47 protein-coding genes (1 of these 47 cut by a window edge) are annotated in these 57,671 nt (G+C 58.5%); 19 read left to right on the plus strand and 28 right to left on the minus strand.

Annotated features, from left to right (window positions below; all coding sequences use genetic code 11):
- Nucleotides 1-1,513 carry the 5' portion of a DEAD/DEAH box helicase gene (locus HMPREF2681_RS08545; RefSeq protein WP_070546805.1) on the minus strand. 656 nt of this gene lie to the left of the window's left edge, so only the first 1,513 of its 2,169 coding nucleotides appear in the window; the start codon lies at nt 1,511-1,513; its stop codon lies beyond the left edge, outside the window.
- Between the two features lie 712 nt (nt 1,514-2,225).
- Between HMPREF2681_RS08545 and HMPREF2681_RS08550 the strand changes: the two genes are divergently transcribed.
- Nucleotides 2,226-3,158 carry a bile acid:sodium symporter family protein gene (locus HMPREF2681_RS08550; RefSeq protein WP_070546807.1) on the plus strand — a complete coding sequence of 311 codons (933 nt, stop codon included), beginning with the start codon at nt 2,226-2,228 and terminating at the stop codon, nt 3,156-3,158.
- Here the strand turns inward: HMPREF2681_RS08550 and HMPREF2681_RS08555 are convergent.
- From HMPREF2681_RS08555 to HMPREF2681_RS08575, 5 genes are all read right to left on the minus strand, one after another.
- A complete protein-coding gene (locus tag HMPREF2681_RS08555) occupies nt 3,155-4,537 on the minus strand; it encodes an MFS transporter (RefSeq protein ID WP_069358839.1) in 1,383 nt (460 codons plus the stop codon). The genes HMPREF2681_RS08550 and HMPREF2681_RS08555 overlap by 4 nt on opposite strands.
- Nucleotides 4,538-4,560: 23 nt before the next feature.
- Nucleotides 4,561-5,844: a DNA (cytosine-5-)-methyltransferase gene (gene dcm / locus HMPREF2681_RS08560; RefSeq protein WP_069358840.1), complete on the minus strand. Its 1,284-nt coding sequence runs from the start codon at nt 5,842-5,844 to the stop codon at nt 4,561-4,563.
- Between the two features lie 124 nt (nt 5,845-5,968).
- A complete protein-coding gene (locus HMPREF2681_RS08565; protein WP_069358841.1) occupies nt 5,969-7,354 on the minus strand; it encodes a Sau3AI family type II restriction endonuclease in 1,386 nt (461 codons plus the stop codon).
- Between the two features lie 150 nt (nt 7,355-7,504).
- The gene (locus tag HMPREF2681_RS08570) at nt 7,505-8,644 is read right to left on the minus strand and encodes a trypsin-like serine protease (RefSeq protein ID WP_242451381.1); all 1,140 of its coding nucleotides are present in this window, start codon (nt 8,642-8,644) and stop codon (nt 7,505-7,507) included.
- 255 nt (nt 8,645-8,899) lie between these two features.
- Entirely contained in the window at nt 8,900-9,982 is a 1,083-nt protein-coding gene (locus tag HMPREF2681_RS08575) for a S1 family peptidase (RefSeq protein ID WP_246822716.1), read from the minus strand.
- Between the two features lie 277 nt (nt 9,983-10,259).
- Between HMPREF2681_RS08575 and HMPREF2681_RS08580 the strand changes: the two genes are divergently transcribed.
- Nucleotides 10,260-10,814: a hypothetical protein gene (locus HMPREF2681_RS08580; RefSeq protein ID WP_070546815.1), complete on the plus strand. Its 555-nt coding sequence runs from the start codon at nt 10,260-10,262 to the stop codon at nt 10,812-10,814.
- 28 nt (nt 10,815-10,842) lie between these two features.
- On the opposite strand, the gene HMPREF2681_RS08585 is transcribed toward HMPREF2681_RS08580, so the two are convergent.
- Both HMPREF2681_RS08585 and HMPREF2681_RS08590 read right to left on the minus strand, forming a co-directional pair.
- A complete protein-coding gene (locus HMPREF2681_RS08585; protein ID WP_048732832.1) occupies nt 10,843-11,676 on the minus strand; it encodes a hypothetical protein in 834 nt (277 codons plus the stop codon).
- Between the two features lie 198 nt (nt 11,677-11,874).
- A complete protein-coding gene (locus HMPREF2681_RS08590) occupies nt 11,875-12,687 on the minus strand; it encodes a (2Fe-2S)-binding protein (protein WP_049172126.1) in 813 nt (270 codons plus the stop codon).
- A 138-nt stretch (nt 12,688-12,825) separates the two neighbouring features.
- Here HMPREF2681_RS08590 and HMPREF2681_RS08595 point away from each other — a divergent pair, with 138 nt between their 5' ends.
- The 3 genes from HMPREF2681_RS08595 (at nt 12,826) to HMPREF2681_RS08605 (ending at nt 21,389) form a co-directional block, all read left to right on the plus strand.
- Entirely contained in the window at nt 12,826-13,692 is an 867-nt protein-coding gene (locus HMPREF2681_RS08595; RefSeq protein ID WP_070546818.1) for a hypothetical protein, read from the plus strand.
- A 106-nt stretch (nt 13,693-13,798) separates the two neighbouring features.
- Nucleotides 13,799-17,617, plus strand: a complete 3,819-nt coding sequence (locus tag HMPREF2681_RS08600) for an ABC transporter ATP-binding protein (RefSeq protein WP_168164894.1) — start codon at nt 13,799-13,801, stop codon at nt 17,615-17,617.
- 103 nt (nt 17,618-17,720) lie between these two features.
- Nucleotides 17,721-21,389 carry a multifunctional oxoglutarate decarboxylase/oxoglutarate dehydrogenase thiamine pyrophosphate-binding subunit/dihydrolipoyllysine-residue succinyltransferase subunit gene (locus HMPREF2681_RS08605; RefSeq protein ID WP_048732838.1) on the plus strand — a complete coding sequence of 1,223 codons (3,669 nt, stop codon included), beginning with the start codon at nt 17,721-17,723 and terminating at the stop codon, nt 21,387-21,389.
- A 352-nt stretch (nt 21,390-21,741) separates the two neighbouring features.
- On the opposite strand, the gene HMPREF2681_RS08610 is transcribed toward HMPREF2681_RS08605, so the two are convergent.
- A complete protein-coding gene (locus tag HMPREF2681_RS08610) occupies nt 21,742-22,497 on the minus strand; it encodes a type 2 periplasmic-binding domain-containing protein (protein ID WP_070429353.1) in 756 nt (251 codons plus the stop codon).
- Nucleotides 22,498-22,540: 43 nt separating this feature from the next.
- Here HMPREF2681_RS08610 and HMPREF2681_RS08615 point away from each other — a divergent pair, with 43 nt between their 5' ends.
- A complete protein-coding gene (locus HMPREF2681_RS08615; protein ID WP_049190061.1) occupies nt 22,541-23,764 on the plus strand; it encodes a magnesium and cobalt transport protein CorA in 1,224 nt (407 codons plus the stop codon).
- A gap of 43 nt (nt 23,765-23,807) precedes the next feature.
- Here HMPREF2681_RS08615 and HMPREF2681_RS08620 read toward each other — a convergent pair whose 3' ends face one another.
- Nucleotides 23,808-24,290 (minus strand): YflT domain-containing protein, encoded by a 483-nt coding sequence (locus HMPREF2681_RS08620; RefSeq protein WP_042388577.1) that lies wholly within the window; start codon nt 24,288-24,290, stop codon nt 23,808-23,810.
- 319 nt (nt 24,291-24,609) lie between these two features.
- Here HMPREF2681_RS08620 and HMPREF2681_RS08625 point away from each other — a divergent pair, with 319 nt between their 5' ends.
- On the plus strand, nt 24,610-25,743 hold the full coding sequence (locus tag HMPREF2681_RS08625) for an Mrp/NBP35 family ATP-binding protein (protein ID WP_049193006.1): 1,134 nt from the start codon (nt 24,610-24,612) through the stop codon (nt 25,741-25,743).
- A gap of 244 nt (nt 25,744-25,987) precedes the next feature.
- On the opposite strand, the gene tatB is transcribed toward HMPREF2681_RS08625, so the two are convergent.
- The 4 genes from tatB to sigE form a co-directional block, all read right to left on the minus strand.
- Nucleotides 25,988-26,542: a Sec-independent protein translocase protein TatB gene (gene tatB / locus HMPREF2681_RS08630; RefSeq protein ID WP_070429355.1), complete on the minus strand. Its 555-nt coding sequence runs from the start codon at nt 26,540-26,542 to the stop codon at nt 25,988-25,990.
- Between the two features lie 110 nt (nt 26,543-26,652).
- Nucleotides 26,653-27,972, minus strand: a complete 1,320-nt coding sequence (locus HMPREF2681_RS08635) for a S1C family serine protease (RefSeq protein ID WP_049189281.1) — start codon at nt 27,970-27,972, stop codon at nt 26,653-26,655.
- The gene (locus tag HMPREF2681_RS08640; protein WP_052317810.1) at nt 27,972-28,364 is read right to left on the minus strand and encodes an anti-sigma factor family protein; all 393 of its coding nucleotides are present in this window, start codon (nt 28,362-28,364) and stop codon (nt 27,972-27,974) included. The genes HMPREF2681_RS08635 and HMPREF2681_RS08640 overlap by 1 nt, the downstream gene beginning before the upstream one ends.
- A 50-nt stretch (nt 28,365-28,414) precedes the next feature.
- Nucleotides 28,415-29,068 (minus strand): RNA polymerase sigma factor SigE, encoded by a 654-nt coding sequence (gene sigE, locus HMPREF2681_RS08645; RefSeq protein ID WP_070546824.1) that lies wholly within the window; start codon nt 29,066-29,068, stop codon nt 28,415-28,417.
- Between the two features lie 158 nt (nt 29,069-29,226).
- Between sigE and HMPREF2681_RS08650 the strand changes: the two genes are divergently transcribed.
- Nucleotides 29,227-29,901 (plus strand): O-methyltransferase, encoded by a 675-nt coding sequence (locus HMPREF2681_RS08650; RefSeq protein ID WP_049193703.1) that lies wholly within the window; start codon nt 29,227-29,229, stop codon nt 29,899-29,901.
- 338 nt (nt 29,902-30,239) lie between these two features.
- Here HMPREF2681_RS08650 and glgC read toward each other — a convergent pair whose 3' ends face one another.
- Nucleotides 30,240-31,457, minus strand: coding sequence for a glucose-1-phosphate adenylyltransferase (glgC, locus tag HMPREF2681_RS08655; RefSeq protein WP_042388575.1), 1,218 nt, complete (start codon nt 31,455-31,457; stop codon nt 30,240-30,242).
- A gap of 112 nt (nt 31,458-31,569) precedes the next feature.
- On the opposite strand from glgC, the gene glgA reads away from it, so the two are divergent.
- The 3 genes from glgA (at nt 31,570) to budA (ending at nt 35,384) form a co-directional block, all read left to right on the plus strand.
- Nucleotides 31,570-32,766, plus strand: coding sequence for a glycogen synthase (gene glgA / locus HMPREF2681_RS08660; RefSeq protein WP_070546826.1), 1,197 nt, complete (start codon nt 31,570-31,572; stop codon nt 32,764-32,766).
- A gap of 202 nt (nt 32,767-32,968) precedes the next feature.
- On the plus strand, nt 32,969-34,492 hold the full coding sequence (locus HMPREF2681_RS08665; protein WP_070546829.1) for a glycoside hydrolase family 5 protein: 1,524 nt from the start codon (nt 32,969-32,971) through the stop codon (nt 34,490-34,492).
- A gap of 142 nt (nt 34,493-34,634) precedes the next feature.
- Entirely contained in the window at nt 34,635-35,384 is a 750-nt protein-coding gene (gene budA, locus HMPREF2681_RS08670) for an acetolactate decarboxylase (RefSeq protein WP_082149769.1), read from the plus strand.
- A 3-nt stretch (nt 35,385-35,387) separates the two neighbouring features.
- On the opposite strand, the gene HMPREF2681_RS08675 is transcribed toward budA, so the two are convergent.
- The 6 genes from HMPREF2681_RS08675 to HMPREF2681_RS08700 all read right to left on the minus strand — a co-directional run bounded on the left by HMPREF2681_RS08675 (nt 35,388) and on the right by HMPREF2681_RS08700 (nt 40,754).
- On the minus strand, nt 35,388-36,263 hold the full coding sequence (locus tag HMPREF2681_RS08675) for a methyltransferase domain-containing protein (protein ID WP_048732862.1): 876 nt from the start codon (nt 36,261-36,263) through the stop codon (nt 35,388-35,390).
- Between the two features lie 313 nt (nt 36,264-36,576).
- Nucleotides 36,577-36,744 carry a DUF3117 domain-containing protein gene (locus HMPREF2681_RS08680; protein ID WP_005509573.1) on the minus strand — a complete coding sequence of 56 codons (168 nt, stop codon included), beginning with the start codon at nt 36,742-36,744 and terminating at the stop codon, nt 36,577-36,579.
- 222 nt (nt 36,745-36,966) lie between these two features.
- Nucleotides 36,967-37,779, minus strand: a complete 813-nt coding sequence (folP, locus tag HMPREF2681_RS08685) for a dihydropteroate synthase (protein WP_070546831.1) — start codon at nt 37,777-37,779, stop codon at nt 36,967-36,969.
- Between the two features lie 45 nt (nt 37,780-37,824).
- Nucleotides 37,825-38,652: an LOG family protein gene (locus HMPREF2681_RS08690; protein WP_048732866.1), complete on the minus strand. Its 828-nt coding sequence runs from the start codon at nt 38,650-38,652 to the stop codon at nt 37,825-37,827.
- A 69-nt stretch (nt 38,653-38,721) separates the two neighbouring features.
- Entirely contained in the window at nt 38,722-39,858 is a 1,137-nt protein-coding gene (gene dapE / locus HMPREF2681_RS08695; protein ID WP_070546834.1) for a succinyl-diaminopimelate desuccinylase, read from the minus strand.
- A 5-nt stretch (nt 39,859-39,863) separates the two neighbouring features.
- The gene (locus HMPREF2681_RS08700) at nt 39,864-40,754 is read right to left on the minus strand and encodes a hypothetical protein (protein WP_246822719.1); all 891 of its coding nucleotides are present in this window, start codon (nt 40,752-40,754) and stop codon (nt 39,864-39,866) included.
- Between the two features lie 83 nt (nt 40,755-40,837).
- On the opposite strand from HMPREF2681_RS08700, the gene HMPREF2681_RS08705 reads away from it, so the two are divergent.
- From HMPREF2681_RS08705 to dapD, 3 genes are all read left to right on the plus strand, one after another.
- Nucleotides 40,838-41,830 (plus strand): 2,3,4,5-tetrahydropyridine-2,6-dicarboxylate N-succinyltransferase, encoded by a 993-nt coding sequence (locus tag HMPREF2681_RS08705; RefSeq protein ID WP_038628339.1) that lies wholly within the window; start codon nt 40,838-40,840, stop codon nt 41,828-41,830.
- A gap of 123 nt (nt 41,831-41,953) precedes the next feature.
- Nucleotides 41,954-43,357 carry an amino acid permease gene (locus HMPREF2681_RS08710; RefSeq protein ID WP_172954637.1) on the plus strand — a complete coding sequence of 468 codons (1,404 nt, stop codon included), beginning with the start codon at nt 41,954-41,956 and terminating at the stop codon, nt 43,355-43,357.
- Between the two features lie 116 nt (nt 43,358-43,473).
- Nucleotides 43,474-44,445, plus strand: coding sequence for a 2,3,4,5-tetrahydropyridine-2,6-dicarboxylate N-succinyltransferase (gene dapD, locus HMPREF2681_RS08715; RefSeq protein ID WP_049190052.1), 972 nt, complete (start codon nt 43,474-43,476; stop codon nt 44,443-44,445).
- Here dapD and HMPREF2681_RS08720 read toward each other — a convergent pair.
- The 7 genes from HMPREF2681_RS08720 to typA form a co-directional block, all read right to left on the minus strand.
- The gene (locus HMPREF2681_RS08720) at nt 44,442-45,383 is read right to left on the minus strand and encodes a pseudouridine synthase (RefSeq protein ID WP_069358851.1); all 942 of its coding nucleotides are present in this window, start codon (nt 45,381-45,383) and stop codon (nt 44,442-44,444) included. The genes dapD and HMPREF2681_RS08720 overlap by 4 nt on opposite strands.
- A gap of 90 nt (nt 45,384-45,473) precedes the next feature.
- Nucleotides 45,474-46,601 (minus strand): succinyldiaminopimelate transaminase, encoded by a 1,128-nt coding sequence (gene dapC, locus HMPREF2681_RS08725; RefSeq protein ID WP_069358852.1) that lies wholly within the window; start codon nt 46,599-46,601, stop codon nt 45,474-45,476.
- Nucleotides 46,602-46,655: 54 nt separating this feature from the next.
- Nucleotides 46,656-46,979, minus strand: coding sequence for a ferredoxin (fdxA, locus tag HMPREF2681_RS08730; RefSeq protein WP_069358853.1), 324 nt, complete (start codon nt 46,977-46,979; stop codon nt 46,656-46,658).
- Nucleotides 46,980-47,211: 232 nt separating this feature from the next.
- Nucleotides 47,212-47,733 carry a hypothetical protein gene (locus HMPREF2681_RS08735; RefSeq protein WP_069358854.1) on the minus strand — a complete coding sequence of 174 codons (522 nt, stop codon included), beginning with the start codon at nt 47,731-47,733 and terminating at the stop codon, nt 47,212-47,214.
- Nucleotides 47,726-48,679 (minus strand): N-acetyl-1-D-myo-inositol-2-amino-2-deoxy-alpha-D-glucopyranoside deacetylase, encoded by a 954-nt coding sequence (gene mshB / locus HMPREF2681_RS08740; RefSeq protein ID WP_069358855.1) that lies wholly within the window; start codon nt 48,677-48,679, stop codon nt 47,726-47,728. Before mshB ends, HMPREF2681_RS08735 begins: the two co-directional genes overlap by 8 nt.
- Nucleotides 48,680-48,687: 8 nt before the next feature.
- A complete protein-coding gene (locus HMPREF2681_RS08745) occupies nt 48,688-50,832 on the minus strand; it encodes an ABC transporter family substrate-binding protein (protein WP_069358856.1) in 2,145 nt (714 codons plus the stop codon).
- 82 nt (nt 50,833-50,914) lie between these two features.
- Nucleotides 50,915-52,828 (minus strand): translational GTPase TypA, encoded by a 1,914-nt coding sequence (gene typA, locus HMPREF2681_RS08750; protein ID WP_070429521.1) that lies wholly within the window; start codon nt 52,826-52,828, stop codon nt 50,915-50,917.
- Between the two features lie 635 nt (nt 52,829-53,463).
- Here typA and HMPREF2681_RS08755 point away from each other — a divergent pair.
- The 5 genes from HMPREF2681_RS08755 to HMPREF2681_RS08775 all read left to right on the plus strand — a co-directional run bounded on the left by HMPREF2681_RS08755 (nt 53,464) and on the right by HMPREF2681_RS08775 (nt 57,458).
- Complete coding sequence (locus HMPREF2681_RS08755) at nt 53,464-54,156, plus strand: Rv1157c family protein (RefSeq protein ID WP_016422388.1); 693 nt, start codon at nt 53,464-53,466, stop codon at nt 54,154-54,156.
- A gap of 96 nt (nt 54,157-54,252) precedes the next feature.
- Nucleotides 54,253-54,897, plus strand: a complete 645-nt coding sequence (locus tag HMPREF2681_RS08760) for a ribonuclease FAU-1 family protein (protein ID WP_069358857.1) — start codon at nt 54,253-54,255, stop codon at nt 54,895-54,897.
- Nucleotides 54,898-54,926: 29 nt separating this feature from the next.
- Nucleotides 54,927-55,538: a suppressor of fused domain protein gene (locus HMPREF2681_RS08765; RefSeq protein ID WP_069358858.1), complete on the plus strand. Its 612-nt coding sequence runs from the start codon at nt 54,927-54,929 to the stop codon at nt 55,536-55,538.
- Nucleotides 55,539-55,645: 107 nt separating this feature from the next.
- Nucleotides 55,646-56,143, plus strand: coding sequence for a hypothetical protein (locus HMPREF2681_RS08770; protein WP_069358859.1), 498 nt, complete (start codon nt 55,646-55,648; stop codon nt 56,141-56,143).
- An 82-nt stretch (nt 56,144-56,225) separates the two neighbouring features.
- Nucleotides 56,226-57,458: an amidohydrolase gene (locus HMPREF2681_RS08775; RefSeq protein ID WP_070546840.1), complete on the plus strand. Its 1,233-nt coding sequence runs from the start codon at nt 56,226-56,228 to the stop codon at nt 57,456-57,458.
- Nucleotides 57,459-57,671: the final 213 nt, after the last annotated feature.

The raw sequence follows: 57,671 nt of genomic DNA on the forward strand, positions 1-57,671 counted from the left end.
CCTTCATTAGGAAGTCGCCCGACTGTGCCTGCGCAGCGATAGCGGCGGCGATATCAACCAGTGGGGTGTCGTGCTCTTCTGCGTACTCCTCGATGAGCTCACGGAAGACCGGAACCTGCGAATCAGCAAGCGCCTCGGTCAAGTCATCAGCGAACTTCTGCTTGCGAGAGTCGTTGACCTCATCGACGGTCGGCAGCTTCATCTCGTGCAGCTGCGACTTGGTTGCACGCTCGATCGAGCGCAGCAGGCGTCCCTCACGCGGGGTGACAAAGAGCAGCGCCTCGCCGGAGCGGCCAGCGCGGCCGGTACGACCGATGCGGTGGACGTAGGACTCGGTGTCGTGCGGAATGTCGTAGTTGACCACGTGGGAAATGCGGTCAACGTCCAGGCCACGAGCAGCCACATCGGTTGCCACCAGGATGTCCAGGCGGCCGTCCTTGAGCTGATCAATCGTGCGCTCACGGAGAGTCTGCGGGATGTCGCCGTTGATGGCAGCAGCGGAGAATCCGCGGGCACGCAGCTTCTCGGCGAGCTCCTCGGTCTCGTGCTTGGTGCGCACGAACATGATCATCGCTTCGAATTCCTCGACTTCGAGGATGCGGGTCAGCGCGTCCAGCTTGTTGCGGTGGCTGACCATCAGGAAGCGCTGGCGAATGTTGTCCGCAGTGCGAGTCTGGGACTTGACGGTAATCTCTTCCGGCTCCGTCAGGTACTGCTTGGACAGGCGACGAATCGCAGCCGGCATGGTAGCCGAGAACAGCGCGACCTGCTTGTCATCCGGGGTGTCGGCAAGAATGCGCTCGACATCCTCCTGGAAGCCCATCTGCAGCATCTCATCGGCCTCGTCCAGCACCAGGAAACGCAGGTCGGAAATGTCCAGCGAGCCCTTCTCCAGGTGGTCGATGACACGACCAGGCGTGCCGACGATAATCTGCGCACCTCGGCGCAGACCCGACAGCTGCACTCCATAGGACTGACCACCGTAGATTGGCAGGACCTGAATCTTGCCCAGGTGATCAGCAAACGACTGGAAGGAGTCCGCAACCTGCAGCGCCAGCTCACGGGTCGGAGCAAGCACCAGAGCCTGTGGTGCACGGACGGAGCGATCAATGCGAGCCAGAATCGGCAGCGCAAACGCCGCGGTCTTACCGGTACCAGTCTGAGCCAGGCCGACGACGTCGCGGCCGCTCATCAGAGTCGGGATAGTTGCAGCCTGAATTGGGGACGGAGTCTCAAACCCAACCTTGCGAACTGCATTGACAATGTCATCCGGCAGCTCAAGCTCATCGAAGCCGACGGTGTCGTCGCCGTTGTCGTCTTTGTTCTTTTCGGCCTTCTTCTCGGCCTTTTCCTTGACCTCAGCCTTTTCGGTCTTTTCCTCAGCGGCCTTCTCTTCGACCACCGGTGCTTCCTCGGCCACTACATCCTCGGCCTTCACAATTGCGTCCTCGCGGTTTTCGCGCTGATCCTCGCGGTTTTCCTCGACGCTGCCATTCATTTCATTATTAGCCATTTGGGGCTCTTCCTGGGCCTTTTCGCCCGCACACTCAATATTCAACAGTTGATTACTCACAGTTGGGTCGCACATACATGACCCGCCCAATTTACGTTCTTGTTTTTCAGTGCTCTCACGTCGGAATTGCGATGACATCGCTTCTCTTGCACATACTTCGAAAAATTGCGCCCAAACCCAATTCAGCTTTTACTTCCGAGGAGGGGCGCCCATCATGCACTATGCACTTTCAAGCGTTTCACCAGCGAATTTATACCGCTGCCAGATTCTCTGCGACATTGTCGTCAGGATTTCACACCGATTGCCCAGACTACGCCACCGTCGGTCAAAAAACCATTTCCTGTCCGCAAGGTCACGACACTAGACGGACGATTTCTTGGACGAGGCCCGGCGCTGGGGCCGTCGTCAAGCGAGCGCATTGCACCCACTTCGGGGTGCCTACTTTGTAATTTCCTAGGGTGAGCTGGCTAACATTTTCCCTACAAGTTTGTACACATATCAGCTATTTTCCGCCGTGGAACACCCACCGTTCGGCGGATTTTTGCAATTTCGCAACGCATAAGCCCAAGGTCGCTAGAGAATGTCCAGCTATAACAACGCACCAGAAACGCAGCCGTCTTCGCCCCGGCAGTCCCCGCTAAAACCACATTCTCCCGAGGAGATTTCTGGGAATGGCAGGCAGGAAAATAAGGCACCGTCGAAGCTCTCGGCAATGATTGAAGTTCTCGGGTTTCCGGGCTTTATTTTGGCGGGTTCGGCGCTGGCATTCTTCTTCCCCGCCCCGTTTACTCCGCTGACGGATTACATCACGTACTTCCTGATGATCATCATGTTCGCGATGGGCCTCACCCTGACCATCCCGGACTTTAAGCAGGTCGCTAAGCGCCCGTTGGCGATTCTCTTCGGCGTTATTGCGCAGTTTGTCATCATGCCGCTGCTGGCGATTGCCGTGGCTAAAGTCCTCGGACTCAACCCGGCACTCGCTGTTGGTCTGCTCATGCTGGGCTCTGTTCCGGGCGGCACTTCGTCGAATGTCATCGCATACCTGTCGCGTGGCGATGTCGCGCTGTCCGTCGCCATGACCAGTGTGTCGACACTGGTCTCGCCGATTATGACGCCGTTTCTTATGCTCGTGCTTGCCGACGCGCACACGGAGGTCGACGGCCTCGGGATGGCCTGGAGCCTCTGTCAGACAGTCCTCCTGCCAGTGATTGGCGGTCTGATTATCCGCTTTGTGGCCGATACCTTTATTAACAAGATCCTCCCAATCCTGCCGTGGATTTCTATTCTCGGTATCGGTGGCGTGGTCTTCGGTGCCGTGGCCAAGAACGCTGAGAGCCTGGCGAACATTGGCCTGATTGTGTTTGTGGCTGTGATCATCCACAACGTTCTGGGCTACGTGCTCGGCTTCTTTGCAGGCCAGCTGGTGGGGATGCCGACTGCGGGCAAGCGCACGGTGGCCGTGGAGGTCGGCACACAGTCCGCTGGCCTGTCCTCCGGTATGGCAGCGAAGTTCTTTACCCCGGAGGCAGCGCTTCCCGGCGCGGTGGCCGCTGTGGTGCATAACATTACTGGCGCTATCTATGTGGCTATTTGCCGAAAGGTCGATGAAGGCAAGGAAACTAGCAAATCCGCTTCTGCTTAAGCTGTTTTTGCTTCGGCTTCTTTGGCTCCGCTGTTCGACGAGTGGGCTGGTAGAGTCTCTCGCCCGAAGATCCAGCCCACCATTGCGACCAGCGAAATGACACCGCAAACAAAGAAACCGGCCTTGAACCCTGCGGCATCCACAATTGCGCCGACAATCAGCGGGCCAGAGATCGCTCCGAAGTCCTGAGCCATCTGGAAATTGGCCAGCACCTTTCCACCTTGGCGGTTGGCGCCGATGACGTCGGCAAGCACGGCCTGCTGCGATGGATTGATCATGCCAGCGCCGAAACCCGCGAGGACGGAGAGAATCAGTAGCGGAATGGCACCGCTGCTAAATCCGATAGCGCCCGTGAACACGCCGTTGATGAACAGGCCCGTGATGAGCAGAGGGCGACGGCCGATGCGGTCGGAGAGACGGCCGGAAAACTGCAGTGCCGTGACATTGCCGAGCGCGAAGGCCGTCAGCGCGAAACCAGCTGTGGCAGTGGCGGCTACTGCCCCATCGCTGCCCGGTTCTGGGGTGCCAACATGGGAAAACGTTGCCGCGGCGAACAGCGGGACAATCGCGACGCGCACACCGAAGTTCGACCAACCGTTGGCGAAGGCTCCGACTAGTGCGCTCCGATATGCCGAGTCACGGATTGCCTCGGAGAACCTCAGCACCGGGGTCGTGCGCTTGGGCACTACATGGCGAAGATGCTCCGCACTCAGCGACATGCCGACCACAATCGTTGCCACGATCAGCGCCCCACCGTAGATGAAAAACGGCATCCGCATGCCCCATGCGCCCATTGCAGCACCAATGATCGGGCCAAAGACATTGCCCAACAGGAAGGCTGTGCCGTAGGCGGCCGAGCTCTTACCGCGGATCTCCGGCGGTGAAATCCGCACAATCAGCCCCATTGCCGAGACCGTAAACATCGTCGAACCGATGCCTCCGAGCGCACGAAACGCCAGCAGTTGCCAATATGTCTGCGCAACACCGACAAGCAAAGTCGAGAACGCGACAATACTGATGCCGGTTAGGTACGTGCGTCGATATCCGAGCTTCTCTACCAGTGAGCCCGATGCCGGCGCGAAGATTAGCCGGAAAATGGAGAACGAACTGACCACGAAGCTGGCCGCGAACACCCCCACATCGAAGCTGCGCGCGTACTGCGGCAAGATCGGTGCAATCAGACCGAAGCCCAGCGCAATGATGAACGCAGCGCTGACCAGAATCCAAATCTCTCGCGGAATCGGCTGTTTAGTCCCGTCTAATTCACCCTGCCAAGAATCCCGACCTTGTGGTTTGCTTCCCACCTCCGATGCGATATCCGGCTGAGATTCGCACTTTGCTTTACGACGAAGCAGGTCGCGCGAACGGGAAGCTGACAAGGTAACGGTCCTTTCTAAAACCTCTAGTCAGAGTCGCCCATTTCACTTTCAATTCGCCGGGCCAACTCTTTGCCAATCAAATGAGGAATTCCAACTACTAGTGCATTACCCATGCAAAAGGCACGATGGCCGTCGGTCATTCCTGTGTCCGTCCATCCCTTAGGGAATCCTTGCAGAGCATCCAGTTCATCTGGAACTAGACGACGCAGTCTTCCATCCACCTTAACCACATGCTTGAAACGGGAGGCCGATTTTCCGCCTTCACCAGTCAAAATCGTTCGGGAGGGCTTTTCCGTCGAGTCCGGGAAGGACATACTCCCCTCACTGTACAAATACGTAAAACCAGTCTTTTTATTGACTCGTTCTTCGCGCTTTGAACCCTTCAGATACTCCCACTTATGAACTTCATCCGCGTGAATAACGAAAGAATCTGGAACAGCAGACTCATCAACAAGGACATCCCCAAGAACTTGTCGAGGCCCATCATAGGACTCAACCACAGAAAATGTCAGCGCCTTGAAGTTCTGCATTATGCCTCCAGTTTCGAATGGAGACTTCTTGGCACCTAGTGAAAACGTCTTTGTTGCTTCATATGGATCCTCTGGAATCACAACTTCTGTGAAATGCAGAGGTTCCTCAATTGGTAAAGCCGCGGCCATGATGCCATCCTTAGCGCGCTGCTCTAATTCCCAGGTGCCGGGATTCTTAACTGCATAGATGTAGACCCGCTTACGTCGCTGCGGAAAACCATACTCAGCACTATTAATCACCCTCCACTCGACGGAGTAGCCGAGGTCACCGAAGCACGACAACATAATTGCAAAGTCGCGACCTCGCTGAGTAGCAGGGCTCTTCAGCAATCGATCAACGTTTTCCAACAAGACATACTTGGGGCTCTTTAGCTTAAGGAACCTGTAGATATCCCACCAGAGGACACCTTTTTTCCCTTCAATCCCACCTGCTTGCGATAGCGGTTTGGCAACTGAGTAGTCCTGGCACGGAAACCCTCCCACAACCATGTCTACATCGGGAATTTCGAACAGCCCGGCTTCCGCATTGTCGAGAACAACGTTGATGTCTTCATTCACACAGCTGTTCTCCCCGAACCTGTTTACATAACAGCGCCATGCAAACTGGCGAGCTGGAGTTCCTGGTGGTTCCCACTGGTTAGCCCACACGGTCTCAAATGGTCCTGCCGCCGGAAGAGATGCTATACCGTCGCTTTGATCCTGATAGCCGTCTAAGCCGAGGCGAAAGCCACCTACTCCCGCGAACAATTCGGCTACGCGAATGGTTTTATCAGACACGTTTCTCCAATCGCTACTGTGTTCTGATACGTCAGAGTGATTCTAACCATGACACAGAGGCCGGATCAAACTGGCCGATAGTTAACCAAAACCGCCGCCTTATTCGAACACTATTTCTAAATCTCTAGGAATTTAGAACCCGACTGATCTCATCACCCACGTACCCCGCGTTCAACCAAAAGGACTTTTTGACCACAGTTTCACCTCGCGGAGTAACAGCTGTATCTGCCTTGTTTCGAGCCTTCGGCCGAACGTGACAGCAACGGTTCTCCGTACTCTTAACCGACTCGCTAGCGCGCCCGTCGATTACACGCTCCCGCATCAGGTCGTAACATGCACGTGCCTCTACCAAGTCAGAGTCAGGCATCTGCCAAAACAGTACGTCCGCTAGTCGAAACTCTCCAAGATTCGACTCATCTTCGCAGAAGACAACAAAAAGGTACTTCTGCGCCAACTGCTCACTGAACTCGCTTTGCTCGAAATCTTGCTCCACCAAATCACGGTAGGAAAACCTTGGAAAAGATAGGGATTCCTTGGGCTTTCCATTTCTCTTCAAACGGATAACCTTAGGGACGATCCCAGCTTTTACAAACTCAGCAATTTCAGATTCCTTGTCCACACCGAGAATACTCTTAACAATAAGACTGCCAATATGCTTAGGAAGGCGGGTGTTACTGTAACCCAAGCCTTCAGCCAAGCTAGTAAGGGTACGATTCATATACGGCGCGAATCGCTTCTTTACCAGCCCAAGCAAATCCATATCTGCTTCTGATTGCTTTCGTTCAATCTCTTGAGCATTAAGCATGCCGTTGAGAATGACATCAATATAACTCCGCTTAAAGGCCCATGCCCGAGGCTTCGCCGGCTCATCCGAGAATGGCTGCTTCCGCGTAATCGTGCTATTCGCTGCCTTAGTACAGGCTTCCAGGTACATCGTGTCACCAGATGAAATGGTGTGCGCTTGTCCTCGTCGGACCTTCTCCTGAATCAATTCCCAGTCACTGCGAAGCTGGACAATGTCATCCTGCGACAGTTCCCAAAGCTTCGCGAGAAGAACCTGGTAATCGACAGGATTCTTATCCTTTTCAAAAAGGTATGCCACTAATAGCATGCGGCTAATCTTGGCCAGCAGATGCGACTCAACCCACTGTTCCTCAGGGAGTGAAAAGTAGTCAATCATCGAAAGGACAAGACGTTCCTTTGCGGAATAATCACCTTTTTTAGTCAATTTCATCGGCGTACTTTTTAGTTCGACGCCTATTTTTGTAAAGTCTGCTTCTGCATTACTGTTAGCCGGAATCTTGAAATAGAGTGTCTCTAACGCGGAACCGAATGCCCCTCGCTTTACCCTCGGATCATCCAAATCCTCGACACCAAGTGCCTCTCGAAGAGATTTTCCGACTATCTTTTCGGCGTAGTTTACAACTGACTCCACATCAGAATCGTCATAGCCTAGCTCAGTCGAAAAGCTCTTCATAGCAAAAAATGTCCCATCACTCGATTCCTGCATATCTCTTTTCGTATGCTGGTGCGTTTAGCTTATATAATTTTGCGGCCAAAATACGAAAGCCAAACCCCTACCCCGCCACTGTGGCGGAATAGGGGGTTGAACGGAGCGTCGTAAAGCGAACGCCCTATCTACGAGACTGCGGTGACCTGATTAGAACAGGCTCGGCAGGTTCGCCTGCGAGGAAATGTTGCTGACAGACTGCGTTGCCTGAGCGGTCGCACCCGACAGCTCCGGAATCGGCAGCTCCGGGAGAGACGGGCTCTCCGAGATGATGTCGGCAATCTCCGGCGGGACCTCGACGCCCTCTGGGAGCAGCTCGCCAATCGGGCCCAGCTCCGGCTCTTCCTGTGGGACGTGCTGCTTGGTGTACTGGGAGTCCTCGTCAATCGTGCGGAACTCGGACTGCGGTTCAGTGGAGGTCTCTACCTTGAAGCGCTCGTTGACCTGGCCGTCCGGGATGTCGTACTGCTCTTCAAGAGCAACGTCAATCGGCTGGAAGCGACTCAGCGGGCCGATGCCCATGGAGTTAACGCCAATGGCCTCGCGAGTCTCCGGGTTGAAAGCGTTTCCGCCCGAATCGCCGTGGTCAATCGGAGCGATAGCCCAGACACCATTGCGGACTCGGAAGACCTGGAAGCCGCAGCCACGGCCGGTACGGGAACCGTCGGTGCACACGGGCTCACCGAGGTTGTCGAAGGAAATCTCCATCGGCTCGAGAGTGCGCTTGTCCTCGATACCGACGATCTGAACCGGCTCGCCGTGGACGTTGCCGAACTCATCAACAGAGTGGGACATAGAGGTGGTCTTGATGTCGTCCTGAACCTCAATGATGCCGTAGTCACCGCTATTGAAGAGGTCGTTGAAGAACTCCGGCATAGTGGTGTTTTCGTCGAAGTCACCCTCTTCCGGCATGACATCGGTGCCCATGTAGTCCTTGTTGACCAGCTTGTCGCCATCCTTGGTTGGGATGAAGAACTGGCCGGTGACCTCTTCGCCGGTTTCAGTATCCTTCGCCACAACACAGTGGCCGGCAGTCATGATGACACGATGCGAAACGCCATTCTGATCCACAACGGTGCCAGGAACTCCCAGAGAGCACATCGGGGACTGAACATGACGTCCATCGATGTTCTTGCTGCTCGGGAACGGCATTCGCAACGGCGAGCCCGGGCCGATGACAACATCCGAGTTTGCCGGTGCAGCCTCAGCTACCGCGATTCCGGGCACAAAGCCACCTGCAGCTACCGACAGTGCAGCCGTAAGTGTGGCGACCTTCTTCGAACTGACCATAGTGTGCGCTACTCCATTTCTGTACAGAAAACTTGTCCCTCTCAGTGTATTAGGGACACCTTTACAAAGCTCTCCAAAAATGGAACCTAGGGTGAAATTCTCAGTCGAGGAACCGTTCAATCGCCTTCACGGCACGCGCATTACGCATCAAAAAGTTTGTTCAACAGCAATGCAAGAGCCAGAACCATCCGCCTTGGATGATTCTGGCTCTCTTAACGGTTCGGGGGTGATTTTTGTCAGATTCTCAGACTGGTGCTAGCCCTCAAAGCTTGGAAGCTGAATTTCTGCCAACTGAGGCAGCTCAAACGGCTGTGACGATTGTGGCAATTGGGGCGATTGTGGCAGCTCAGGCAGTTGCGGCGACTGCGGCAACTGGTCCACAAGATCAGTTAACTGCGGTACAGAACCTTCCTGAGAACCCTGCGAATTCTGCGTCCGGGCGTACTCCTGATCCGCCGCCATATCCTCGTTGAGGGTGCGATAGGTGGAGTCGCGCTGAGCCGTGGAATCCGATACCTCGAAGTGGTCGTTTACTTGACCGTCGGGAATGCCGTAGGCCTCCTGGATGGCAATATCCGCGGGCATCACACGCGAGACCGGACCGAAGGTCATCGAATTCACGCCAATAACTTCATTTGTGGTCGGATCGTAGGCATTTCCGCCCGAGTCACCGTGGTCAACGCCGATACCAACCGTCCAAATGCCGTTTCGAGCCCGGAATACCTGATAGCCACAGGCACGTCCGGTACGCATGCCGTCCTTACAGATAGGTTTGCCAAAATTATCGAAGGAGACCTCGCCACGCGGCAGATCTTCATTGTCTTGAATGCCAGTCATCGCTACAGGCTCCCCGTAGCTCTGACCATTTTCATCGATGGAGTAACTTGCGCCGGTAGTTTCTACGTCTGGATCAAGGTTGATTACTCCATAGTCTGCACCATTAAAGGCCGCCGGCAACGACTCCAGTCCGGCATCTTCCTGCGGCACTTCCCAACGGTGAGCACCTGTCGTACCAATGCGCTTATCGCCTTCGGTGGTTGGCACATACACCTCACCGGTAACGATTGGCAGACCCACATCCGGAGCATCATTCACACAGTGCCCTGCGGTCAACATGACCCGATGCTTTTCCCCATTGCGGTCCGTCACCGCTCCCGGAACACCCGCCGAACACATCGGCGAGTTGACATTTCGGTGCCCATCCCACGGGCTTCCCTCCATGGGAGTTCGAATCGGGTCACCCGGACCAACCACGACAGCATGTGCCGCGACCGGGGCTGCTAAGGACAAAAGTGCTGCGAAAGCCGATACCGCCATTCGACTTCTTGCGTGCTTCATTGAGACGAATCTTTCAAATTTTTAGTTTTCCTTTAGGACCATCCCCCACACTAATCCACCACCCCACCCCCAGAAATAGCGTTTTCTCAGACTCTTGGACTTTTACAAAAGTCGTTATCGAATCGTTTCCACAACCCCACATGTCCCTGCAATAACACCAGGCACCTAGCCAATTGACTACCCCCACTTGGGTAGCCAATTGATGCTAAACATATCTCGAACATTAGTTCTATATGTTCGAAAATGCGAGTCCGGGGTGTTCGATAACTTGTGAGCCATGAACACAGCAGACGAGTTTCCCATTCATCGCCGCCTAGCTCTTCCCCCACTATCCGCTACCTACCGTGCAGAATGTTTCGAAGACCTCGACCTCATCCGCACAATCCTCTGCCACCCCACCATCGCCCGTAGGCATTCGCCCGACGCGCTAGATCACACCTTTTCGCTTCCCGACGGGCCTGTGGTCACCGTCCGCGCGTCGCGGATAGCGCTTCCTCGCGCACTGGTCTCTCAGCTTGCCGACGTGCACGCGGAATACTTCATCCTGAAGGATGAGCCCATGTTCATGTACTCCGTTTCCGTCAAGGTGGCATCCTCATCGGAGGTAGTCCTCCGCGGAATTGGCGGTTCGAATCGGACGCGGGAAGAAAACCGCCGACGTACTCGGGCTGTGGCTGAGGCTCTCCATCGTGCGCAGGACTGCAGCAAGATACACGAAAACGGCACTGACCTCGCACTCCCCGGGCGCCGTTATAGCTGGATTGGCACCAGGGGCGCGCGGCCACTGCCGTGTCCTAACGAGCTCTTTTCTTCTCGCCCATCAGCGGCTTAGCACTGGTCACAGTGCTGCCACAGTACGGCTACTCGCTGTCGTCGCCTTCTTCGTCGTCCTCGTCGTCATAGTCGCCATCGTCATAGAGGTCATCATCGTCGTCATCGTCATCATCATCCCCGTCCAAGGAGGCAACGTGATCAGAGTAGATATACTCCGCGTACCCGTCATCGACGGGTGCCAGCTGATCTTCCCATTCCTCTGCGCGGTCTACCACGAGCGCAAGGACATCCATCAGCTTGTCAAAGTCCTTGAAGGTGCCCAGCGTCAGAACCTCATTGCGCAAGGTCTGGATGTCAGAGTAGAGGTCAGCGAACATCTTGCGACGGTCATCATCGGTGAGAACCGTTTCGGTGTCCGAGTCCCAGAACTCTGCGATGGCCTGGTCGACAATGTCGTCCAAGTTCGCGTCCTGGGAGATGAAGCGGACGTGTGCGCTGGGCTCGTTGTTGTGGGCAGTTACCAAAACCTGGACCAACGAGGAGGTACCAACTTCGGAGGTGACCAAGGTTGCCTCTTCGGGGTCCTGTTCAAACTCCAGGTCAGCAATGCGGTCATCATCACCATCGAGCAGAGTGCGCAGCAGGCCAACAACCTGGTCAGTAGCTACATGGTGGGCGACTGCCGCGACGGCGTCTTCGACGGAGAATACAGCGGAGACCAGAACAGCTTCGAACTCGTCGTCCTCATCATCCACATCGGCAGCGGCTACGTAAACTTCGGCAGCCGGGATGTCCTCATCAATGGTGACGAACTGAACCTCCAGGTCAGAGGTAATGGGAACGAAGAGGGTGTCATCGTTGACACGGCTTTCAATGCCCTCGCGGTCCAGTGCCGCAGCAATCTGCTCGAAAAAGCTCATGGGTGGAATCCTCCCTTGAAAGATAATTGGCCTCTACCCGCAGCCAATCGTAGCGACAAACGCGCAATCATGGGGTGGCTCATGCCCCCGGCAATTGCTGCGAAAGATCGCGCCGGCAGCGTGCGTGCTGCTGCAAAGCCGCCAACACGGTCGGTTGAGGAGCAGGCCGCCAGCTGTCGATTCTCGAAAACAGAGCGCTCAGTAGCGTGCCCAGAGTTGATGGCGTTCCTCACGAGAACGTTTTGGACAGGAGACACACAGATCGGCATCTGGGCTGTGATAAATCATGCAGCAAGTAGCCCTCTCCAGGTGAGTAACTACATCGAAGTCCGGTTCTTCTCCCGATTCAGCAGCGGCTTCATCCCAGGGGCGCACCTCGCCTCCGCAGGAATCCATGAAACGAGGAAGAGGGACCCGATGTACTCGCTGTATTCCCTCAACGACATGTTTGCCAATAAGCGCTCCACGCCAGGGCTCCATCAGCTCATTACCGGCGGATATTGCGGCGTTAGCTACGGCATCGGCAGCCACGGCCCAAAGAGGGGCAGGCTTGATTTCCCCGACTTCTCCAACAACCTGAGCCAACGGCTCCAAGAAATGAGCCAGTGCTTCGCCGGAATCCTTCAGCTCATCCGCATCCTCAGCGGAAATGCTTTCAAACTGTTGAGCTTGGAACCCAACCCAATAGTCATCTCGAAGAAATGTGAGCCAAGAAGACCACTGCCACACTGGAACTCGATCGGACACCAACACGCATGCCAGCGATGGCCCTACCAATGCTCCGCACATGGACCACCACCACAACTGGGCCTGGAAACGGGTATCCACCTCAACCTCGGGCATGGGAAACAGCTTTCTCCCAGCCTCAATTCCGGCGGCTACAGCTTCGGTAGAAAGGTGCCACTCCGCAGCGCCGTCGTGAGGCGTGACATCTGCGGAAAACCGAGGAAAGTCCGCCAAAAGCTGGGAGTACTCGGGAGGCAATGCGGCACCCCGCGTGACATCGTTCACCAGTCTCATCCTTCTATCGACTGTGTTAATCGCCGTACACCTGTCTATTTTTCCACCGACTACGGAATTTCCCCACAGCTCAGTAGTGTTTATATGGGCATATGGCTCTCAACGGACCCGTTTAGGAGGTCTACTACTTTGTTCCAAAAGACGAAGAAGGATTCAACTCGCACAGTAACTGATGCGGTGAACTCAACCCCCGAAGCGATCGAACGTGATACCGGAAAACTGGGAACCCTTCTTATCCAAACCCTGGATAAGACCATGAGCTGGCAGTCGTCTGCCATCACCGGGTACGTCAGTTCCCTGCACAAGCGCAAAAAAGATGAAACTCCGGCGCAGGTACAAGAACGTATTGATTCCCACTACCTCAACCTGGTCACCGGCACCGGTGGTGCCGCCGGCGGCAGTGCGGTTCTTCCCGGCGTCGGCATGATTACGGGCTTGGCTGCGGTTACCGGTGAATCGCTGCTGTTCCTGGAAGCATCAGCCTGGTACACACTGGCCTCAGCAACCCTGCGCAATATTGACATCACCGATCCGCAACGCCGTCGCACGCTGATTCTTGCGGCCATGAGCGGCTCTGAGGGGACAGCTATTATGGCCTCTCTGCTTGGCGAGGAATCGCTGCGGAAGCAGACCAAAACTTCCGTAAATTCTCTACTGCCACGGCTTGGCGTTCCGCAGCTGGGTGCAGCAAACCGCCTGCTGATTCGCGAGGCACGCAAGCGCTTGATGAAGAACGCTCGCCTGGCCATCATCGGTAAGATTTTGCCATTTGGAATTGGCGCCGTGGTTGGGGCCTCCGCCAACCGCAAGCTCGGTGGCATTCTTATCAGCTCCACTCGCGCATCTCTGGGCCCGCTTCCCCAGGATTGGTCGGACTTTGAACGAAAGCTACCGGCTAAATCCAACACCTCGGAGGACTCGAAGAAGGACTCAAAGTCATCGAGGTTCTCTATTCCCTCGGCGCTGAAGTGGCCGAAGAAAAAGAAGAATAAGTAGTTCCTCTTACCCCGATTACCCTTCAGCGATTTCCCCTTCAGCGACGTTTTTCAATGGAAGCGCGGTACCCACCATGGCCCAGAGCAAACCCCGCAGAACCTCGCCCATGAAGTTCTTGTGGAAACAGTCTCTTCACAGGCCACTACCGCTCTATGGCGTCATAGCCGCAGCGCTAATCGTTGTCGGGCTGGAGTCCGTACTTCCGCTTCTCACTAGAGATGCCATTGATGTGGCAACGGGCTCTTCCGATGGCGGTGTCCCCGCGCGCCTACTGCCTTCCCTAACTCCCCTGCAGGCAGTCATTTCTGTCTTTCTGGCCATCGCGTTAGTACGCTTCGTCGCCCAGGTGGGGCGCAGATTCTTCTCCGGCAAACTCTCCATTGATGTTCAGCACGACCTGCGACTAAAGATCCTTCGCTCCCTACAAAACCTCGATGGTCCAGCACAAGACCGAGTCAACACAGGCCAGGTTGTATCGCGGTCAATTTCCGACCTCCAGGCAGTGGCCGGACTACTGGCGATGTTGCCGCTGACGCTGGGATCCGTCGTCAAGCTGTTCATCACAATCGGCATCATGCTCGCCCTCTCGCTGCCCCTGACAATGGTCGGCCTCGCCGTCGTGCCAGCGATTATTTACATTGCAGTGAATTCGCGTGACAAACTCCATGCTGCAACCTGGGCTGCCCAACAGCAAGCAGGCGAGATCGCCGGACAAGTCGAGGAAACCGTTTCCGGCATCCGCGTTGTCAAGGCGTTTGCGCAGGGGGACAACGAAGTTGCGAAGATGGAGCGTAACTCGTCGCTGCTCTATTCCCTCCGCCTGCGAGCGGCAAAACTCAGCGCTCGATTCCAACCGGCGCTGCAGTCGTTGCCGCAACTGTCCCTCGTCGGAAATATCGCGGTCGGTGGCTGGCTCGCGATTAACGGACACATCACCCTAGGCACGTTCGTAGCTTTTGCCACGTATCTCACCAGCCTGACTGCCCTGTCGCGTCTGGTCTCCAACATGGTCATCTCGATACAGCTGACGTCGGCAAGCATCGACCGCATTTCCGATGTCATCGACGCCCGACCAGACAACCCCGAACCCACCGACGCGCTCCCCCTCCCCGACGGCCCCGTTGGCATCAGCTTCAACCACGTCACCCACAGCCGTGGCGGACGCACGCTTATCGACGATGTCTCATTCTCCGTCGCGCCAGGGGCGACCTTAGCGTTGATTGGCCCACCGGGGTCCGGAAAGACTATCGCCACGGAGTTACTCGGCCGTCACTATCTGCCGGATTCGGGAACTATCACTATCGATGCGCCCAGCCACGGCACATCCACAGATACCGCGCGCATTCTCTCCAGCGACGTATATGACGCTATTACTGTCGTTCCGGACACTCCTTATCTATTTGCGGGCACGTTGCGTGAGAACATCGCATTCGCCAATCCCGCGGCGTCCCAGGAAGAGATTGTCGCCGCAGCGACAGCCGCGCAGGTCAACTTCGTCGACGACCTGCCTCAGGGGTGGGACACAGCCATCGGCGAGCGCGGGCATAATCTCTCCGGCGGACAAGCTCAACGCGTCGCGTTAGCACGGGCATTCCTCGCCCGTCCTCGGGTTTTGGTTCTCGATGACGCGACCTCAGCAATCGATGCCGCGACAGAGTTGGAAATCTTCAGCGCGCTGACCTCACAGCTGGCGGATACGACTATCGTCATCGTGGCGCATCGATCTTCCACTCTCGAGCAGGCGGACCACATCGCCATTTTCGAAGACGGTGCCATCACTGGCATTGGCACCAAGGCCGAACTGATTGCTTCTCATCCGCGCTTCACCGAGCTGATGGACATCGACCAGAACGCCTACCCCGAAATCGAAAACCTCGTTCTCGACCCCATTGGCAGTGAGGACCCCAGCCCCGAGGAACTCTGGCCCGACGAAACCGCGCCAACCTCCGACAACTCCACGCCAGACACCGCTGCGCGGCTTCCCGGAGGTGCCACTTCTCAAATGAGCCGCGGGGTTGGCCGAGCCGGAGGCGGTCCAGGTGGCCGCGGCGGCGGTCGTGGTGGCATGGGGGCGGCTCTCGCCAATGCTCCTGCGACGCCTGAGCTTCTCGAGCGTGTGCGAAACCTCCCACCCGCTACCGAAAAACCGCGTGTGCCCGCTGCGGCACTCGACAACTCCGAGCTTTTTTCTCTACGCCGGCTGCTCTCCTATGTCCGCGGCCTATTTATAAGTGTCATCGCGCTGCTCGCCCTCATTGCCGTTGCCGATCTGGCGTTCCCCATGCTCGTGCGCTACGCCATTGACCACGGCATCAGTGAGCACAATGAGGCCGTGCTGTGGGCCTGCGCCGCAGGTGGCTTGGCGACGGTCCTCATCAGTTGGCTTGCCGTAGCCACAAATGCTGTTATTACTGCGCGCACTGGTGAGCGGCTGCTCTATGCCCTGCGTGTGCGCTGCTACCGTCACCTGCAGTCGCTTGGCATTAACTACTTCGAGGCCAATCGCTCGGGCGCCATCATGACGAGGATGACAACCGACATCGATGCGCTCTCCTCTTTCCTGCAAACGGGACTGGCAGAGGGGGCAATCGCCGCGTTTACTCTGCTCGGTGTCACGGCGCTGTTGCTTGCCACACAGGTGTCACTCGCCGCGGTGGCGTTGGCATCGCTTCCCATCATTGTGGTGTCCACTCTGGTATTCCGCCGGATCTCCTCGCGCCTATACAAGGCTGCGCGAGAGCAGCTCTCCTTGGTCAACGCTGATTTTCAGGAGACTATTGGTGGGCTTCGCGAGATTCAGATGTACCACCGCGTCGCCGATATCGAATCTTCCTTTGCCGAGGAATCCAACAAGTACCGCGCAATTCGTCAGAGAGCACAGCTGGCCGTGGCTCTATTCTTCCCCGGCATCAACTTCGTCTCTGAGTTGGCAACAGCCGCGGTATTGGCTGTCGGTGCCCAACAGGTTGCTTCGGGAACCACGACACCCGGCGTACTCGTCGCCTTCACGCTGTACCTAGGAATGCTCTTTGGCCCGATTCAGCAGCTGTCCCATGTTTTCGACGGCTACCAGCAGGCGAAGGTCGGCCTCAATCGCATTGATGACCTCCTACAGACCGCCCCCATGCCAGATCACGGCACTACTGACGGCGCGTCCCGCGCAGCTGCTGGCGACCTGCGCTTAGACAAGGTAACTTTCTCCTACCCCGCCGCCGACTCTGAGCACGAACGCCCGCAGGTTCTCGATGCTCTCGATTTGCAGATTCCTGCCGGAGAAACAGTCGCAATTGTCGGATCCACCGGCGCCGGAAAATCAACAATCATTAAGTTGTTTGCTCGGTTCTACGATCCAGTTGACGGTGTGGTGCGAGCCTCCGAAACTGACATCCGCGACTTCCCTCTTAACGATTGGCGACGCACCCTCGGCTATGTCCCCCAAGAATCACACCTGTTTTCGGGGACAGTAGCAACAAATATTTCCTACGGTCTACCGGACAGCAGTCATGCTGAAATTCAGCAGGCCGCGAAAAACGTCGGTGCCCTCAGCACCATTGCCAGCCTGCCCGGTGGCTTCCACCACCCCGTCGGCCCAGATGGCCGAGGGCTCTCCTCCGGACAGCGTCAGCTCATCGCACTCGCTCGTGCCGAAATGATGCGTCCTGAACTGCTGCTTCTCGACGAAGCCACCGCGACACTCGACCCTGCAACAGAGTCGGCAATCCTTGAAGCCACTGACCGTGCGTCGCGTCAACGCTCGGCAATTATTGTGGCCCACCGCCTGGCTACAGCGGCTCGGGCCAACCGGATTTTGGTACTTGACCACGGGCGTATTGTCGAGGACGGCTCCCATGACGAGCTCCTAGCGGCGGGTGGCCAATACGCAGAGCTTTGGAGCAAGTACCATATGGGGAGCGCGACGGTGTAGTAATTCAGAATTTTCGTTATCCTTGAATGACACTTTGACACTTGCGCTAATTAGAATAAACGTGAGTTAGTAAAACTAAGACGAAAAGAGGCGAGTACCTGCCGTGAGCAGCGACATGAGCTTCGGCCAGAACGAATGGCTGGTCGACGAGATGTACCAGCAATTCCAGAAGGATCCACAATCTGTGGGTCAGGAATGGCGCGAATTCTTCGCAACCCACACCCCGTCCCAAAAGGGCGAGGACCTTTCCAATATGGCAAAGCCAGCAGCAGCCACGAAGGAGGAAGCTAAGGCAACCGGACGTCGTGAATCCAAGGGGGTCGAACCAACTAAGACCCCGAACAAGCCGGCGTCCCCGAAGCCAAAGAAGTCCCCAATGGATGCAGCAGCCAAGGTTTCGGCTGTTGAATCCGGCGAGGAGCCTCTGAAGGGCGTCGCACGGGCTATCGCTAAGAACATGGATGTCTCCCTGGAGATGCCGACCGCTACGTCGGTTCGCGATATGCCGGCACGTCTGATGTTTGAAAACCGCACCCTGGTTAACAATCATCTGGCACGCGCCCGCGGTGGCAAGATTTCCTTCACCCACATCATTGGTTACGCCATGGTGAAGGCTGTCATGCTCCACCCGGACATGAACAACAACTACAAGGTGGTTGACGGCAAGCCAGTTCTGGTTACCCCGGAGCACATTAACCTCGGCCTGGCTATTGATATGCCAGCTAAGGACGGCTCTCGCTCGCTCGTAGTTGCCGCTATCCGCGAGTGTGAGACCCTGACCTTCAAGCAGTTCGTCGACGCCTACGAGGACATCGTCGTTCGTGCTCGCCACGGCAAGCTGACCGGTAAGGACTTCCAGGGCGTCACCATTTCCCTGACCAACCCGGGCGGTATCGGTACTCGCCACTCCGTCCCGCGCCTTACCAAGGGGCAGGGCGCGATTATCGGTGTCGGCTCCATGGATTACCCGGCTGAGTTCGCCGGTGCTTCCGCGGACCGTCTGGCAGAGATGGGCATCGGCAAGCTGGTGACCATCACCTCTACTTACGATCACCGCATTATCCAGGGTGCAGAGTCCGGTGAGTTCCTGCGCACGATGAGCAACCTGCTCGTCGACGACAAGTTCTGGGACCACATCTTCCAGACCATGCGCGTCCCCTACACCCCAATCCGTTGGGCACAGGATCTGCCGAACACGGGTATCGACAAGAACACCCGCGTTATGCGTCTGATTGAGGCCTACCGCTCCCGCGGTCACTTGCTGGCTGATATCGACCCGCTGCGTTCTGACCAGCCGAATGATTCCGCTCCGAACCACGCTGACCTCGATATTGAGGAGCACGGTCTGACCCTGTGGGATCTGGACCGTACCTTCAACGTCGGTGGTTTCGGCGGCAAGGAGACGATGACGCTGCGCGAAGTTCTCTCGCGCCTGCAGAACGCATACTGCCTCAAGGTCGGTTCCGAGTACGCTCACATCCTCGACCGCGAAGAGCGCGAGTGGCTGGAAGAGCGCATTGAGGGCGGCCAGCCAAAGCCGTCCCACGCTGAGCAGAAGTACATTCTGCAGAAGCTGAACGCCGCTGAGGCATTCGAGAACTTCCTGCAGACCAAGTACGTCGGCCAGAAGCGCTTCTCCCTTGAGGGCGCAGAGTCGCTGATTCCGCTGATGGACTCCGCCATTGACACCGCTGCTGGTGCTGGCCTGGATGAGGTCGTCATCGGTATGCCACACCGCGGTCGACTGAATGTGCTCGCAAACATCGTCGGCAAGCCACTGCGCCAGATCTTCACCGAGTTCGAAGGCAACATCGACCCGGCACAGGTCGGCGGTTCTGGTGACGTCAAGTACCACCTGGGTACTACTGGCCGTCACATCCAGATGTTCGGCGAGGGCGAGATTGACGTCACCCTGACTGCGAACCCGTCCCACCTCGAGGCCGTCAACCCGGTCGTTGAGGGTCTTGCTCGTGCACGCCAGGACAAGATCAACAAGGGCGAAGAGGGCTACTCCGTCATGCCGCTGCTGCTGCACGGTGACGCATCCTTCGCCGGCCTGGGCATTGTCCAGGAGACCCTGAACCTCATGTCCCTGCGTGGTTACAAGGTCGGCGGTACCGTCCACATCGTGGTGAACAATCAGATTGGCTTCACCACTTCGCCGGACTCCGGTCGTTCCTCCTACTACGCAACCGACATCGCCAAGGCATACGGCTGCCCGGTCTTCCACGTCAACGGTGACGACCCGGAGGCTGTCGTCTGGGTCGGCCAGCTGGCTGTTGAGTACCGTAACCGCTACGGCAAGGACGTCTTCATCGACCTGGTCTGCTACCGCAAGCGCGGCCACAACGAGGCCGATGACCCGTCCATGACTCAGCCGCTGATGTACAAGATCATCGACGAGAAGGAAAGCGTTCGTGCTCAGTACACCGAGGACCTCATCGGTCGCGGTGACATCTCCGAGGAAGAGTACGAAGCAGTACGCCGAGACTTCCACGACCAGATGGAAGCGGTCTTCAACGAGGTTCGCGCAGCTCAGGACGCAAAGCCGGGCGAGCAGACCGGTATCGCCGGTTCTCAGCCGCTGCCGCACGGTCTCAAGACCGGCATCGACAAGGCTGAAATCGTCGAGATTGGTCAGTCCTACGTCAACCTCCCTGAGGGCTTCAAGATTCACCCGCGTGTTGCGCCGGTCGCTAAGAAGCGCGCGGAGATGACTCAGGAAGGTGGCATCGACTGGGGTATGGCCGAGCTGCTGGCAATCGGCTCCTTCACCGGTGCTGGCATCGACGTCCGCTTCGCAGGTGAGGATGTCCGCCGCGGTACCTTTACCTCTCGCCATGCAGTTCTGATTGACTCCGAGGACGGTTCGGAATACAACCCGATCGACGCCTACGGTAAGTCCAAGAACGGCGGCCGCTTCATGATCTACAACTCGGCTCTGACCGAGTACGCAGGCATGGGCTTCGAGTACGGCTACACCCTGGGTAACCCGGACGCAGCAGTGTTCTGGGAAGCACAGTTCGGTGACTTCGCCAACGGCGCTCAGACCACCATTGACCAGTACGTTTCCTCCGGCGAGGCCAAGTGGGGTCAGACCTCCAAGCTGATCCTGCTGCTACCGCACGGCTACGAGGGCATGGGCCCGGACCACTCTTCGGCACGTATCGAGCGCTTCCTGCAGCTGGCAGCCGAGGGCTCCTACACCGTTGCTCAGCCGTCCGAGCCGGCTAACTACTTCCACCTGCTGCGTCGCCACGTCCTGTCCGACCTGCACCGTCCGCTGGTTGTGTTCTCGCCGAAGTCGATGCTGCGCAACAAGATGGCAGCGTCTGCTGTCGAGGACTTCACCAACCCGAACAAGTTCCGCTCAGTCATCGATGACCCGAACTTCGAGTCCAAGGACAAGTCCGGCATCAAGACCCTGCTGCTCTGCTCCGGCAAGATCTACTGGGAGCTGGAGAAGAAGCGTAAGAAGGACAAGCGCGACGATCTTGCAATCGCTCGCCTGGAGATGCTGCACCCGCTGCCGCACAACCGCCTCCGCGACATCTTCGAGTCCTACCCGGATCTTGAGGAAGTCCGCTGGGTTCAGGATGAGCCGGCTAACCAGGGTCCGTGGCCATTCCTGGCACTGAACCTCCCAGAGGTTCTGCCGGATATGCCGAAGCTGACCCGCGTTTCCCGCCGTGCACAGTCCTCCACCGCAACTGGTGTGGCTAAGGTCCACCAGATTGAGGAGAAGGCTCTGCTGGAAGAGGCTCTCAAGTAGGTCTCATTGACTGGTCTTCACCAGTTAGCGTGTAAACGCTAAGGGGCTCCAACCGAACGGTTGGAGCCCCTTTCCTGTTGCTTGGGCGATCGTTGCCAGGCATCAAGGGCGAATAGTCAAAAAGCGTGTCCGGTCGGCGTGCCACCGGGTCGGCACCATTTACTACTTAGTCCTCAATGCGAGTTACTGACTACGTTTATGACAAAAATGTCCCGAAAAATGGCATGAAAGTGTCATAAACTCGCACAGTTTCACATTTGCAGCCCGCATTCATGGGTTATTCAACAAACTTGGCGGCAGCCAACAGCAGATACGCGTCAGATACCGCCACAACTAGCCCCCGCCGCCCCGACTACGCCTTGTCCAGCCACTCTTGAGCGACCAACTCAGGGCTGGCGCCACCAGCCACAGCCCGGGTCATCAGCTTCAAGTCCTCAGTGCTCAGCGAACCCGCAATCTCATTGAGCACGCGGACTCGATCATCTCGGTCCAACGCTGGCTTGACGTAGAAAGGCACAAGCCATTGCGGCAAGTCAGCCCCAGCATTGTCAGCTGACACATCCGCGCAGCCCTGTGCCATGCCCGCGTCGGTGGCCATAACTTCACCCGGCAGCGACCGCGAAAATGCGTCGTACACACGGTCGCGCCACTCGCCGCTGAACTGCTTGTCCGGGGTGGAGTCGTCCGCGTATTCCTCCGCCAGTGAAGCCGCCGACGCAGGGTCGCTCAGGCCGAGTAGCTCACCTGTGCATCCGAAGGAGACCAGGACCGCTTCATTGCGTACGGCCCGCAACCGGTCGTCAGCATCGCGAATGCCGACGACCTCCGCTTGCCGCCCTATCCTCTCAAAGCTCTGCGCATACACGTACGCAAGAGCTGCTTGCTCAGGGTTGCGTAGGTCTGCCCCGACAGTCACCACCGCCTCCTGCTCGGGAGGAACGGGCATCTGCGGATCCAAATCAGAACATGCGGCAAGACCGAACCCCGTCGCCCCAGTGACCAATGCCAGGGCGGTAAAAGTGCACGCAGTAGCCGTGGAGCTACCCTTGCACCCCATTGAGCGGATGCGAAAGTGGAACCCGGCGTTCGCACGTCTAAAATCAATCATCGACACCAGCGTAACCTACGAACGGATTGTGAGGTCACCCAGAATGGGCGAAGAGAAAAGCCGCAACATCAGCGCTTCGGCGAAGGCTCGCAATCCGCGAACTAGCTCGGCCAGTCAAAGCCAAAAACCGTCGGCCACAGGAAAACCCGGTAAAACCGCTCGGGCGACGAATGCGGCTAAATCCGCAGCGAAGTCGGCTGTCTCGAAGGTGACGCGCACCAACGGCTCGTCGTCAAGCACAGGAACAGGACAGTCGAGGGCGGTGCGCGATGCCCTGCGCGATTGCGGCGTCTACATCGGCGGCAAGCGGTTGCCCGGCACCTACGACCACTTCTCCGGGCTGTCCGAGGTACGGAATTTTGGCGAGGGCTTCACGTGGCTGTCGTTGTCGCGCCCCAACGCGACACAGATGGATGCCATCGCTGAGCTTTACGGGCTGGATGAGCTGACGGTGGAGGACGCACTGACTAACCGCCAGCGCCCCAAGATTGAGATCCACGATGATCACGTTGTTTTTGTTATTCGCTCGATTCACTACTCCCCGGAAGGTCTCGCGGATGACGAAAATGAGATTATTCGCTCCGGCCAGCTGATGATTGTTATCGGCCCGGAGTACGTCATCACCATTCGCATGGGCATGCCTAGCTCGGATATGCAGCGCATTAGCGCACGCGTGGAGAACACCACCGACGCCATCGACTACGGCCCCGCGGGCGTGCTGTGGGCACTGACGGACAACCTCGTCGATGCGTACCTGCGCATCGCTATGCAGCTGGAAGATCGCGTGGAGATCATGGAAGACGAAGTCTTCGAGCCGAACTTGGATTCGGATATTGAGGACATTTACATCCTCAAACGAGAGATTCTGGAAATGCGCCACGCGATCGATCCGCTGACACCGGCACTGCGCTCCCTGATGAATCTGCGGGAAGACATCATGCCTAAGGACGTCAGCCGTTATCTTTCCGATGTTCTCGACCACCAGCTCGCCGCCGCGGACCTCGTCTCCGGACTCGACGAACGACTCTCCGCCCTCATCGACGCCGCCGCCGTGAAAATCCAGCTGCAGCAGAACCAGGATATGCGTACCATCTCGGCGTACGCGGCTATTCTCGCCGTCCCGACCGCCCTGGCCGGCATCTACGGCATGAACTTTGACCACATGCCCGAGCTGCACTGGGAGTACGGCTACTTCATCGTCCTCGCCATCATGTTTGCCATCGTGGCGTTTTTGGTGTGGGTCCTGCGCCGCAACAAGTGGCTGTAGGTACTGCTTCTGGCAGGCATCGCTTTACGACGGATACAGCAACCTACCCGCGATTCCCACCGAGCGCCCGCTGCGCCAACAGGTCACGGGCCCGCTCGGCATTGCGGGGATTGCACAGGACGTCGTAGCGACGGGCAACAATCTCCGTTGTGCTCGAGAAATCCCGCTTGCCGTTTTGCATTGCGTACGGAACTGCGGCCAGCACGATGCCGAAGATGGCGCCCATACCGAGGCCAACAATCAGCGGACTAACCCAATCCTCCTGGAAAAGCCCCAGAATCAGGCCGAAGAACAGGCCCATCCACAGCCCGTACAGCGCGCCGCCGCCGAGCACCTTCGGCCAAGTCAGCCTGCCGACCACGCGCTCCACCTGCATCAGGTCAACACCGACGATGGTGAGGTCGGAAACCGGGAACTCATCGCGATCACTGAGCGAATCCACCGCCGCCTGCGCGTCGGAGTAGTTGGTGAAACTGCCCACCGGCCACCCCTCGGGCACCTGGCGCTGAGGCAACCGGGACTTCATACTCTGTTCCCGGCCGCTCCCCCAACCGCTGCCCGCTTCCCCATTTGCCATCGGTACTCTCACCGTTCCCTTGCAGTTGTTGTCACAGTAAAAGGTGACTCAGTTGCTAAAAATATTGCTAAAACTATCGCCAAAAGGCGTTCTATCAAGGACAACGTCAGACGATTGGCAATTGTTCCACCGACTGGTCCGCCGCCCATTCCACCGCCACCGCTCTTGCCGGAAGGGTTGGTCGCTGTGACCGTCGTGAAGCGGCAAACTACTGATTTTGTCAGTAGTTCTTTGTCTTGCGGGGTCTCACGATAAGATTCACTACATAATGTCTACGATTACTGAAGCTGAAGTTCGCACCGCCCTGGCGCAGGTCGAAGATCCTGAGGTACGTCGCCCGATTACCGAGATTGGCATGGTCAAGTCCATCTCGGTGGCGGACAACAATGACGTGGCCGTGGAGATTTACCTCACCATCGCCGGTTGCCCCATGAAAAACACCATCATCGAGCGCACCGAAGAGGCGCTGAACGGTATCGAGGGCGTTGGCAACGTCACCGTCACCACCGATGTGATGAATGACGAGCAGCGCCGCGAGTTCCGCAACGCCGTCCGCGGCACCGCCTCCGAGCCGGTGATCCCATTCGCCCAGCCGGACTCCCGCACCCGCGTGTTCGCCGTCGCCTCCGGTAAGGGTGGCGTCGGTAAGTCCTCCGTGACCGTGAACCTCGCCGCCGCGCTGGCCGCGAAGGGTCTGTCTGTCGGTGTCCTCGATGCCGACGTCTACGGACACTCCATCCCACACATGATGGGCTCCGAGGAAAAGCCACACCAGGTCGACGACATGATCATGCCTCCGCAAGCGCACGGCGTGTCACTGATTTCTATCGGACACTTCGTCGACGACAACGCACCGGTTGTCTGGCGTGGGCCAATGCTGCACCGCGCTATCCAGCAGTTCCTCGCGGACGTGTTCTGGGGCGACCTGGACGTCCTGCTTTTCGACTTGCCCCCGGGAACCGGCGACATCGCCATCTCCGTGGCGCAGCTCGTGCCGAACGCTGAGCTGCTGATTGTTACTACCCCGCAGATGGCCGCCGCCGAGGTCGCAGAGCGCGCCGGCACCATTTCGCTGCAGACCCGCCAGCGCATCGCCGGTGTCATCGAGAACATGAGCTGGATGGAGATGCCGGACGGCTCCAAGATGGAGGTCTTCGGCGCAGGTGGCGGCGAGACCGTTGCCCGTCGTCTTACCCAGATCACCGGCGGAAAGGTCGAGCTGCTCGGCCAGGTGCCGCTGGACACAGAGCTACGCGAAGGCGGCGACAAGGGCACCCCGATTGTCCTGTCCAAGCCGGATTCGGGCGCGGGCGAGGCCCTGAACGCTATCGCTGACAAGCTGGTTGTTCGTCGCGAGTCGCTCGCAGGCAAGTCGCTCGGCTTGGGCGTAACTCCGAAGTAGGCCTTCGCTTTACGACGATCACAGCGACGCCCCCTCCCCGGTATTTTCGGTGCCGGGAAGGGGGCGTCTGCTTTTGCGGCTGCGGTGTCTGGGGCGTATGTGTTGTGGGCGCTTTCGGTGGTGCATCCATCAAAGCGGCTGCGTGCACTTACTGACTAGGTTTATGACACTTTCGTGGCAAAATTTGTGCTCAAAGTGTCATAAACCTAGTCAGTAACTTGCGGTCGGGAACGGTTTGCAACCTCTATAGGTTGTCGTCGTCGACCCAGGCCTGCACCCCACGGGGCTGCTGAGGTTGTTGCGGCTGCTGTGGTGTTTGCTGTGCTTGCTGTTGGCGGGCCTGGGCAACTGGATCCTGCCACGTCCCCGGCTGCGGGAGCGGCTGCTGCGACGGAGCCGGCTGCACTGGCTGGTTCGTATTGGACTGCTGGTACTGCTGACCCGCAGGCCCGGCCGCTCCTGCAGCTCCGGCTGCACCAGTTCCGCCACCACCCGCTGCGGGCTTACCGGAGAGCATGTCCAGGTAGGTGTCATCGCCATCGAAAAGCGTCCTGGTGATGGCGGTCTTCGGGTTGAGACGACGGAGATCGTTGAGCTCCTGCAGCGGCTTGCGAAGATCATCGAAGTCTTCACCGAACTCGTCCGAGAGGTTATCGCGTGCGTCATTGATTGCGGTGCGCGCAGCCAGAAGCAATGCGCGGACGTCCTCAATTACCTTCGGCAACCGCTCAGGTCCGATGAGAATTAGTCCGAGGATAAAGAGGACAAGAATCTCGCCCCAGCCAACATTAGAAAACACGTTATACCACCTTAGTTACAGTGCACCTCGCATGCAGCATTGCGTGGCCAAATCCACCAAATCTGCCAAATCCGCAGAAACCAGCCGAAACCGGCCGAAACCAGCGCCCCCTACTCCGGCGTGATCTTCGCCTCCAGCTCGGCTCCGTGGCGAACGATCTTCAATACCGCCTCATTACCAGCGCCAACAGTCCACAGCGCCACCGTGAGCTCATCTGCGGACGATACCGCGCGGTCTCCCACAGCCGTAATCACGTCGCCTTCCTGCAGGCCTTCCCGGTCGGCAACACCTCCCGGCAGGATGCTGGCAATCTCGGCACCAGTCAGTGCGCCATTGGAAACCGTGCGCACTGTCACGCCAATCCCAGGATGAACCGGCTGCTCACCGGCAATGAGCTGCTCAGCGATGGCAACGGCTGAATTGATTGGAATCGCAAAGCCCAACCCCTGTGAGCCACCCGAGCTACTGAAAATCACCGTATTAATACCGATAATGGCACCGCGGATATCCACCAGCGGACCACCGGAGTTACCCGGGTTGATGGAGGCATCGGTCTGAATCGCATCGGCGTAGCCGTCCGTGTCAGTCCCTTCAGCGGCCAGGCGCACCGGCCGATTAAGCGCGGAGACAATTCCCGAGGTCACCGTGCCGCCGAGCCCCTGCGGCGAGCCCATCGCAATCACGGTGTCACCGACCGCAACCGCGTTGGAATCACCAAGCTGCGCCACGGTCAGCCCCGCAACATCTTCGACCTTAATTACGGCGAGGTCGGTCTTCGGGTCGCGGCCAATAATCTTGGCCGGCACTTCCTTCAGCTTGCCGCCGTCCCAAAACGTTACGGAGACCTGCATATCCTGCCGGTCCGCCACCGCCGAAACGACGTGGTTATTCGTCAAAATATGACCGTCACCATCAATGACAAACCCCGAGCCCACGCCCGAGACCTCACCGGCACTGACCGCAATCGACACCACCGCGGGACGAAGAGCCTCCGCCACCTTGCCGATTTCAGTCAAATCACCGTTGCCCGGCCGCCCCTCGATCTGCTGCAGCTCCACACGCTGGTAGTCCGAGCGGAAAGTCTTGCCAGCCCAACCGCCAACAAAGCCGCCAACACCGCCAATGAGCAGCACCACGGCCGACGACGCCGCGATCACACGCCACGGCACCTCGCGGCCAAAAATCACTTCCCGCGCGCTGACGCGGGGAGCCGTCTTCGGGCGAGGCTTCTTTTTCGCTTCGGGTTTGCGGGCTGGACGCCCCGTCGTCATGCGTGACGACGAATCCTGCCACGGCGAATACTCTTGGGCGGTGGCACTGGTGTCGTCGTCAAGCTTCTGCCCTGGAGCACGCTGTAACCCGCCAGTTGCGGCGGCACGATCGGAGTCCGGGGCAAACGCGGAATCATCGAAAGAGCGATGTTTGCCCACTAGTGACTACCACCTTTACGAAAACCGCGAACAATCTGCTCCAACGCGGCACTCAGCGACTCCGGCGGACGGTGCGCGAGATGCCGCGCCGACCGATGGGGCTCTGAGTCCTCGCAACTGCCTGCGAAATCAGCAATACGAGCGCGCAGCTCAGCTGGAATGTGCAAGGGCGCGCTATCACGCAGACGCTTGGCCGCCTGCCGCTGCTTCGCGACCTCCCGGCGACATTCCGGGCATGCCATCAGGTGCGCCTGCGCACGACGCTCAGCTACGACCGACAACTCGCCGTCAACAAAAGCGGCAATTGCCTCGGTGCCGAGATGCTCCGTTGACAAAAAACGCTTGTCATCGCCCTGCTGAATCACAGACTGCAGCACCTCCAGAAATCGCACCCATTTAACTAGCCCCACAATAGCCGCTCCCGCGGATTGAGTGCGGGAATCTAGCCTGCGGTGACCGACTCCGGCAGCTCCTGTCGTTCCTTCTCCAGGCGCTCCAACGTCGCCCGCAAGCTGGAACGTGCCCGGTGAATACGCGAACGCACAGTGCCCATCTTGAGCCCAAGGGTGCTGGCAATTTCCTCGTAGGTCAGCCCCACCACATCACAGAGGACAACCACCGCGCGATAGTCCGGCTGCAGCTCAGCCAGCGCGATTTCCAAATCCGGGTCGAGCATCGCGTCATCGACGGCCTGCTCCGGGGTCTTCAGCGTGCCCGGGACGCGGTCGTAGTTCTCCGGCAACGCCTCCATCCTGATGACCTGCCGGTGCCGGACCATATCCAAAAACAGGTTAGTGGTAATCCGATGCAGCCAGCCTTCAAAAGTGCCGGGACGGTATGACTTCAGCGAGCGGAACACACGCATGAATGTTTCCTGCGTCAGGTCTTCCGCGTCCTGCTGGTTACCAGTCAACCGATAAGCGAGCCCGTAAACACTATCCGCGTGGGCCTGGACCAGTTCCGACCACGACGGCATCTCCCCCACACCTGCGTCAAAAGCCGCGGTGCCGGACAGTTGCTCAGTTACATCAGCGGACGGGGCGTCCTCGCGGCTGTCGCCTGCGCTGACTAGTTCGGACTTGACTCGTTCAGGCATGAGGTTCAGTGTTCCTTACCAACCTTAGGTTTGTAGTGACCTTACCCTGAAAATAGTTTGAGAGTCCAGACAAATTTGAGGCTTGTTTACCCACCTAGTCCGGCACTGACCGGCGCGCCCCGCTACCCTGCCCGAAGTTTTTTCCTACGCTATAAAGCGTGTCCGAAACGAGTTCTTCTGCTACCCCGCTATCCGCACGTGACGCTATTGCACAGCACGTCAACAACACGACCGTAGTCTCCGAGGCCCTTGAAAGCGCCCGAGAGAGCGCTCGCGAATACGGAGTTGCCGTCCCCGATACGATGACCGGCGCCGCTTTGACCTCGCTCATGGCCCTGACCAGCGCCCGCCGCGACGGTCACCCCGCCGCTGTCATCGCATCGCCTGCGGCAGGCGTAGTCGGTTTGCACCTGGCCGCCGGCCTCGGCGATGACGGCGTTCTCACCTGCATCGACCCGGAGCTCGAGCACCAGTCTCTGGCAAAGTCCGCTTTCCGAGCCGCAGGCATCCGCCCCAACCGACAGCGCTTCCTGCCTTCGCAGCCGCTGGAGGTCATGGATCGACTGGCCGCCGACTCCTACGACTTGGTCTACTTGGACGTCGCCCCGGCGATCCTCCGCGCCGCCCAGGAAAAGGCCTGGCCGCTGCTTCGCTCCGGTGGCGCGCTCGTCCTGACCGGCGCGCTCCTCGACGGCACTGTCGCTGACTCGTCACGCACTGACCGTGACACCGTCGCTGCCCGCGAAGCCGACGAATATATGCTCCAGCTTGACGACGCTTACGTGATGCGCCTACCTCTAGCAGCTGGCACCACTGTGCTGGTGAAGAAGTAGTTTTCTACTGTTGGCCGGCCGGCTAGCGGCAGCGGTGGGCCACTGCGACTTACTGACTGCGTTTATGGTTGGTGGCGACGGGTCGAGCCGAGTTACTGACTGCGTTTATGACAAAAATGGCCCGAAAAATGGCGTGAAAGTGTCATAAACTCGCACAGTTTCACATTTGCAGCCCATGCCCGTATTCACATGCGAAGCCCTTAGCCACACGTGCAGCCCATAATTTTTGGGGCTGCCAGTTTTTGGACTAGGTAGCAACTAGGTAGCAAAAAGGGTTAGAAGAAAAAGGCACGTACCCCACGGTACGTGCCTTTTGCAGCCGGTCGAACTCAGACAGTCTAGATAACCTGGTTCTTACCAACGGCCACAACGCCACCAGCGCTGACCTTGAAGCGCTCTGCGTCCTTCTCCGGATCGACACCGATAATGGCGCCGTCGGAAACTACAACGTTCTTGTCCAAAATCGCATGGCGAACCACTGCTCCGCGGCCGACGCGAACGCCTGGGAAGAGAACCGAGCCCTCCACCGTCGCGCCATCCTCGACCACAACGTTGGTGCTAATCACCGAGTTGCGGACCGTACCACCGGAGACAATCGAACCAGCACCGACCATCGAAGCCTGAGCAATACCGCCCTGGACAAACTTGGCCGGAGGCAGGTTCTCCTCTGAGAAGGTGTGGATTGGCCACTTCTTGTTGTAGAGGTTAAACACCGGGTGGACGGAAATCAGGTCCATGTTGGCCTCGTAGAAGGCATCGATGGTACCGACATCACGCCAGTAGCCCTTGTCACGTTCGGTCTCACCCGGAACGTAGCTGTCCTTGAAGTCCCAGACGAAAGCTTCGCCCTCCTCTACCAGCATCGGAATAATGTTTCCGCCCATATCATGGTCGGAGTTTTCATCTTCCGAGTCACGCTTAATAGCGTCGATAAGCGCGGAGGTAGTGAAGATGTAGTTACCCATCGACGCGAACGTCGAGTTCGGGTCATCCGGGGTGCCGGGCGGATCAGCCGGCTTCTCCAGGAACTCGGTGATTCGGTTGTTGTCATCGGCATCGATGACACCGAATGCGCTGGCCTCAGAACGCGGGACGCGGATACCAGCGACCGTCACGCCAGCGCCAGACTCGATGTGGGCCTCCAGCATCTGCTGCGGATCCATGCGATAGACGTGGTCGGCACCGAAGACGATGACGTACTCCGGATCCTCGTCGTAAACCAAGTTCAGCGACTGCAGAATCGCGTCCGCCGAACCGGTGAACCAGCGCTTACCCAGACGCTGCTGAGCCGGCACCGGGGTGACGTACTGGCCGGTGATGCCAGACAGCTGCCACGCCTGCGAAATGTGACGGTCGAGCGAGTGGGACTTGTACTGGGTCAGCACACAGATCTTCAAGAAACCTGCGTTGACCAGGTTCGACAGCACGAAGTCGATAAGCCGATAGCTACCGCCGAAAGGCACGGCGGGCTTAGCGCGGTCTTCCGTCAGCGGGAAGAGACGCTTGCCTTCGCCACCGGCAAGGACAATGGACAAAACATGTGGTTGACTCCTCACACCAACCAACCTATATGCGATTTACGTTCCTCGCTGCCAGTCTCCCCTCCCCGCTACCCACACCCAGGCATATCAAGCGACGGAAATTGTCAAATCTGGTTACGCTGGAACTATGCGTGTTGCCATGATGACCAAGGAATACCCTCCGGAGATTTACGGCGGAGCAGGTGTTCACGTAACTGAACTGACTCGTTTCATGCGCGGCCTCGACGGCGTTGACGTCGATGTGCACTGCATGGGTGCTCCTCGCGATGAGGCGGATGTATATGTCCACGGCGTTGACCCGGAGTTGAAGGATGCCAACGCCTCGATTAAGACGCTGTCCACGGGGTTGCGCATGGCAAATGCCGCCGCGGCAACCGACATTGATGTCGTCCACTCTCACACGTGGTACTCGGGCCTGGGCGGTCACCTCACTGGTCTGCTCAAGGGCATTCCGCATGTGGCAACCGCGCACTCACTGGAGCCGCACCGCCCATGGAAGCGCGAGCAGCTTGGCGGCGGTTACGACGTTTCCAGCTGGTCCGAGCGAAATGCTATGGAGTACGCAGACGCTGTCATTGCTGTTTCCGCGCGCATGAAGGACGCCATCCTGGATGCCTACCCGCGTATCTCCCCCGACAAGGTCCACGTTGTCCTGAACGGTATCGACACCGAGCTGTGGTACCCGCGCCCGACGTGGGAAGAGTCCAAGGAACAGAACGGCTGGTCTGTCCTGGAGGAGCTCGGCGTTGACCCGTCTCGCCCGATGGTCGCGTTCGTCGGCCGCATCACCCGTCAGAAGGGTGTCGCTCATTTGGTCAAGGCCGCATCGCTTTTCGACGACGGTGTGCAGCTCGTTCTGTGCGCCGGCGCTCCGGACACCCCGGAAATCGCGAAGGAGACTGAGCAGCTCGTCCATGACCTCCAGGAGAAGCGCGATGGCATTTTCTGGGTGCAGGACATGCTGCCGAAGGAGAAGATCCAGGAGATTCTGACGGCCGCGGATTCCTTCGTCTGCCCGTCCATCTACGAGCCGCTGGGCATCGTTAACCTCGAGGCTATGGCCTGTGGCACCGCCGTTGTCGCCTCTGATGTCGGCGGTATTCCGGAGGTTGTCGTCGATGGTGAAACCGGCACTCTGGTTCACTACGACGAGTCCGATCCGGAGGGCTTCGAACGAGGCATCGCTGCCGCTGTCAACAACATGGTCGCCGACCGCGACCGCGCTGCCAAGGTTGGCCAGGCGGGTAAGAAGCGCGCTGAAGATGTGTTTAGCTGGGAGAACATCGCTCAGCAGACCGTCGAGGTCTATAAGTCTTTGATGTAGCTGGCTGTCTGCGAGACGCCACGGATGCGCGGCGAACGGAGTCTCCTCATAAGGCCCATCGCTTCCGAGAAGGAAGCGGTGGGCCTTTTTTAGCCTTTTTACTAACCCCGTTCAGGACATTTACTTATGCCTTTGCCCACTTTCCTAAACCTAATTTAAGTTTTGGCTGAATTTATCATTCCTGGTCAATAGCATACTGAGTATGAGATTCACTAAGAAGGTGGCAGCAGTTGGTGCCGCCATTGCCATAGCGCTAGCGGGTGCAGTACCGCATCAGGCGCTCGCTACAGAAGTAGCCCCATCCCCTAGTACCGCTACCATCACCGAGCGTGGTCCCCTTGGACAGTCCGGTCGCTGGTTTACCGACGGTGACGGCCGTGCTTTCCTCACTCAGGGATCGAACATCGTCTACAAGCACGATCCTTACACCCCAGAGGCCGGAGGCTTTAACGAGGACGATGCTGACTGGCTCGTGCAGCAGGGCTTCGACTCCATGCGAGTCGGCATTATCTGGAAAGCAGTAGAGCCAAAGCCCGGCGAGTACAACGACGAATACCTGGATTCCATTGCCCGCACTATCTCCATGCTCACTGAGCGTGGAATCGCGGTCTTGGTCGATGCCCACCAGGACATGTACAACGAGAAGTTCGAAGGCGAATTTGCCCCGGATTGGGCTGTCATTGACGACGGGGTTCCCAGCCTCTTAAAGGTTGGCTTCCCCGCTAACCAGGCTCTCAATATCGGACTCATTAGGGCATACGACAACTTCCTGAATAACCGCGAAGGGCCAGGCGGCGTTGGGTTGCAGGAGCGTTACGCAGCCATGTGGGGCCATGTCGCCAAACGCCTTGGCGACATGCCGGGACTGATGGGCTACGACATCATAAATGAACCGTGGCCAGGCTCCGCATACCCACTGTGCTATCTGGCTCTCGGCGACTGCGGCCCGGCTAAGGAAAAGCTCGATGAACTGCACCAGAAGGCTGCCAATCAGATTGTCGACAAGGACCCGGACGCTATTGTCCACTACGAGCCCTACTCCATGTGGAACACCGGATTGAACACGAATCCGGCAGCCCCGGAGGTTCCTGAAACCGCTGGTACGGCCCTCAGCTGGCATGTCTACTGCACCACGAATGCCCTGTTCAACACCTACACGGGCTGTGACTTCTTCGATGGTCGTACCTTCGACAATGCGGAAATCGTCTCATCCGGTAACGGCTCGGCCACACTGCTGTCCGAGTTCGGTGCGACCGACGATGCCGATACCCTCAATGGCGTAATTTCGCTTGCCCGCCGCCACATGGTCGGCTGGCAGTACTGGTCCTACTGCGGATGCAACGACCCGACGACGCAGAACCAGAAGGAACAGGGCATGGTCTTCGACCCTACTGTTCCAGGACCTGTAGGTGCCGATGCCTTCAACCGCGACAAGATGACCATCCTCGCCGCTCCACACCTGCGAGCGGTCGCAGGCACCCCGCAAGCTACCGACTGGAACCGCGACACCCGTGTCTACCAGGCCAGCTGGAACAATAACCGCGTCGACGGCACCGGAGTTTTCGCACCTGGTTCCACCAGCGAGCTCGTTGTGCCCTCGATCAACTTCCCGAATGGGTTCACAGTGAATGTCGAAGGCGGTCACGCCACTGTCGCTGCCGATGGCCAGACCGTTCATATCGTCTCCACTGCTGACCAAGTGACAGTCACCATCCAGCCGAAGTAGAACCAACCGCTCGATTCACCAAATCGCGCCCTGTGGATTTTTCCGCAGGGCGTTTTTCTTGCCACGATTTCCTTACCCACAAGCCGATCGGACATCTAACAGACGACCCGCCCCAGCTTGGGCTACAAATATCGCGAATATAATGGCTTCCATGACCACTCACGAGAATTTTCCAACGGTCCGACACACAATTTTCCAAAACTCACTGATGTCCGCACTGCTCGATGGCATCTACGACGGCGAGATGACCATTGGCGAAATCCTTGGTCATGGAAACTTCGGCATCGGTACCTTCGACGGCCTCGATGGCGAAATGGTAATCCTCGACGGGGTCTGCTGGCAGGTGCGTCACGACGGCTCCGCAACCCGGGCCACCATGGATCAGCGCAGCCCCTACACGGTGGTGACCAACTTCGTTCCCCACACGGTGATGGATGCGCCGGAAAACCTAACTCGCAAGGAAATTAGTCCCATCATCGATTCCCTGGTGCCGAGCCAAAATTTTATGTACGCACTGCGGATTACCGGCGAATTTGAGTGGGTGAAGACTCGAACCGTCGTAAAGCAGGAAAAGCCGTATCAGAAGATGGTTGATGCGACGGAAGAAGACGCGTCGGTTGATTTCGAGAACCTGCGGGGCACGATTGCGGGCTTCCGCACGCCGGTGTACGAGAAGGGAATTTCGGTGCCCGGCTGTCACGTGCACTTCCTCGCGGAAGGCGGCACCGGCGGCGGGCATGTGCTGGACTTTAAGCTGCGCTCGGGCACTATCGAGTTGTGCCCGGGCACTGACCTGCAGCTTCGCCTTCCGCTAACGGCGGAATTCTCGGATGCTGACCTGGATCCGGAAGACCTGGACGAGCAGATTCACAAAACCGAGATCAAGGAGTAAACGCTAGTCTCCCGGGCGGCCAAGACGAGTGACGTAGGCACGGGCGGTGACGTGCATCTCTGCAGGTAGCGCCGCAATGCGTTCCTGCAGCACCTCCGGGTGAATATGGCGTGCCGACGGGCTCATACCGATCTGCGCGGCGATTGCACCCTGGTTGAGGTTCATACCGAACTCCACCAGCTCCGGGTCGCCAACAGGCACGAGGTGCCCCTCTGCCTGGGAAATCATGCGCTCGACCTTGCCGCGCTCGACATCGATGATGCCCAGTGGCTCACGAAGCTCGCCCAAATGACCAGTAGTGGCCGTCAGAACCACGACCTGGCCGCCCGGCTTGAGCACGCGAGCGAACTCCTCCGCGTTGCGAGGTGCGAAGACGACCGTAAGCGCATCGATGGAACCATCACGCAGCGGCAAACGCGCCCACGCATCGGCCACAACCGCACCGAGTCGCGGGTGACTCTTGGCCAGGTGCTTGGCGGCCGGCACAGACACATCAATGCCTACACCACGGGAATTGGGAATGCTGTCCAGCGTGTGTGCGAGGTAGTAACCAGTGCCCGCACCGACTTCGCAGATGACTGGGCTGGCGGCCTCGGACACGTTTGCGTCGTCAAGCACGTCCTGGACGTTACCTGTAACTGCCTCAACGAATGGAGCATAGTGGCCACCAGAGAGAAACTCCTCTCGAGCGGTAATCATCTTGGCGTCATCGCCGGTGTAGCGCAGACCAGCCCCACCGGCGAGCGTAACGTAACCCTGGCGGGCGACATCATAGCTATGTCCGGATTCGGACTTCAGAGTCATTCGTTCGGCATCACCAAACTTCAAATCAGTGCCATCGATGGGGTCAGCAAGCACATCAATGATGTCAGCTAGCACGTCGGTCACTCCTCAAACTGAGCTAGAAAAATAATTTTCACTATCTTAGCCCGTGACGAGCTCAGCCAAGTAACTCCAATGCGAGTTACTGACTACGTTTATGACAAAAATTGCCCGAAAACTGGCTTGAAAGTGTCATAAACTCCCACAGTTTCACATTTGCAGCCCGTACTTTTTGTTCATAACCCCTCCATTCGAGCCGTTATCACCTGAAGAAGAAAAGGCGACCTACACCACCTGTGTAGGTCGCCGCTGGGTCAAAACCGGACAGGCTCGCCTCTACCCGGCCTCTACCCGATACCCCACTACTCTGCTACTCCACTACTGCTACAAGCTCTGCACCGAGCTCCTTGGCTTCCTCCGGGGACAGTTCCACCACCAGGCGCCCACCACCATCTGCGGGGACGCGCATCACAATCTTCTTGCCCTCTTTAACTGCCTCCAGCGGACCATCACCGGTACGCGGCTTCATTGCTGCCATGTGAACTCCTTCGTTCTAAGACAATGTCGATGCAGGAGACGACCAGCCACCCCAGCTCGGCTGTGGTAGCCAGGAGATTGACAATCCCGGTTCAAGACCCCGGTCTAAGACCCCGGCTCAAGATCCCGGTTTAGAATCCCTGTCGGCATTTCGACTACTTCTCTTCATCATAGTCCTTTGTTTCACGCAGCGGCATGGGTGAAGCGCCTCAAACTACGCCCCTTACACCAGCCCACGCACCGGATGCAGTGGTGCAAAATCACCGGAAATAGCCAGAGTCATACGGCAGACATCAAGAGTTTCGGACACCTGATGCGAACGGAACACCGCAACACCGGCAGCTGCCGCATGGGCGGTCGCAGCCAAGGTGCCGGGCACACGCTGCTCGACCGGGCGGTCCAAAGTCTCACCGACGAAGTCCTTATTCGACAGCGCCATGAGCACCGGCCAGCCTGTAGCCACGAGCTCATGGCAGCGCCGCAGAAGTTCGAGGCCGTGGTAGGTGTTCTTGCCGAAGTCGTGGGTGGGATCGATGAGGATGCGGTCCTCCGGCACGCCAGCGTCCACTGCCCTCTGGGCGAGCTTGCCGGTTTCTGAGATGACATCGTCCACGACGTCGTCGTAACGCACGCGAACCGGATTGGTGCGTGGCAGTGCTCCACCGGTGTGCGAGCAGACGTAACCCATCCCGTGGGCGCCAGCGACTTCCAGCAGCTCCGGGTCATGGCCTGCCCAAGTGTCGTTGATGAGGTTGGCGCCAGCTTTGATGGCGGCTTCCCCGACTTCGGCGCGCCAGGTGTCGACGCTTATGTGCAGGTCAGGATAGCGCTCGCGAACCTTCGCGATGGTCGGCACCACGCGCTCGATTTCCTCGGCAACAGTTACTTCTGCACCGATACCGGCCTTGACGCCGCCGATGTCGACAATGCCCGCGCCTGCCGCAACAACTTCGTCGACGCGAGCAAGCGCAGCCTCCTCCGCAGCCGTCGCGCCACGGTCATAGAAGGAATCCGGGGTGCGATTGACGATGGCCATCACCGTCGGCACCGCGGAGTCCTGATAAAAACTCCGCACAGCGTCCTACCTTTCGCTGAAGCGACGGACTCGGCGGAGCTTTTCGGGAACGTCAGAGGTCGGCTCGCACTCTTCCATCAACTTTTCGTGCGCGGCCTCGATGTACTCGACCGCTTCTTCAATGGAGTCGGTGACCAGGAAAAGGTCCATATCAGTCGGAGAAATCAGCTCCATGGCCACCAGTTTCTCGCGCATCCAATCGACCAGCCCCGACCAGAACTCAGTGCCCAGCAGCACGATTGGGTGATTTTCCACCTTCTCGGTCTGCACCATCACCAGTGACTCAAAGAGTTCATCGAGCGTGCCGAATCCACCCGGCAGACAGATAAACGCCTGCGAGTACTTCAGGAACATGGTCTTGCGAACGAAGAAGTAGCGGAAGTTCATGCCCAGGTCGACCCAGTCATTCAAGTGCTGCTCGTGCGGCAGCTCAATGCCCAGCCCAATGGAAAGGCCGTCGGCGTCGTAACAGCCGCGGTTGGCGGCTTCCATGATGCCCGGGCCGCCACCAGTGATGGTCGCGTAACCCGCCTCCGCCAGTGCTTTGCCCAGGTCGAAGCCCCACTGGTAGTACGGGCTGTCCTCTGGCAAACGAGCCGAACCATACACCGTCACCGCCGGCGGAATCTCCGCCAACGCACCAAAGCCGTCAACGAATTCCGATTGAATGCGCAGCACACGCCAGGTGTCGTTGTGCAGCCAGTCCGTGTTCGGATTGTGTGACAACAGCCTGCGGTCGGTCGTAGACGCCTGCGGTTCGCCCGCCTGTCGGATTGCGATTGGGCCGCGGAGTGCGCGGCGCTTAGCTGGGGACGGAGTACGTACAGGTTTCATAACCTCACAATGTATGCCAGCAATGACATACGCGCACCCGCTCAGCGAGGGCAGGGTGTGACTCTAGGCTCACTCAGCCACCGGCGCGGTGGTCAAGTACCGCCGCAGGTCCTCCCACAGTGCCGTAATGCACTCGACCGGAATCTGCTCGTCCTTCTTGTGGCAGTACGCTGGGTCACCAGGGCCAAAGTTCACCGCAGGAATGCCGAGCTCCGAAAAACGCGCCACATCGGTCCACCCAAACTTGGGCTTTACGACGTCGCCTGCGACCGCAACCAACTCCTTCGCAGCAGCCGCATGCAGTCCCGGCAGTGCCCCAGGGCTCGCATCCTCGACATCGACGGTGAGGTCCTCGGCCGCAAACTCGTCGAGTCCCAGCACCTCGCGGAAGTGTGCCATGGCCTCATCGGCGCTGCGGTTGGGCGCGAATCGGAAGTTGACTCGCAGCACCGCCTCGTCGGGAAGCGTGTTGGTGGCAACCCCGGCCTCCAGCCAGACGACGTTGAGCCCTTCGCGGTAGGCCAAACCGTCGATATCCACAGTCTGCGGTTCATAGGCGGCAATGCGTGACAGCACCGGTGCTAACTTGTGCACGGCATTGTCGCCGAGCCATGCCCGAGCCGAGTGTGCACGTGTGCCGTGCGCGGTCAGACGCAGGCGAATAGAGCCCTGGCAGCCGGCTTCGATGACATTGCCGCTGGGCTCGCCCAGCAGAGCGACATCGCCAGCCAAAAGCTCCGGATGCGACTCACTCAAGTGCCGCAACCCGTTGAACTCCGCGGCGATTTCTTCGCATTCGTACATGATGAGTGTCAGGTCGCGCTGCAACTCCTGGCTTGCCGCCAGCGTCGCAAAAGCATGCAGGTAGACTGCGTCACCGCTTTTCATATCCACAGTTCCGCACCCAAAGAGTGTGTCTCGCCCCTGCGCGTCTACCCCACGCGTCGAGGGCACATTGTCCGCAGTCGGCACCGTATCCAGGTGTCCTGCCAAAATCACGCGCTGCGGCAACCCCCGATGGGTCCGCGCAATCACGTTGTTGTCAATGCGCAGGACCTCAATCGACTCATCTGCCTGCGCGACCTCACGCAATGCCGCCTCGACGGCATCCGCAATCGCGGTCTCATTGTGGGACACCGATTCGATGTCCACCAGTGCCGCCGTGAGGTCTACAGGATCTTGGAGCAGATTTAACTTCGATTTCACATCAATTAAGCGTACAAACCATTGTGCGCCAGCGAAACCAGAATTTTGTGATGAATATGCGCCGCACGACCATTGATCGCATCTCCATTGGCAGGCGCGCCACCGCCGAGGAACAGCGCCAGCTCATGCGGTTCGGCGGAGGTCACACCAATTCTCCCCTCCGCCGGGCGCTTGAGCCCATCAGCCACCTCAAAGACCAGGGTTTTCGCTCCTTCCGGGAGAGTTTGGGCAATGATTGCCTCCGGAGTTTCGCTTGCCGACGACCCCAGCGCCCGCTCCTCCCCTGCAGAATCGGTCGCCTCTCCGTTTCCGCCATCCTCCTCGACAACGCCCGCGCCGGGACCATAGACCACAGCTACACGGGAGCCATAGACCGCAATTACCGGACGCAGCTCATTCGTGCTGACAATCACCGTAGAACCGGCCAGCGGCTTACAGACGGCCGCGACAATCTTGGCCGTTGCATGTGGCAGCTGCACTGGGGTGGGATCGATGTCTCGTCGATAAGCAGGACGAAGCGTTTCGGCGACATCGCCCAGCTCATCGCGCTCCCACATCGGCAGGGCATCGATGCGTGCCTGCTGATCGCGGTTCTTGCGCTCCAGCAAAAGGCGGGCAATCATGCCACCGCCGAGCCCCACCGCGATGGCAACTGCGATAACCAGCACAAGACGGTTCGGCGCAATGAGCGCAACCACTGCGGCGATAGCCACACCGACTGCGCCAATTGGCATTGCTCGCGGCGGCAAAACGAAACCAAAGAAGCTGGCTACGGCAAGAATCCAAGCACTCAACAGTGCGAATCCGACATAGAAGACCACCGGCAGGGCCAGGACGAAGCCGAGTCCGAGCACACTGACAGCAATGATGAGGCTAACTAAGAACCACTGCTTCATTTTCTGTGTGCTTTCAAGGCCAGCTAGGGGCATAGTTCATCCTTCCGCGAAGATTCCTCTAAGGGATACTAATATTAAGAATCATGATTACATCTGGTGCTGTCGCTACGGGAATCGCCAACATCGCAATGGACGGTACAGTTCTCGATACTTGGTTTCCCGCACCTCAGTTAAGCGATGAGGTCGTAGAGTCGAGCACTCACCGGCTCGGCGCCGCTGATTTGACCCCGCAGCTGCTTCGTCAGGTGATTTTGGACGAGGATCGCCGCGTGGAGCAGGTGGCAGTGCGCACGTCTATTGAGGATTTGTCCAAGCCGGCTGTCGACCCGCACGATGCCTACCTGCGCCTGCATCTGCTCTCCCACCGCTTGGTCAAGCCGCACCAGCTCAACACCAAGGGGCTCTACGAGCTGCTCCATGTCGTGGCGTGGACCAACAAGGGGCCATGCCTGCCGGACAACTTCGAGCAACTGCGTACCCACTTGCGCGTCCGCGGCCTGATTCACGTCTACGCCATCGACCGCATGCCGCGCATGGTCGACTATGTGCTGCCCGCAGGTGTCCGCATTGCAGAGGCCGAGCGCGTGCGGTTGGGCGCTTATCTGGCACCGGGTACGTCAGTACTGCGCGAGGGATTTGTCTCGCTGAACTCGGGCACTCTGGGCCCATGCAAGATTGAGGGACGTCTATCCTCCGGTGTTGTCATTGGTGCGCACACGAAGGTGGGGCTGTCGGCCTCCATCATTGCCGCTCACGACGATTCCGGTCAGCGTAAGCCGCTCACGGTTGGCGAGCGCTGCCACATCGATATCGCGGCCGGCACCGTCGGCGTCAGCCTCGGTAATGACTGCATTATTGACCGAAGCATCCTCATTGCCCCCGATACGCCCATCGATGTCCCCGCGGAGAACCGCCGTATTCAGGCATGGGAAATCTCCGGCCGCAACAATATGCACTTCTACCATCACCCGGACCACTCGGCAGTGTGCGTCCGCCGCACGGAACGCCCGGGCAATGACGAAGGTGCCGCTACTTTCACTCAGCTTGCCGACGTGCCGGATGAGCTGGCCGGATAACCTACTTTAGGTGTCTTGAAGGCACATTAATGGGCCCCGAAACGGTGAATGGGGGTAAACCCGTAATACGGTTATTGCCCCTGTTATCAGCGAGGTAATGTTTGCGACATGACCGAATCGCAAATTACCTCCACCTCCGGCGAGACATCTCAGCTGGGCAAGGGGCTGCAGGTTCGACACCTGACCATGATGGGTCTTGGCTCCGCAATCGGTGCCGGTCTTTTCCTTGGTACGGGCGTCGGCATTAAGGCAGCTGGCCCGGGTGTTCTCATTTCCTATGTCATCGCTGGCTTCATTGTCGTCCTCGTCATGCAGATGCTCGGCGAGATGGCCGCTGCCCGCCCGACACCGGGTAGCTTCTCCACCTATGCTGAGATGGCCTTTGGTTCTTCGGCTGGCTTTGTCCTCGGCTGGCTCTACTGGTTCATGCTCATCATGGTGCTCGGCGCTGAAATTACCGGTGCCGGTGCCATCATGGGTGCGTGGTTCGGTATTCCGGGCTGGATTCCAGGCCTGATCTGTGTTGTCTTCTTCGCTGTAGTGAATTTGGCGAATGTGCGCGGTTTCGGCGAGTTTGAGTTCTGGTTCGCGTTCATCAAGGTCGCGGTGATTATCGCGTTCCTGGTCATTGGCGTTCTTCTTTTCTTCGGTCTGCTGCCAGGCACCAGCTTCGTCGGTACGACGCATATTGCCGAGTCCGGATTCCTCCCGAATGGCGTGTCCGGCATTGCCGCTGGTCTGTTGGCCGTGGCCTTCGCCTTCGGCGGTATCGAGATTGTCACAATTGCCGCTGCTGAGGCTGAAGATCCGCAGCGCTCCATCGCTGCTGCTGTCCGCTCGGTAATCTTCCGCATCTCTGTGTTCTACCTGGGCTGCGTGACCGTCATCATCCTGCTGTTGCCGTACTCCCAGATTGACGGCGCTGACTCCGCAGCTGAGTCGCCGTTCACCCAGGTTCTGAAGCAGGCGAACATTCCGGGTGCCGTTGGCTTCATGGAGGCCATTATCGTTCTGGCGCTGCTGTCCGCGTTCAACGCTCAGATTTACGCAACCTCTCGCCTGGTCTACTCGATGTCCACCCGCGGTGAGGCACCGCGCTTCTTCGCCCACACCAATGAGGGCGCAGTTCCGAACCGTGCGGTCATCATGTCGATGGTCTTCGCCTTCGTCTCCGTGGGCCTGCAGGTTGTCTTCGACGGCTCGAGTGTCCTGGTCTTCCTACTGAACGCTGTCGGCGGCTGCTTGCTGGTGATCTGGCTGGTCATCGCCCTGTCTGAGATTAAGCTGCGCCCGCAGATGGAGGCCAACAACGAGCTTTCCGTTCGCATGTGGGCCTACCCGGCACTGTCCTGGGTAGCGGTCATCCTGATTCTGGGCCTCGCTGTTGGCATGCTCACCGATTCTGGTGCTCGCCAGCAGGTTATCGCCGTTGTGTGTGTCACTGCGTTCCTCGCGGTGCTCGCTGCACTGACTAAGAAGAGCCGCACCGCGGCCCGCGAGGCTCTCGAGTCCAGCGATAGCAACTAGCCGTTAGCAACTGGCTGCAGGGTCTAACCACCCTGCTACCCCTATCCGAACACTTCCTTGCTACACATTTGCGGAACACTTTTCATAGATAGGGATATGCCGGTAGCCTGTTTTCCATGAAATTTGGAGCACAAGCTACCGGCATTGCCACTTTTAACAACGATACTGTTCTCGACGTCTGGTTCCCCGCCCCCAAGCTCATCGAAGAGGGCGTGGCAACCTCCACCACGACCGGAACCATCGACGCCGACGCACTGCCTGAAGATTTCACCTACCTCACAGATCTGGCCGTAGCCGATGCGGACCGCGGCACCACCCGCCATCTGGTCACAGCTACCATCGCTTCACTCGATGACGCACCAGTTGACACCATCGATGCCTACCTGCGCCTCCATTTGCTGTCCCACCGCCTGGCCACCCCCAACAGCATCAACCTGGACGGCATCTTCGGCAAGCTCAACAATGTGGTGTGGACGAATTTTGGCCCCTGTGCTGTCGAAGGCTTCGAGGTAACCCGAGCCAAGCTGTCGCGCCGCGGGCCTGTCACCGTCTACTCCATCGATAAATTCCCCCGCATGGTCGACTACGTCACTCCCACCGGAGTCCGCATCGGTGACGCTGACCGCGTACGCCTAGGCGCCCACCTCGCAGAGGGCACCACAGTCATGCACGAGGGCTTCGTCAACTTCAACGCAGGCACGCTTGGACACTCCATGGTGGAAGGCCGTATCTCTCAGGGGGTCGTCGTCGACGACGGCTCCGATATCGGCGGTGGTGCGTCCATCATGGGCACACTATCCGGTGGAGGTAAGGAAGTTGTGTCCGTCGGCAAGCGATGCCTACTCGGTGCGAACGCTGGACTCGGCATCTCGCTCGGCGATGACTGCGTACTCGAAGCCGGGCTCTACATCACTGCCGGCACCAAGTGCCACGTTGCCCTAGACGGTGTGAAGAAGACGCTCAAGGCCCGCGAGCTCTCGGGCGGATCGAATATGCTCTTCCGCCGCAACTCGCTCTCTGGTGCAGTCGAGGTTGTGCCGTGGGCTGCCGAAAAGGTGAAGCTCAGCGCGGAGCTGCACGCTAACTAAGGGGTCGTCGGCACGTCTGCCGGGGCCGCGATAGTCCGCGCGCTCCGGTAGGCACGTCGCTCACCAGTGACGGGGTCGACAAAGGCCAGCGCGGTCGCCGTCAATCGCAACTGCGGCGTGTACTTTGGCACTCCACTCGCGCTTGCCGACGGCCCCTGCGCCCCCGCTTCCCGGCCATAGGTATCCTCACCGAGGATGGGATAGCCTAGCCAGTCCATCGTCGCCCGCAGCTGATGCGTGCGGCCCGTATGGGGCTGTAGCCGCCAGTGCCCCACCTGCATGCGGCTGCCGCAATGCCCACAACCACAGCCGACTGCGTGCAGCGGAATGCTGGTGCTGGTCGCACCACCGCCATGGCTGTTCGCCAGCACATCGCCGATGTCCGCGGCTACTCGGCCGAGGAAGGTCACGGTTGTGCGTGCGAGCTTGAACTTGGGATTCTTCGCGGCAGCGCGAGCGAAATCGTCGGTCTCCACGACTTTTACTCCGCGCCCCGCCGGGTTGGGATCGAGCAGAAGCGTGACATCCCTGGTTTCCCCCACATGCCAATCATCGGGCATCACGGTGAGGCATTCGTATTCTTTGGTGATTTCCTGGTTTTGGAAAAGCTGCTGGTAGCGCGCACGGGTAGCCGGATTCCGGGAAAGCAACAGCAGCCCACTGGTCAGAAGATCCAGGCGGTGAACGGCCACTATCTCCGGTTCCCCGAGACTACGTCGCAGTCGCTCCTGCACGGTATTGGCCACGATGCGGCCATTGGGAGTCGCCGGCAGAAAAGGTGGCTTGTCTACGACCAGAAACTCATCGGTGTCGGCCACGATTGCCGGCTCAAAGGGGATGTACTCCTCGCGCTCGTGAGCGGCGGCATCGACTTGCGCTGCCTGACGGTTCTTCTCAAGGCCCCACCACGCATCTCGATTGCCTGCGGCACGTCCCACGGCACACTCCCTTTTTCATGATTTGGTCTATGCCGATGTCGGCACCGTTTGCAGCATTCGGCCTACGCGGGCCAGCACATCTGGCCGGGGCTAGCCGCGAATACGCGCCGCCGCCACTTCGATGTCGTTGAGCGTTGCTGTGAGCCCCACCCGCACGTGCTGCGCACCCTTGGGGCCGTAGAAGCTACCCGGCGCGACCAAAATGCCGCGTTCGGCCAGCCAATCAACGGTCTGCCAGCAGTCTTCCCCGCGCGTAGCCCACAGATAGAGCCCGCCCTCGGAGTCATCGATACGAAAACCTGCGGCTACCAGTGCATCATGCAGAATCTCACGGCGGTCACAGTATCGCTGCTTTTGTTCGGCCTCGTGGGAGTCGTCGTTAAGCGCGGCGATCGTGGCGTGCTGGATGGGTCCCGGCATCATCAGCCCCATGTGACGGCGCACGGAAACCAGCTCGGCGATGAGGTCCGCGTCGCCAGCGAACCAGCCGGTGCGGTACGACGCCATGTTCGACGTCTTGGACAGCGAGTGAATAGCCAGCAGGTTGGTGAAATCACCGTCGCACACTCGCGGGTCGAGAATACTGACTGGCTGTTCAGTCCAACCGAGCCCCAGGTAGCACTCGTCAGAGGCGACAACGACGTCCCGAGCACGCGCCCACTCAACCACCTTGCGCAGGTGTTCAACACCGAGGACCTTGCCGTTGGGGTTGCCCGGGGAATTGATGAACATCAGCGTCGGCGAGGCGGGGCCGATTTGCGTCAGCGAGTCCGCACGCAGCAGCTCAGCGCCTGCGATGCGAACGCCGACCTCGTAGGTGGGATATGCCAGCTCGGGGATGACGACGGTGTGCCCCGCGCCTACGCCGAGGAGGAAGGGAAGCCAGCCAATCGCTTCCTTGGTGCCGATGACCGGAAGCACATTGCCGCCATTGACCGCTGACTCCAGTCCCGTCACGCCGTAGCGCCGCGCCATCGCTGCAACAATCGCAGCACGTAGCTCAGGCGTGCCGACGGTCTGAGGGTAACCCGGTGCGGCAGCACCTTCGGTAAGGCCCTTCCGAATTATCGGAGCGACTTCATCGACCGGTGTGCCGACCGAGAGATTGACCATACCCTCTTCATGCGCAGCCGCAGTGGCTTTCGCCTGCGTGAGAGAATCCCACGGAAACTGAGGCAAAAGAGAACCGGGAGTTACGCGCTTACGGGCAGCTGACATGGGCGGTGATGAAGTCCTTCCCGGGAAAAGAAATAGGTTTAATCATCTGTGGTTTTATTCTTCTGCCTGCGGCGGCAGAGCTGCCACGAATGGCACATCGAAGTCCTGGGGGCCGAGCTTGGCGGCACCACCCGGGGAACCCAACTCATCGAACCAGTCGACATTCGCATCGATGAATTCAACCCACTCATCCGGAACATCGTCCTCGTAGAAGATGGCCTCGACTGGGCAGACCGGTTCACAAGCGCCACAGTCCACGCACTCATCAGGATGAATGTAGAGCATGCGCTTGCCCTCGTAAATGCAGTCAACCGGGCACTCTTCAACACAGGCACGGTCGAGGACGTCAACACATGGCTGGGCAATGATGTAAGTCATGGTTTTAGGTTTAAGAACCTTTCTCACAAGATATGGGATGAGGCTTTCGCTATCTGTCGATTATGCCGTTCCGACGAGAAACAGAGCAAAATAGACAGAGCGGTATATTCAGATTGGAGTCTACACCCAACGTGGGTGTTGTTTTCAACTGGCTCCAGAAAGAGCCACATTGATGCGGGCCTGCCCTGTATCAATTCCTCACCGTCTCCTGCAGTATCCGCTGCGGTTTTCGCTAGAGTGCCCGCAGATGGCGCAGTGGCCAGGCACCGCCCAGCACACCGCAAACAAGCAGCAGCACTGTTCGCAACCACTGCCCCATTGCCAAGTCCCCACCGAAGGGCAGCACTGCCCACAGCAGAATGCCTGCAAAGCCCAGCACCCAGATGACAGTCGGAATTGCAGCTTTGGAGCGATCGCGTGTCCACAGCAACGCTGTGTTGGTGATAATCAGATTGGCAATATAGGCCAGCGGAATGGTCCACGGCAACGGAATAGCAACCGAGCCGATGGTAATCCACACTCCGAGGAAAACTACTTCAATCACCAACGCTGCCAACGCAGCCAGCGACAGCCAGACTAGCGCTACTGTGACCTCCCCCTGATGGAAGTTCTCGCGTGGCTGCGAACGTTCCGGGTCACCCCAATAGCGCTCATCCCCGAATGTGCGCTTTTCAATACTCAAGCGCTCGTTCTTCAACTTTCCGCCAGCAGCGTTAATCAAGTCTTCGCTTTCGTGAGGCTGAGGGTTACTCATCGTCCGCACTCCCCTCCGCTTCCAGATCCACGCTCGGTACAGAGTCGACGCTCGCTACCGGCTCTGGCGGTAATTGGATATTCACCAGCTCCCCCAGCTCTTCCAGGGACGCAGCGGTCGCCGTACCAAAACGGTATGCCTCAGTCGGTGTCACCGGCTGACACAGCAAATTGGAAAACGCCCAGACGGCTCGCGCACGACCAGAGCCATCGGTCTGCCCATAGACAGCATCCGGATTAACCTCGCTGACGGAACCATCGGCGAACCACACCTGCGTCGCATGCGCGCGCATGGCCTCAACCTTGGCAGCCACAGCGGCGTCATCCAGCTGAACCTCGAAATGGCCAGTCACGGTGGCGAAGTCGTCGACATCGCACGACTGCCAGCTCTCCGGTACCACGGTAATGGCATCCAGCCCCGCCGCCATTGCCTCACGATCGGTGACCGCCCACAGCGTCGGAAAGCGATTTCCGCACGCCGCGACAGTGATATCGTGCGCACGAATGTGGTCCGGATGCCCATAGCCACCATCGGCGTCGTAGGTAATGACCAGGTCTGGCTGCAGCTCATCGAGGATGGTGCGAAGCTGGGCGACCGCCTCATCACCTGAGTTCACGAAGGCACGCGGATGCTCATTGCCCTTGTCACCGGCCATCCCGGAGTCACGCCAACGTCCAGCGCCGCCGAGGAACCGCGGCGCGTTATCAGGACCGTTGGCGCCTAACGCACGCAGCGCCGAGCGCAACTCGGCGACGCGGAAACCGCCCAACTGGTCGGCTTCATCAGCAACTAGCCCCTGGTACGGCGCACCGATGACCTCTCCCAGCTCGCCCATCGTGCAGGTCACTACGCTTACCGACGCTCCGGAACGCGCGGCAGCCGCAATCAAACCACCTGTCCAAATGGACTCGTCATCTGGATGTGCGTGAACAAAAAGTAACTTCACGGACTTTCTTACTTCCCCTTGTTCTCCTGGTCGATGTTATCGCGGCCATCTTGGTTCTGACCCGAACCGTCCTGCTCTGTATCTTCGCGCGGATTATCTCTCGTCTGAGAATTCTCAGACGATTCTCGAGCCCCACTCTGTGTCGAGACACGGCGAACCTCGCCCAGAACACCGAGGCGGCCCAACACTGGGTCATCGGTCCACTGCGAAGAGTCCCTCCTCCCGGTAATTGTAATTTCCGGGCTGACCACCGTCAGCAAGCCGTCTTTCACCAAGGTCAGCTCGATACTGTGGCCAGCAATGATATCGGCGAGTTCAGCGGGCAACGCAGAACTGTCGGGAGCGAGCAGCTCATCAATCTGTGGGTCACAAAGACCGGAGAGATTCTCGCTCCGAGCAGCCGATTTCGGAGCAACTGGTACTCCATTTAGGTCAGCCGGCTCCGCTGAGGTAGAAGATTTGGACTGTTCAGATGGTGTTGTCCCGTCCAACGAGCCCTGCTCTTCAGCACTCTTTTCCCGATCTCCACTTGGCGCAGGCCTTGTCGAACTATCGACGAGCTCAGAATCAGACTCGGACTCAGACTCAGCAGCCGACTCTGCGCCCGCTTCGTCCAGGTCCTTCGGCGGCAGCGAACTGACCGAGCCTTCCGTACACACATAGCGTTCCCGGGCCGCCTGGACAGAATTGGGCTGCTCTGCCCATGCCACCACGGCATCGACAGTTCCGTAGGGCAACGAAGACCGCAGCATGTCCGCCGGAGAATACGAAACAACGGTGGCGGGGATACCAGCTGCAGTCAACTGGTCAGCGACCGCAAAAGCCGCAGCGCGTGCCGCTATACCGTCGCTGATGATGCCAATTCGTAGCGGATTGTCCTCAGTAAAACCAGCCTGTGGTGTCTCGAATCGCTCCTGGTCACCACCGTCACCAGAACCACCCGCAATTCGGCGCCCGGTGGCCACCTCTGAGACCTCTGCAACGTTGATGGTGCTCAGAATGGCCCGGCGGACGGATTCGTCGGCAAGCCTGCTCGACGCGAGATTGGTACTGAAAACCAGTTCCCGGTTCGGCTCATGGAAGAACTCAGCAACACCGGGGACCAGACCGTACGTCAGCTCAGAGGTCTCCGTCGGACGGACCTGCACGGCATGGATCTGCTTCGAACGCAGTTGCTCCGCACCATCGATGGCACTACGCATGGCACGCAGCGTAATAACCTCCGAGGCTGCTGGCTGCTCACCCCAGTAGCGGTCATTTCGAACCAGTCGAATGATGTTGCGGCCGACATCCATCGACTCGACGGTGTACTGCCCACCGGAGGCCGGGAAACGGCTGGCCAGCCCTTCGGAAAAACCATCAGTGTTCGACCGCATCAAATGCGCTGGCAAGAGATGTGCAAACAGGCGCTGCCAATGCGTAATCGGCTGAGTGAACGTCACGTCAATCTGACGGCCACCATCGGAGACATCAATGGATTTAATCAGCTCATAAGTCGCCGTATCCAGCGATCCTGGCGTGGACGTGACTTGGGAAAATAGGTAGCGGAAGTCCTCGCCACTGATTGGCGTGCCATCGCTCCACTGCGCCCCTTTTCGAATGCGGTAGCGGACATGCTCTGCCGCTACCGTCGGATCCGTGATGTCAACATCGGCCGCTTTTCCGTTTCCAGCTCCGTTTCTGGCGTCACCGTCTTTGCTGTCATCACTCTCGATGACCTGCACGGAATCCAGCAAGTCGGAGTTGAGCAGCCACTGGGGAGCTCCTGCCGAGCGAGCGTTGGCAGCGTTATCCACCACTCCGGGAGCTTGCGCGGAGGCACTAGCGTCACCAGCCTCGCCCTCTACCGGCGCAGGGGTGAAAACACTAGGCAGTGTCAGTCGCGCTACCAGGCTGGTCACCGGGGAGACGTCGGCAAGCAAATGCGGATTGAAGCCTTCGACAAACTCGTCGACACCGACCGTGACTTCACGCATCTTTTTAGCCTGGTCAGCGGTGTCTTCCTGCTGCACCGGCACTTCCTGCTGCCCGGGCACAGTCGGAGCGTCCGACGGGCGAGCCATGCACGAAGACGCCAAAGCCGCCGTCACGCAGAGTGTCGATGCTACGAAAAATCGACGAGAAGCTGCGTGACGACGGCTGCGAATAAACATATCCACGAGATTACTCGACACCTGGCCGAGTCAGTTACCCCGAGACTGGTTTTCAGGTGGCCCAGTCCCCTAGCAACCCGAATTACTTCTTATTCATGGCCTTCGCGCGGGAACGAGCGCGAGCGCGATCGGTGGCGCTGAGGATCTGCTTGCGTACGCGAATGCCCTCCGGGGTGACCTCAACACATTCGTCAGCGCCACAGAACTCCATAGCCTCATCGAGGGAAAGCTTGTGCGCCTTCTCCAGAGTCACGGTCGCATCAGCCGAGGCTGCGCGCATATTGGTCAGCTTCTTTTCCTTGGTGATGTTGATGTCCATGTCCTCATCACGCGGATTCTGGCCAACGACCATGCCCTCGTAAGCCTGGTCACCCGGCTCGACGAAGAAGGTACCGCGGTCAGAAAGCTGAATCAGCGCGTAAGCGGTGATCTGGCCAGTACGGTCAGCGACCAACGATCCTGTCGGACGATCCTTAATCTCGCCTGCCCACTCGCCGTAACCGGCCGAGTAGTGATTGGCGATACCGGTGCCCTTGGTCTCCGTCATGAAAGTAGTGCGGAAGCCAATCAGACCGCGGGACGGAATGAGGAACTCCATGCGCACCCAACCGGTGCCCTGGTTACCCATCTGCTCCATGCGCCCCTTACGAGCCGCCATCAGCTGAGTGACAGCACCCAGGTGCTCTTCTGGAACATCGATGGTCAGGTGCTCGTACGGCTCCTGAACCTTGCCGTCGACGGTCTTGGTAACAACCTGCGGCTTACCGACGGTCAGCTCAAAGCCCTCACGACGCATAGTTTCAACCAGAACGGACAGCGCCATTTCACCACGGCCCTGCACCTCCCAGGCATCCGGGCGCTCGGTCGGCAGCACGCGCAGTGAGACGTTACCAATCAGCTCCTGGTCCAGGCGGGCCTTGACCATACGAGCAGTCAGCTTATCGCCACCACCCTGGCCTGCCAGTGGCGAGGTGTTCACACCGATGGTCATGGAAATAGCCGGCTCATCGACCAGGATGCGCGGCAGCGGGTCCGGGTGCTCGACATCACAGAGAGAGTCACCGATCATGACCTCGTCGATACCGGAGATAGCGGCGATGTCACCTGCAATGGCCTCTTCAGCAGGAACGCGGGTCACGCCGACGGTACGCAGCAGCTCTGCAACCTTCGCGTTCTTGACATGCTCATTGCCCTCGGAATCGTAGTGAATCCACGAAATCTGCTGTCCCTTGCGGATACGGCCCTTGTGGATACGAATCAGACCAATTCGACCAAGGAAGGAGCTGGAGTCCAGGTTGGTCACCTGCGCCTGCAGCGGGGCATCGATCTCAGCGGACGGCTCCGGGAGCACCTCGGTGATGACGTCGAACAGCGGCTGCAGGTTCTCGGACTCCGGCAGGTTGCCGTTACCCGGGTTCTCGGTCGAAGCCTTACCGGCACGACCAGAGGCATAGAGAACCGGCAGCTCAAGGTTGCGCTCAGCGACCTCTGCAGCTTCCGGGTCTTCCAGGGTGGAGGCTAGCTCTAGCAGCAGATCCTGTGCTTCCTCGACAACCTCGTCGATACGCGCATCTGGGCGGTCAGTCTTATTGACCACAATAATCACCGGCATGCAGGCAGCAAGCGCCTTGCCCAGGACGAAGCGGGTCTGCGGCAGCGGACCTTCAGAGGAGTCGATCAACAGCACGACGCCGTCAACCATGGACAGTGCGCGCTCCACCTCGCCACCAAAGTCGGCGTGACCAGGGGTGTCAATGACGTTGATGATGAGGTCTTCGCCGTTCTTGCCCTCACCTTTTCGGCGAATAGCGGTGTTCTTCGCCAAGATGGTGATGCCCTTTTCCTTTTCAAGGTCACCAGAGTCCATCACTCGGTCTGCAACTTCTTCGTGGTCGCTGAAAACGCCGGACTGCTCCAGCATGGCGTTCACGAGAGTGGTCTTGCCATGGTCGACGTGTGCGACAATGGCGACATTACGGAACTCGGTATCGCTCACAGGCGGATAGCTCCTAACAAGCTAAGAGGACTAAAAGAAAAAGATACGGCCTTGCTCTAAAGGACTGTCTTTACGACTGCCTTTAACGCCCCGCATCAACGCGTAATAAAGCGTTCTACAGTGTACTCCTTCTTAATGCCCCTGCACATCTGGCAGAGATTCTCGCAACCCCGAGCACCTATCCGTCATGCAAAGTGGCACTGCCGCGCCACCCTTAGGGATAAATTACCCCCTTACTGCACCCCCGCTTTACCGACAGCCATAACGGCATATCCGCCAGCGCCACAACGCTTCACGACGGCAATCTCTCAGCCCACCATGTGATAGATGTGACCAAATGCCATAGTTGTAACCCCACGGGATGAGACTTGACTTCACCCGCTTACACACTGCGAAACACCATTAACCCCATACATACACATTTCGCCTCAATTTTCACAATCATCTCGTTCTACATCAAAAATCACTCTAATTAACTTGCGACACACGGGAATCCGTGCGTTAATCTCCTGAGAAGATTCTGAACATTTCTTTTTCAAATCTTTCCATTTCACGTTGGAGTCGTTCTAAGATGAGCAACGATTCCGAAATTTTGATTCCGACTCCAATAGCCCACGAATGAGAGGTTCTTCACCGTGGTTTCGACTGGACGCTCCTTCCTGCGCCGTGCCGCAGCGACCTTGGGTGCAGCTGCAATTCTCACTGCGGGCATGACTCCCGCCGCTTCTGCTTCCCCGTCGCTGGACTCCCTGAACATCGCTTCGCCGAATCTCTACGGCAACGCGCGCGACATCATTAACTCCCCAGGCGTTCCTGAGGAAATTTCCAGCGCACTGAACAAGGGAATTGACTTCCTGACTGGTGAGGGCGAGGGCGAGCCGGGCTTCAAGGTTCCGGAAGGTGCCCCGAAGACCAACCAGTTCCTGCTGCCTACTGTTGCCGACAAGTGCATCGGCGGCGAAGGTCGTTCCTTCGGCCTGGCCACTACCGTTCCGGGCCCGGCAGACCTGCCTCTGCCAGGTGTTCCAGAAAACCAGCTTGGCTTCATTTTCACTGGCCTGGGCACCAAGCAGCTGGCTAAGCAGCAGGACACAGAGATGAATGTCTACTGGGTCAACGTTGCTAACGGCAAGTACGGCAAGACCACCCTGGAGAACAACGGCATCAACGCCGAGGAGGGCCCGGGCGCTGTCAACGGCACCGCTGACACGGGCAAGGGCGTGGTCATCGCTGTCATGCAGGGCGGTATCACCACTCAGGAAGAGCCTGGTCCGACCAACTGCAGCTACACTCCGACCGCCGGTGTCTTCCCGGTCGGCCTGAACTAAGTTTTTCTAGTTCTCCCCTAGCCCTTTTTGCATCACGTATGCAGAAAGGGCTTTTCTATGCCCAAAAAGGCAACCCCTACACGTTAAGGTATTCGCATGTCCACTTCACCGGCCACTTCGGCTTCGACCGCGGCAGCTCCTGCACTCTCCCCAATTCGCTCGAGTCAGGACACACATCCTCCGAAAGTCGAGACCTTTGACCTACGTGAAATGGTCAACACCGACCCCAAGGGCTTTCGGCGCAATGTCGACGAGTTCCGAACTCTCACTCCCAGCCGCCTTTATATGCGCCGTGGGATGGATCATCCAAAGTTTGGATATCTTGAGTCATTCCTGCTTGCCGACGAGGGGTTGCGCATCAGCATTTATCACTTCCGCCCGGGCGTGAAGGTGGAACACCAACGCTACGTCGATATTGTCAGCATCGACCGGACTGATCCGCAGTGCTGGCGTATGACCGATTTGTATCTCGACATCCTGCAGGCACCGACCGATCCTGAGGCCATAGCTCCCCTACCTGTCGATGCGACCACACAGATTCGCGTTGAAGATGTCGACGAGCTCGTCGCGGCCCACACTCAAGGGCTGATTAGCGATGAACTCACCGAATTCGCTATCGAGACCACGCTGACTGCACGCGCCGCAATCGCTGCACACGGTGACAACATTGATACGTGGATGCAGACTTTGAACCTCGATGCGACGTGGGCTGATGCTGTTGAGCTTTCGCCCGCAACCTAAAATGACCACCTCAACAAGGAGTACCGCCCGTGTTCGATAACTTAACCGGCCCCATTCCTCCCGCCGGCCCTGATAGCAATGCGATCATCAAAGCCGTCCGAGCAGCATTTACCTCCTACTTTGAAGAGTCCAAACCCGGCGAAGCCCAGCTGACCTTCCTTGGCTCTGCGCCACTGAAGATGCTGCGCTTCGGACCTGACACAGACCGGATTGTCACCTATGCAACACTCGGCTGCAGTGCCGAGGCGATGCAGGATCCGTCCGCAATGGTGGTGGACACCAACTCTGGCCCGCGCGCCGAGCTCATCTTGCCTATTCGTGGTGGACTGGACGAAGTCATCCGCCCGCTGGGTATTCTTGCCGCTTCCCCAAGCATCGAAGGCCTCATCCTCACCGAGGGGGCACTAATCGACTTCGGCCAGCCACTGTGGGATCAGTCGCGCTTCACCGGTTTTGTGCTGCTCAAGGCAGAAATCCCGCCGGTCGCGATAGAGGAAACCGAAGTCACAATCTTCCAGCCGGTCCCCGCCACGACCAACGAATTTGCCCTTGCTCGCGCTAAGGGCGTTGACGAACTGCGTCGCGTGTGGGAAACCCAAGGTGTCGACTTCACCGACCCGCACCGCACCAGCGCTGTATAAAAGTTAGCTTTTGTGGTGGTTGCCGGTTATCTGCTCGTCGGCAAGCGATAAGTTCAACCTAGCAGTGACGTTTCGCGCCGCGACAGCGTGGTTTAGAGTATGGAATTATGGCAGTCAATTCGGCTAAAGACGTTCCTTTCCATGCGGCGCAGTCCTTTAGGTGGTGGCGGCTCGCGGTATATGTTTACGTCCCAGCGCTAATCCTCACCGTGGTCAGTTCCCTATTGAAATGGGACGCGACTGTTACGGAAGCGGCAAAGGCCAACAACATCGAGGTTTCTGCTGCGCAGACCAGCTTGGCCGTGAGCTTCGCGTTCGCGATTATCGCGCAGACGGCAACGGCGATTGCGTGCTGGTGGCTTGCCGGCAAACTCCTTGAAGGATCGACTGCAGCGCGCACGGTGCTGTCCGTGGCGGCGGCAGTTTTTGTCATTAATGCATCAATGACGCTGGTCGGAACGATTTCCCAGGTACGCTCCGGAGACTCGTCGGTGCTCGGTTTGATTACAGCTGGCCTGCTGATCGTTGCCTCTATCATCGCCGCAACTGCAACCGCCCAGTCCTACCGCGGCGAGCGTAACCAGAAGTTCTTTGTGACGACGTAGGCAGCTCTTAGAGGTTTGGGGCGGGACGGGGATGCCTTCCAGGGCCTCCACCGTCCGCTTTAGGTCGGCGTACATTTTAGGTATGCGCACTAATACTGAGAGCGCCAGAAAGATTCTGAATGGTCTCGCGTCCACCCAGTCCCAGCGCGAGGAACTGTACAAGTATTTCCACCAGCACCCTGAGCTTTCCATGCAGGAGCACAGCACTGCGGACCGGATTATTCAGGAGCTCGAATCTTCGGGTATTTCCACACATCGCGTCGGAGGCACCGGCGTCGTTGCCATTATTGAGAACGGTGCCGGGCCGATTGTGGCTATGCGCGCAGACATTGATGCGCTACCGGTGAAGGAGACTTCCGGCAAAGACTACGCCTCCACGGCAACGCAGATTGATGAAAAGACCGGCACAGAGGTCCCCGTCGCCCACGCTTGTGGGCACGACTTCCACCTGATGTCTTTGCTCACAGCGCTGCAGGCTTTCAACGAAAACCTTGATCAGTGGTCTGGCACATTCATCGGTATTTTCCAACCCGCTGAAGAAACCGCCGAAGGTGCACGCGCAATGCTGGCGGCAGATCTGGAGAGGGCTATTCCGCGTCCCGACGTTTATCTCGGTCAACACGTACTAGCTAGCTTGCCCGGCGGTTATGTGGGAACTCGCCGCGGGCCAGTTCTCTCCTCTGCATTCTCGGTCAAAGTCACTGTGCACGGTAATGGCTCCCATGGATCCATGCCGGAGCTCAGTGTCGATCCCGTTGTCTTGGCATCCACCATTGTGATGCGCCTTCAGACCATTGTCTCGCGTGAGGTAGCGGCCACCGAGACCGCAGTGGTGACCGTTGGTGCGATTCAAGCGGGAACTAAGTCCAACATCATTCCTGACTCCGCAGAGCTGCTCATCAACACTCGTGCCTACAACAGCGCCGTGACCGAACACCTCAAAGAGGCAATCGAGCGCATTGTACGAGCAGAGTGCGTTGCTGCCCGCAGCCCTCAAGACCCGCAGTTCACTTACTACGACCGCTATCCCCTCACGAATAATGACGGGGATGCCACGAATACTGTGCGTGAGGCATTCGACGCGTACTTCGGTGAAGAAGTCTCCGACTTGGACGCAGTGCCCGCCTCTGAAGATTTCTCAATCATCCCCGATGCGCTTGGCGTGCCATATACGTACTGGGGGCTCGGCGGTTTCGCGGATGAGAGCAGCGCTGTTGGCAACCACAACCCAGCTTTCGCCCCTGACCTCCAACCCACTCTTGACCGGGGAGCAGAGGCAATCGTTGTAGCGGCCTGTGCTTGGTTGGCGAAATGAGGGTGTGATCAGCGAGGCTGATGCGTGCGGCTGCTGGCGAGCTGGTGGATGGTGTAGTGCCGGACTCGTGCGGGGCTCGTGCGGGACTCGTGCGGTGCTCGTGCGGGACGGCCGAAAAACCGGGGGTTAAGAGAAAAGTAGACCCCGGTGCACGCCGATTGGACACGCTTCTTGCTACTTAACGCAAAATTTACGGGCTGCAAATGTGAAACT

This window comes from Corynebacterium sp. HMSC064H12 (assembly GCF_001809925.1).
Classification (GTDB): Bacteria; Actinomycetota; Actinomycetes; order Mycobacteriales; family Mycobacteriaceae; genus Corynebacterium; species Corynebacterium jeikeium_D.

Coding starts and splice junctions, on each gene's coding strand:
- HMPREF2681_RS08550 (WP_070546807.1), top strand. CDS start 2,226: ATGATTGAAGTTCTCGGGTTTCCGGGCTTTATTTTGGCGGGTTCGGCG.
- HMPREF2681_RS08565 (WP_069358841.1), bottom strand. CDS start 7,354: ATGCAGGAATCGAGTGATGGGACATTTTTTGCTATGAAGAGCTTTTCG.
- HMPREF2681_RS08570 (WP_242451381.1), bottom strand. CDS start 8,644: ATGGTCAGTTCGAAGAAGGTCGCCACACTTACGGCTGCACTGTCGGTA.
- HMPREF2681_RS08575 (WP_246822716.1), bottom strand. CDS start 9,982: ATGAAGCACGCAAGAAGTCGAATGGCGGTATCGGCTTTCGCAGCACTT.
- HMPREF2681_RS08580 (WP_070546815.1), top strand. CDS start 10,260: ATGAACACAGCAGACGAGTTTCCCATTCATCGCCGCCTAGCTCTTCCC.
- HMPREF2681_RS08585 (WP_048732832.1), bottom strand. CDS start 11,676: ATGAGCTTTTTCGAGCAGATTGCTGCGGCACTGGACCGCGAGGGCATT.
- HMPREF2681_RS08600 (WP_168164894.1), top strand. CDS start 13,799: ATGAAGTTCTTGTGGAAACAGTCTCTTCACAGGCCACTACCGCTCTAT.
- HMPREF2681_RS08610 (WP_070429353.1), bottom strand. CDS start 22,497: ATGATTGATTTTAGACGTGCGAACGCCGGGTTCCACTTTCGCATCCGC.
- HMPREF2681_RS08615 (WP_049190061.1), top strand. CDS start 22,541: ATGGGCGAAGAGAAAAGCCGCAACATCAGCGCTTCGGCGAAGGCTCGC.
- HMPREF2681_RS08620 (WP_042388577.1), bottom strand. CDS start 24,290: ATGAAGTCCCGGTTGCCTCAGCGCCAGGTGCCCGAGGGGTGGCCGGTG.
- HMPREF2681_RS08625 (WP_049193006.1), top strand. CDS start 24,610: ATGTCTACGATTACTGAAGCTGAAGTTCGCACCGCCCTGGCGCAGGTC.
- sigE (WP_070546824.1), bottom strand. CDS start 29,068: ATGCCTGAACGAGTCAAGTCCGAACTAGTCAGCGCAGGCGACAGCCGC.
- glgA (WP_070546826.1), top strand. CDS start 31,570: ATGCGTGTTGCCATGATGACCAAGGAATACCCTCCGGAGATTTACGGC.
- HMPREF2681_RS08665 (WP_070546829.1), top strand. CDS start 32,969: ATGAGATTCACTAAGAAGGTGGCAGCAGTTGGTGCCGCCATTGCCATA.
- budA (WP_082149769.1), top strand. CDS start 34,635: ATGGCTTCCATGACCACTCACGAGAATTTTCCAACGGTCCGACACACA.
- HMPREF2681_RS08680 (WP_005509573.1), bottom strand. CDS start 36,744: ATGGCAGCAATGAAGCCGCGTACCGGTGATGGTCCGCTGGAGGCAGTT.
- folP (WP_070546831.1), bottom strand. CDS start 37,779: ATGGCCATCGTCAATCGCACCCCGGATTCCTTCTATGACCGTGGCGCG.
- HMPREF2681_RS08690 (WP_048732866.1), bottom strand. CDS start 38,652: ATGAAACCTGTACGTACTCCGTCCCCAGCTAAGCGCCGCGCACTCCGC.
- HMPREF2681_RS08700 (WP_246822719.1), bottom strand. CDS start 40,754: ATGAAGCAGTGGTTCTTAGTTAGCCTCATCATTGCTGTCAGTGTGCTC.
- HMPREF2681_RS08705 (WP_038628339.1), top strand. CDS start 40,838: ATGATTACATCTGGTGCTGTCGCTACGGGAATCGCCAACATCGCAATG.
- dapD (WP_049190052.1), top strand. CDS start 43,474: ATGAAATTTGGAGCACAAGCTACCGGCATTGCCACTTTTAACAACGAT.
- dapC (WP_069358852.1), bottom strand. CDS start 46,601: ATGTCAGCTGCCCGTAAGCGCGTAACTCCCGGTTCTCTTTTGCCTCAG.
- fdxA (WP_069358853.1), bottom strand. CDS start 46,979: ATGACTTACATCATTGCCCAGCCATGTGTTGACGTCCTCGACCGTGCC.
- HMPREF2681_RS08735 (WP_069358854.1), bottom strand. CDS start 47,733: ATGAGTAACCCTCAGCCTCACGAAAGCGAAGACTTGATTAACGCTGCT.
- HMPREF2681_RS08745 (WP_069358856.1), bottom strand. CDS start 50,832: ATGTTTATTCGCAGCCGTCGTCACGCAGCTTCTCGTCGATTTTTCGTA.
- HMPREF2681_RS08760 (WP_069358857.1), top strand. CDS start 54,253: ATGTCCACTTCACCGGCCACTTCGGCTTCGACCGCGGCAGCTCCTGCA.
- HMPREF2681_RS08770 (WP_069358859.1), top strand. CDS start 55,646: ATGGCAGTCAATTCGGCTAAAGACGTTCCTTTCCATGCGGCGCAGTCC.
- HMPREF2681_RS08775 (WP_070546840.1), top strand. CDS start 56,226: ATGCGCACTAATACTGAGAGCGCCAGAAAGATTCTGAATGGTCTCGCG.